This is a genomic window from Kitasatospora sp. NPDC096077 (assembly GCF_040303245.1).
Lineage (GTDB): Bacteria > Actinomycetota > Actinomycetes > Streptomycetales > Streptomycetaceae > Kitasatospora.
Genome location: NZ_JBEOSV010000049.1, coordinates 9,766 through 65,319, shown reverse-complemented (window position 1 = coordinate 65,319; position 55,554 = coordinate 9,766). Strand labels below are relative to the sequence as shown.

Genomic DNA, 55,554 nt, shown 5'->3' with positions numbered 1-55,554 from the left:
CCTACCGGTTTCGGCGGGGGTGTTGGCTCCGACGCGGATGTCGATGGCGCGGACGGTGTCTGCCCGGGCTTGCGGCCGTGGTTGGCGCCCTTCTTCCGCCGGGCCTTCTTCTTGCGTGCGCGCTTGGACATCGTGCTGTTCCTTCGGGTTGTCGGGTAGGGGACGTTCAAGCGGCCCGGCCGACCAGCTGGTCGGCGAGCTTGGCCAGACGCTTCTGCGAGCGCTCCTCCTGGGCGACCTGGGCCGTCGGAGCGGCGACGCCGCCGTCGTAGTAGGCGCCGTTGGCGACCTCGACGTCCGGCAGGCAGAGCCGGACCACGGCTGCCGCACCCTCGGAGGCCGGCGCGCCGACCCGCCCGTACAGCGGGAGCAGCGCGGTGTCGCACAGGCCCGGGTTGAGGCTGACGGCTGTGATGCCGGAGCCGGCCGGGGCCATCTCGGCGGTCGCCATGGTGAGCGCGAGCTGCGACTGGGCGTACGCGGCGACCCGGGAGTACTTCTTCACCCGGTGCGGGTCCGACCAGTTCATCGACGCGGTGCGGTGCAGCGAGGACGAGACGTTGACGATCCGGGCGTCGCCGGCCGCCGAGAGCGGGGCCCGCAGCAGCTTGGCCAGCAGGTGCGCGGCGAGGAAGTTGACCTGCAGCGAGACCTCGTTGCCGTCGTCGGTGAGGGTGCAGCGCTCGGGCGCCATCACGGCGGCGTTGTTCACCAGCAGGTCCAGCGCGGGGTAGTGCTTGACGACCGTGCCGGCCAGCACCGCGACCTCCGCCAGCTTGCCGAAGTCGGCGGCCAGCTCGACCAGTTGGTCCCGGCGGGCGCCCGCGGCGATCAGTCGGCCGACGGCGTCCTCGGCCTCGGCGGTGGTCCTGGCGTGCACCAGGACGGTGGCACCCAGACCGGAGAGCAGCCGGGCGGTCTCCCAGCCGATGCCCGAGGAGGCGCCGGTGACGAGGGCGGTACGGGCGGACAGAACTGCGTCGGACATGACCCATCCAAGGGTGTACGGCACCGGCGGGGTGCGGAGACGGGACGGCACGCGGCCGCCCGCCCCGGGGCCGCCGGTGCGAATGCGAAAAGGGTGGTGAGGTGAGGACGCTCGCCCGCCCCCGCCCTCGGAGCCGAACGGGGCGGGGGACGGGCGGCGATGACGGCACGGATCCGGTGAATCGGAGCCCGGGCCCGTGCGCGCGGCCGGTGACCAAGCGGGAAGGGGCTGGGGCCTACCGGACGGCGGTGGCGACCGCGACCGCGACGACGAACCGCGGCCGGCTATGCGGCGGGCGGTCGTGGTGGCGGTTCGAGCGGTGCATGTCTCTCATCAAAGCCTGCCCGGGGGCCCGGGGCAAGCCCGTTCACCCGCCCTGACGAACCCCTGACGCGCTGCCGACGTCCCGTTGACGCCTCGTCTTGACGCCTCGCCTTGACGCCTCGTCGACCTGCACCGTCGACCCCCGGTCGACCCACGTCAACTCGCCCCGGCCCACCGGCAGTCGCCAAGGTCGCGTCAGCAACCGGCCCGCCACTGCCAGGCTTTCGTCAACGCGCCGCCGCCCGGGCCCGCACTCTGGCGTACTGGTCGGATGTCCGTCACCACTCCGCCGCCCGTCGCCCCCCTTCCCGCCACCGTCCGGTCCGCCGCCGAGCGGCCCGGCGCCGGCCTCCTCCCCGCCCACGTCCTCCGCAGCGGCCACGGCGGCTGGTGGGCGGACGATCCCGGCGCGGTGGGTGCGCTGCTGGTGCACTGCGGGCCGGAGCGGCTGCTGCGCGGGGACCCGGCGCGGCTGGACCGGGACGTGCTGGCCCGGTACGGGCGGGGGCAGTTCCACGCCCCGGAACGCTTCCTGCCGCTGCTCGGCCGCACCTTCAGCCACGTCACCCCGTGGGTGCGGGTGCTGCACGTCCATGCGGAGCGGCCCCGGCCGGTGTCCCGGCACATCGTCGCCTGGGTCCGTCCGCTGGACGCGGGCGACGAGCCCCGGCTCGACCACTTCGCCCGGCGCAGCACCGCCGTGCCCTCCCCGGGCCCGCACTGGATCGCCGAGACCTGGGGCGGCCACCGCGCCCTCGCCACGAGCGGCTTCGCCTGGGGCGCGTTCCTCGGCCCCTACCTGGCCTCGCTGGTGTGCGGCTACCTGGTCGGCCGGGAGCACCTGGACCTCGCGGTGGCCACCGACCCGGCGTTCCGCCGCCTCGACCTCGCGCTCGCCTGCGTGCACGCCGCCACCGCCGCCGCCCGCGACCGGGGGCTCACCCCGACCTGGTCGGCGCCCCGGAGCAACGGGGCCAGCCGGGCACTGGCCGCGGCGGCGGGCTTCCGGCCGGTGCGGCAGGAGCTGGTGTACTGGGCCGGCCCGGCGCTGTAGGTCCGCTCTCCCGGATCCCGGGCCGGGTCAGGGGGCGGCCGGGCCGTCGACGGGGAGGCGGGAGACCCGGATCGTCCGGCGCGGCAGGGCGGCGGGCAGCGAGAGCAGCAGGGCGGCGGCGGTGAACAGCCCGAAGTGCTCGCCCTCGACTCCCGCCCCGGCCCAGCCGAGTTCGGCGTGGTGGTGCTCGGCGAAGGCGTTGCAGCACAGCCAGGCCGCCAGGCCGACCACCGGGGCGGCCGGCGGTCGGGAGAACGCCCCGGCGAGGGCGGCCAGGCCGAGGTAGGCGACGTACGGGAACCAGTCGGCGTGGAGTTCGCCGACCCGGTCGAGGCCGAGCGCGAGCAGCCCGCCGGACAGCAGGGCCACGGTGAAGGAGACCGGGACCGGCAGCCGGTCCAGCACCGGCCGGTAGCGTCGGCCGCCGGGCCGGGCGGAGTACATGCGCATGGTCCCGTCCCAGCCTCGCCGTACGTTCGTTCGGCGCCAGCCAACCCGACGGCCGACGCGCCGCCGTGGCGTCTTGACGCGATCCTGACGCCGACGCCCGCCGTCCCTACGCGGTCTTGACGCCCGGACTGCGGACCGGTCGGCGTCACGACGGCGGGCCCTCGGTCGGCGGCGCACGGTCAGTCCGTGGCCCGGGCCAGGCCGATCACATAGGCGGTGCCGCCGCCGGGCGCCGGCTCGACCGTCAGGTCGCCGTTCATCGCCTCCACGAAGCCGCGCAGCACGGCCGGCTCCGTGCCCTCCCGGCCGGCGGGCCGGTGGCCCTCGACGGTGACCCGGACGTCCACCCGGCCGGCCACCGCACCGGCGGCCACCGCCACCGGCCCGGCGCCCGCCGCGCCCAGGGCCAGCACGTCCGCGAACGCCCGCGTCAGCAGCCCGGGGTCGGCCAGCACCCGGGGCAGACCCGGTGCCAGGTCGATCCGGACGCCCGGCGCCCCCTCGGCGGCCGCCCGGACCGTCTCGGCGGCCGCCCGGACCGTCTCGGCCAGGTCGGTCGGCCGCAGCACCACCGGCATCGCCCCGGCCCGCAGCCGGCCCAGGTCCAGCAGGTCGGCGACCAGCCGTTCCATCCGGTCCGCCGCGGCGCCGATCCGCTGCCCGGCCGGAGCGGGCAGCCGCCCGGCCTCCCGCCGCACCGTCGCCACCGGCGCCCGCAGCTCCCGGCCGACGGCCTCCAGCAGCGCGGTGTACAGCCCGTCGGTGTGGGCGAGCGCCGCCGCGGCCGAGGCCTGGGCGGCCAGCCGCTCCCGTTCTCTGGCCAGCTTCAGCTGGGTGACGTAGGGGCCCAGCAGCCGGGTGTCCTCCTCGGTGAGCGGGGTTCCGCGCAGGACCAGCACCGCGCCCTCGCCGAGGTCGACGGAGAACGACGCCTCGTCCGGGCCCCGCGGCACCGTCGCCCCGGCCGCGGCCGCCGACTGCCACAGCGCGCCGGTCCGCACCAGCACGGCGGCGCCGTCCAGCCCGAACACCTGCCGCAGTTCGGCCACCAGGTCGGGCAGCACCCGCGGCCCGGACTCCACCGTCTCCCCCGCCAGCCGGGCCAGCACGGCCGCCTCCGCGCGCGCCCGTCCGGCCTGCTGGGAGCGCCGGGTGAGGCCGTCGATCAGATGGGCGATCACCCCGGCCACCGCGAGGAACAGCAGCAGCGCGGCGAGGTCCGCGCCGTGCTCCACCGTCAGGCTGTGCCACGGCGTGGTGAAGAACCAGTCCGCCGCCAGCGCCCCGGCCGCGGTGGCGCCGGCGGCCGGCAGCAGTCCGCCCAGCCGGGCCGTGCCGGCCACCGCCAGCAGCAGGCAGAGCAGCACGCCGGACAGGCCCAGGGAGTGCCGCAGCGGGGACAGCGCCCAGGCCAGCGCGACCGCGCCGGCCGGGCCGAGCAGCCAGGCCAGCCGGCGCCGCCGGACCGGGACCAGCGCCGGACGCCGCCGCCGGGGCCCGGCCGGTACGGTCAGCAGTCCCGGTTCGCGGGCCGGCAGGACCCGCACGTCGATCGGGCCGGCCAGCCGGATCACCCGGTTGATCACCGAACCGTGCACCAGCTCGCGCAGCCTGCTGCGGCCGGTCGGCCCGAGCAGGATCTGGGTGGCGCTCTCGGCCCGGGCGAAGTCCACCAGCGCCGGCGCCACGTCGCCGCCGCTCACCTCGACGAAGCTGCCGTGCAGTTCCTGGAGCAACGCGCGCTGCGCCGCCAGGCCCGGCGGCTCGTGCCGGGCCGTGCCGTCGTCCAGCCGGACGTGCACGCCGATCAGGTCACCGTGCACCCGGGCCGCCGTCCGGGCGCCCCGGCGGATCAGGTGCTCGCCCTGCGGGGCGCCGTTCAGGGCGACCACGATCCGCTCCTTGGTCTCCCAGGGCGCTCGGATGCCGTGCCGGGAGCGGTAGTCGGCGAGCTCCTCCTCGACCCGGTCGGCGAGCCAGAGCAGCGCCAGTTCGCGCAGGGCGCCCAGGTTGCCGGCCCGGAAGTAGTGGTCCAGCGCGACGTCGATCCGGTCCGGCGGGTAGATCTCGCCCCGGGCCAGCCGGGTGCGCAGCGCCTCCGGGCTCAGGTCGACCAGCTCGATCCGGTCGGCGGCCCGGACCACCTCGTCGGGGATGGTCTCCCGCTGGGCGACGCCGGTGATCTGCTCGACCACGTCGTTGAGGCTCTCCAGGTGCTGGATGTTGAGCGTGGTCGCCACGTCGATGCCCGCGTCCAGCAGTTCCCGGACGTCCTGCCAGCGCTTCCGGTGCCGCCCGCCGGGCACGTCGGTGTGCGCGAGCTCGTCCACCAGCACGAGTGCCGGGCGGCGCGCCAGCAGGCCGTCCAGGTCCAGCTCCGCCAGCCGGGCGCCCCGGTACGGCACCGGGCGCCGGGGCAGCACCGGCAGGTCCCCCAGCTGTTCCGCGGTGCCGGGCCGGTCGTACGTCTCCACCAGGCCGACCACCACGTCCAGCCCCTCGCCGCGCAGCCGCCGGGCCTCCCGCAGCATCGCGTACGTCTTGCCGACCCCCGGCGCCGCCCCCAGGAACACCCGCAGCTTCCCGGTCACCGTCTGCCCGTCACCTCTTCCGCCTCGCTGTCCATGGTCCGCCCGGGCCGGGGGTTCCGGCGAGGAGCCCGGGACCCGGTCGGCGGCCGGGCGAAACGCTATGCGACCGGACCCGCCGCTCCCGGCATCCGCTCGCCCGGTGTCCCTCCGTCGGTCCAGCCGGACCGCCCGGGGCCACCGCGCGCCCATGGCGACGGCCCGCCCCCGCGGGGTGCGGGGGCGGGCCGTCGGGTGGAGGTCAGCGGGGCGTCAACGGCCCTGGAGGGACTTGACGTTGTCGCCGAAGCTCCAGCCCTTGGAGCCGTCCCAGTTGAGCGACCAGGTCATCAGCCCCTTCAGGGCGCCGCCGAAGGCGCTCCAGGACTGGCCGACCGAGCCCGGGTCCATGTAGCCCCCGCCCGCTCCGGGTTGGGCCGGCAGGCCGGGGACCTGCTTGTCGTACGGGACGGTGATCGTGGTGCCCTGGACGGTCAGGCCGTTGTTCAGGCAGGTGGTCTGCACGGTGAAGCCCTGGACGGTGCCGGCCTGGTAGGAGTCACCGGAGCAGCCGTACATGCTGCCGTTGTAGTACTGCATGTTCAGCCACCAGAGCTGGCCGTTGTCGACGTACTTCTTGATGATCGGCAGGTAGGCGCCCCAGATCGAGCCGTAAGTGACGCTGCCGCCGGTGACGTACGCGGTCTCGGGGGCCATGGTCAGGCCGAAGCCGGCGGGCATCTGGGCCAGCACGCCGTCGATGATGCGCTCCAGGTTGGCCTGCGAGGCGGAGAGCGTCTTGATGTCGCCGCTCCCGGACAGGCCGGTCTCGATGTCGATGTCGATCCCGTCGAAGTTGTACTTCTTGAGGATCGGGACGACGGTCGCCACGAAGCGGTCGGCGACGGTGCTGGAGCTCAGGTCGATGCCCGCGGCGGCGCCGCCGATCGACATCAGGATGGTCGCGCCGTTCGCCTTGGCCTGGCACATCTCGGCGGGGGTGGACACCTTGACGTTGGTGTCCATGCCGTCCTGCCACTGCACGGTGCCGTCCGAGAGGATCACCGGGAAGGCGGCGTTGATGACGTTGTAGCCGTGCGCGGCGATCCGGCTGTCGGTGATCGGGACCCAGCCGAGGCCCGGGTGGACGCCGTTGGAGGCGCCGTCCCAGTTCTCCCAGTAGCCCTGGAGGACCTTGCCGGAGGGCCGGGGCTTGGTCGGGCAGGTGTCACCGCCCGGCGGGGTGGTGGGCGGCGTGGTCGGCGGAGTGGTCGGCGGAGTGGTGGGAGGTGTCGTGGGTGGGGTGGTGGGGGGCGTGGTGGGCGGGGTGGTGGTCGGCGTCGCGGTCGGCGAGGGGCTGCTGCCGCCGGGGCCGGTGAGCGACACGTCGTCCGCGTAGTAGGCGGGCTGCCCGTACCAGCCGTGCAGGTAGACGGTCACCGAGGTGGTGTTCGCCCCGGTGGTGAAGCCGACGCTGAGCTGGCCGTACGAGGGGTTGCTCGCCGTCCAGGTGGACGGGTCGCTGCCGGCGCCGGTGCCGCCGGCGCCCAGGTAGACGTAGCTGCCCTGGACGTAGGCGCTCAGCGTGTACTGGGAGTTGGGCTGCACGCTGACGGTCTGGCTGCACTGGGCGGTGTCCTGGCCGGTCGGGGTGGCCTGGAGGGCGGAGTTTCCGGAGTGGACCGGGGTGCTGACGACCGTGCCGGTGCCGCCGGAGCAGGTCCAGCCGGCGAGCCCGTTCTCGAACCCGGGGTTGGTCACCAGGTTGGTGGTCGCCGCGCCGGCGGTGACCGAGCCCACGGCGGCGATCCCGGCCCCGATGACCGCGGCCGCGCTCACCACGGCCAGCGAGCGCCGCAGCACCGTCGGGCCGGGCTGGGCGCGGTCGCTCCGGTGCACCCGGGTGGCGCGCTCCGGGGCCGTCCGGGGCGGCTCGCTCCCGGGGCGGCCGTCCGCGGGACGGCCGGGGGCCGGAGTGGGGCGGAGACCATCCGACGCACGGGGGGTGCGCGACCTCCGACGGAACATGCTGAACTCCCTTCCCGGCCGGGCGCCATGGACATGACCGACGCGTGGGGGGCGTGCCGCCCGGCTGGATGAGGTGGGGGACATGTGGGGCTGTGCCGGACCGGATCGTAGGAGGGGCGGCCGAACCGGTCAATAGGTCTGGACCATTTAGGTCTGGACCAATTCCGGGGCACGGCCCGGACCAGCGCCGTTCCGGCCTCGGCGCCCCCGTCGACGCACCACCCACGAACGACGGGTGCCCGGGACGTCGGACGGGCCGACGTCCCGGGCACCCGGGGTCAGTGATCGGTGGCCGGCGGCCAGGGGTCAGGGATCGGAGGCCCGGGGGCCGGTGGCCGGGCTCAGCCGCTGAAACCGAGCGAGCCGGGCGTCGGACCGTCGGCGGCCGCCGGCTGGGTGCCGCGCCACCAGCGCGGCGCCGCCGCCTTGGCGGCCTTGGCGCCGTTCGCCGGGGCGCCCGGCAGCTCGATGGACCTGATCAACTCCCCCGCCCGGCCGTGGATGTCGATCCGGACCGGCAGGGTGCGGCCCCGCACGCACGTCCCGCCCGGGCCGACCTCGTGCACCTGGCCCAGCGTCGCCGTCACGGCCCGGACCAGCGCCAGCGCCACGTCGTCGCCGGTCACCGGCCCGAGGTCGTCCCGGAGCCAGTGCAGGTGGAGCGTCCACTCCCCGCCCCGGGCCGCCGTACGCGGCTGGGTGGGCTCGGCGCTGAAGCCGAGCCCGGTGAGCGCCTCGATCAGCGACTCCACGTCGTCGCCGTCCAGGTGCTGGAAGTTCTCTTCGACGAGCAGCTGCGCCATGGCCGTTCCCCCGTGTGATGACCGTTCGGACGGAGGCGCGGGTGACGCCCCCGGAGGACGATCTTGACGGCCCGCGCGCCGCACCGGAATGCGCGGGCCGCCGTCTTGACGGTTTCCGTACGCGCCGACCTGATGATCAGCGCTGACGGGCAGCCGCCCCCGGGGGTGGGGCGACCGCCCGTCAGTACCCGCCGCTGGGGCGTCGGTCAGTAGAACAGGTCGGGGCTGAGCTGGTAGTCGTAGCCGCTGCCGCCGGGCCAGTAGAAGCGCACCTCGGCCTTGTAGTCGTGGCCGCCGCTCGGGTTGGTGAGGGTGTAGGAGTAGGTGTACTCACCGCTGTGACAGCCGAAGGTGGTGTCCAGCGCCCGGCCACCGGTGGTGTAGTCCCAGAGGATCACCTCCTCGTTGCAGTTGCCGTTGCCGAAGTTGCTGTACGCCTGCGCCGTCACCTGGCCGTTCCCCGCACTCACGCAGGCCCGCTCGGTGTCGGTGCCGCCGCAGCCGCCGCCGCTCGACGCCGCGGCGCTGCCGGCGCCGGCCAGGCCGAGGCCGGCGACCAGCGCCGTGCCGAGCAGGGCGACGGCCGTCTTGCGGACTCCGTTGACGAACATCCCGGTTCTCCCTCTCGATCGCGACCCGGTCCTTCGACCGGGCACACCGGAAGGTTCGGACACCGCGATGGACAAACGATGAGCATGCCCATCAGGCCAGCCCGTGCAGCGCCGACTCGACCTCCGCCGCGTGCACCGGGAGCTCCAACTGCCGGAACCGGCGCAGTGCTTCGTTCAGGAGGTCGCGGGCCCGGTCGGTGCGGCGCAGCATCGCGCAGGCCTCGCCGAGGACGCCCAGCGCGTACCCTTCGAGCGTGCCCGAGGCCTGCCGGGCCAGCGGCAGGGTCGCCTCCGCCGAGCGGACGGCGGCCCCCGCCCGCCCCGCCGCCAGGTGGACCTGGGCGACCAGCAGGCCCGCGGCGACCTGGTAGTCGGTCAGGCCGAAGCTGCCCAGCCGTCTGTGCGCATGCTCGGCCTCGGCGAGCGCCGGGGCCAGGTCGCCGCCCAGGTGCAGCACCCGGGCCAGGTAGAACCGGCTGACCGCCTCCGCGCCGCGGAACTGCCGACCGGTCAGCTCGGCTCCCCGGACGGCGGTGGCCCGGGCCCGCGCGAAGCGGCCGGTCTGCGCCTGGCAGACGGCGAGCTCGCCGAGCGTCAGGCCCTCCGCCGCCGCGTCCCCGAGTCGGTGGAAGAGCGCGGCGGCCCGGCCCAGCACGACGATCGCCTCCTCGTAGCGCCGCTCCAGCCGGGCGGTCGCCCCGAGCAGGTGCAGCACCCGCGCCCGCAGCCCGCGCAACTCCCGCCCCCGACACAGCGGCAGCGCCCGGTCCAGCTCGACGCCGGCCTGCGCGAAGCGGCCGGTGTGCCAGAGCATGCCGCCGCGCACCGAGCGGGCCAGGGCCTCGGCGGCCGGCTCGGCACGCCGGTGCGCGGCCTCGGCCAGCCGGCCCGCGAGCTCGGCCACCGAGGCCGCGTAGCCGCGGCCGAAGAACGCCCCGCCCATGGTGTCCACCAGCTCGGCGGCCTGGGTCAGCGACAGCCCGTCGTCACCGCAGGCCCGGTGGACCACCGCGTGGTGCAGGGCGCTCTGGGCCCGCATCCAGGTGTTGGCCGCCTCGATGCTGCGGAAGGCCGGGCCCGCCCCGGTGGTCACCACCGGGGCCTCGCCGCGCCGGGCCAGGTCGGTGCGGTGGGCGGCCGCCGCCGCGTTGCGGGCGCCCGCCAGGCAGTGGTCGAGCAGCCGGGCGAACGCGGCGGTGACCGCCCCGGGAGCGTCCTGTCGGTCGCTCCGCTGCCGGGCGAACACCCGGACCAGGTCGTGGCAGCCGTAGCGGTCGGCGGCCGGGGACTGCAGCAGGTTGAGGTCCACCAGGGACTCCAGCCGGGCGCGGGCCTCCTCGGGGCCCAGGTCGAGCAGCGCGGCGGCGGCCGGGAGCGCGAGTTCAGGTGTGTCCGGCAGCGCGACCAGCCGCAGGGCACAGGCCTGCGCCGCGTCCAGCCGGGCGTAGGAGAGCGCCAGGGCGGGTTCCACCGCGGTGTGGTGGTAGGTGAGTTCGGCGAGCCGGGTCGACTCGTCGGCGAGGCTCGCCGCGAGCCCGGCGAGCGGCTGCCCGGGGTCGGCGGCCAGCCGGGAACCGGCCACCCGCACCGCCAGCGGCAGCAGGCCGCAGGCCTCGGCGATCGCGGCGGCCGCCCCGGGCTCGGCCTCGACCCTGGCCCGCCCGGCCTCGGCGGCCAGCAGGTCGAGCGCCTCGGACGGCGCCAGGGCGTCGAGGTGGAGGTGCTGGGCCCCGGGCAGCCCGCTCAGCCAGCTCCGGCTGGTGACCAGCACCGCGCAGCTCCGGGTGCCGGGCAGCAACGGGAGCACCTGGGCGGCGTCGGCCGCGTTGTCCAGCAGGAGCAGCAGCCGGCGCCCGGCCACCGTGGTGCGGTAGAGCGCGGCGCGCTCGACCGGGTCGGCGGGGATCGTCCGCTCGGCCGTGCCGAGGGCGGTGAGCAGCACGGCGAGGGCCTCGGCGGGGTCGAGCGGGTCGGCCCGGGTGCCGCGCAGGTCCAGGTGGAGCCGGCCGTCGGGGTAGTGGTCGCGCAGCGCGTGGGCGACGTGCAGGGCCAGGGTGGTCTTCCCGACCCCGCCCAGACCGTTGACGGCGAGCACGACCACGGCGGCCGGGTCGGGTCGGCGGAGTTCCGCGGTCAGTCGCGCCACGGCGGCACGGCGGCCGGTGAAGTCGGCGACGGCGGCGGGCAGTCGCGTCGGATCGGGGGCCTGAACGGTGGCGGGGGCGCCGGCCGGGGTGGCGGCGGTGCGCCCGGTCCGGACCGGTGGGGTGTCCAACTCCGGCTGCCCCAGTCCCTGTTCCTCGAAGAACCGGTGGGCCTCGGCCCGCACCGCGCGGGCTTCGGCCGGCCGGCCCACGCGGTGCAGCTCCGCTGCCAGCAGGGCCCGGAAGCGCTCGTGGAACGGGTGGGCGAAGACGGCCCGGCCGAGGTCGACCAGGCAGGTCGGGCTGTCCCCCAGCTCGACGTCCAGGCCGAGCTTGGCCTCCAGGGCCGTGAGCCGGCGAAGGACCAGCCGAAGACGCAGCTCGGCGGCGTGCGGGCCCGGCAGGCCGGCCAGCGGCTCGCCCCGGTGCAGGGCCAGGGCCTGGTCCAACAGCTCGCGGGCGCGTGGGAGTTCACCGGCGGCGGCGGCCCGGTCGGCCTGCCCGACCAGGGCGTCGAAGGTGCCGACGTCCACCGCCCCGGCGGGTACGTCCAACCGGTAACCGCCGTCGACGGTCACCAGCAGGTGCTCGGCGGCGAACTTCTTGAACTCCCGGCGCAGCCGGTAGGCGTGGGTGGCCAGCACGGACCTGGGCCGGGCCGGCGGGCGGTCCTCCTCGAAGACCCCGGCCGCGAGTGCCTCGGCCGTCAGCACCCGGCCCGGCCGGGCCAACAGCATGGCGAGGAAGGCCTGTTGCTGCCGCCGCCCCAGGTCGAGCGGGCGCTCGTGGCACCATCCGGCCGGTGGGCCCAGCAGCCTGAAGCCCAGCCCGACCCCGCCGCCGTCGGGTCCGGTCCGGCTCACCGCTCCTCACCGGTCGCGCCGGTCGCACGGTTCGACCGTCGTCCTGACGGCGGGCCCGGGGCGGCAGTCCGAGGGCGCGCCCTCGGCGCGTCCGCCGGTGCGTTCCGGCGGGAGGCCCGGCGCCGCCCGCCCCGCAGGCTCCGCCGGCCCGGGCTCAGCCGCCGCACCGCTGCCGTCCCAGCACCGGGGGGACCAGGGCCGAGATCGACCAGGACGGCCGGCGCAGCAGCAGGTCGGCCGCGCGGCACAGCGGGCCCGGCAGGTAGTCGCAGGCGGCGGCCAGGGCCCGGGCGGAGTGCGGCTCCCGGGCCGCCCGGGCCGGGCCGAGGAGCCGGTAGAGCAGGAACAGCGCGTCGGCCGGGCTCAGTCGGCCCAGCCGGACGGTGTGCCCACCGTCGGGGCCCGGGCCCGGGTCACTCGACTCGGCGAGCGTGACGATGGCGGCACAGCCGGGTGCCGTCGGCAGCAGCGGGCGGACCGGTTCCACGGCGGGGGCACCGTCCAGCACGACCAGGACGCGCCGTCCGGCCAGCATTCGGTGGAACAGCGCCCGCCGGTCGGCCGGATCGGTCGGCACCGCCGACTCCTCGACGCCCAGTGCGCGGACGAAGGCGGCGAGGGTCCCGGGCACCGCCTCCGGTCCGACGCCGCGCAGGTCGGCGTACAACTGCCCGTCCGGGTAGGCGGTTTCGGCCCGGTGGGCGGCGTGCACCGCCAGGGCGCTCTTGCCGGTCCCGGCCGGGCCGGTGACACGGATCAGCGGAGCCGTCGGCCCGGGCGGCCCGGTCAGCACCTCGGCGATCTCGGCCAGCTGCGTCTGCCGTCCGGCGAACTCCGCGATGTCGGGCGGCAGTTGGAACGGCCGGCGGACGGCCCGGGCGCCCGGTGCCGGGCCGGTCGGGCCGGACAGCTCCAGGTCGAGGTCCCGGCGGTGCCGCAGCGCCTCCTCCCGCCAGCCGTCCAGCAGGTCTCGTTCGTGCGCCGCGAACGGCCCGGGGACGTCGCCCAGGGCGCGGCCGGTCCACAGTGCGAGGGCGTCGGAGAGCAGCGACCGGGCCCGCTCCGGCTGCCAGTTGCGGCGGGCGGTGGCGGCCTCGGCGATCCCGGCCAGGAAGGCCGTCCGGTCGACGGCCTCGGGGTCGACGTCCAGCCGGTACCCCTTGCCCTCGTGCCGCAGGACGCTCGCACCGGACCGTTCCGCGGCCGGACCGTCCAGCGCCTTGCGCAGCCGGTAGACATGGCCGGGCAGCGCGCCGACCCGGTCCGGTGCCTCGTCACCCTCCTCACCCCAGACCCCGTCCACGATCTCCCCCACCGGTACCGGCCGTCCGGCGGCGGCGAGGAGCACCGCGAGCACCGCGCGGTCCCGGGCCCGGTTGAACCGCAGCTCGCGGCCCTCGCGCCAGACCCGCAGCGGCCCCAGGACGGTGAAACGCAGCTCTGGCACGGCTCCTCCAGCGCACGGTGGTTGACGGTCCGTCATCCTACCGATCCGTAGCGTGAGTTGATCCGGGGCGCCGGACGCCCGCCGGTCCGGCGGTGGATCGCGGCGCCGAGGGGGCGCGCCGGCCCGACGTGCGCCGCAGGCGGAGCGGGGCCGCCTCACGCCGGTCCGCACAACGGGCGGACGGCCCGCCAGCTGGGCTGGCGGGCCGTCCGGTCATGCGGGTCTATCGAGGCAGGACCGACATCAACGCGGCTTCTTGAAACCGAACGTCGTCGCGTCCTTCTTGGTGTAGATGGTGCCGTCCGTGTCCTTGGTGAAGTCGCCGACCTTGGCGGCCGCCGGCGGGGTGTAGCGCACGGGGAGCTTCTGGCTCTTGGTCACGGTGCTCTCCAATCCATCGAGATCGAGGCCTGGCGTGGCCTCGGATTCATTGAGCCGTCAACTGCTCATGGTGTCTACACGGACGATGGAGATCAGGCCATTGCACCGCGACTTCGATATTCATACGGGTGAATCGTCAACAAATCATTGGGTGATCGAATCATTCGACGATGTGGACATGTCAGCGCCCAACTCGATCAAAATCGATCACAACAGGGTCCATCACTATCATGATCGGCATATTATCGACGCCTGATGGCGTGAATCATCCGCCGATCAAATGGCGTGATCCCCAACCGGGCCGGATTCAGCCGGTTGTGCGACCTCCACCGGTGGTGCACGGTTCTGGGGCGAAGCACCCGGGGCGCTGATTAAGCCCTGATAACCGTGATGCAACCGTGATACCTGGGGGTGAGAGAGGTGAAGTCGCCCAACGACCACCTCGTGGTCTTTCCGGATTCCCCGGGCGGCGCCCGGGCCCACCGTCAGATCGCGGACGAGGCACGGCGCGAAGCGCCGCGGCTGGTGAACCACGCCTCCGGACGCCCCTGGCTCGCGGGCTCGTGGGCGCCCGAGGAACTGGTGGTCGCCGAGGCCGGCCCGGTCCGGGTCGCCGCGTTCGGGCCCAGCCCGGTCGACCGGGCCCGGCTGGACGCGCTGGTCTCCTCCGTGCGCGAGCTCTCGGACCTGGACGCGCTGGCCCGCAGCCTGCCCGGCAACACCCATGTGGTGGCCTCCGTGCACGGGCAGGTGCGGTTCCAGGGCACCGTCACCGGAACGCGCCTCGTGTTCACCGCCCGGCTGGACGGTGTGCCGATCGCCGCCGACCGGGCCGACGTGCTGGCCGAGCTGACCGGTGCCGAACCGGACGAGGACCTGATCGCCGCCAGCGTGACGTACGGGATGCTCTTCACCCCGCTGAGCGAGCGCAGCTGGTGGCGCGGTGTGCACCAAGTGCCGTCGGACTCCTGCCTGGTGCTCCCCGGTGACGGGGCCGCCCGGTCGGTGCGCTGGTGGCAGCCGCCCGAGCCGGACCTCCCGCTGGCCCGGGGCGCCGAGGCGGTGCGCGAGCGGCTGCGCGCCGCGGTCGCCCTGCGCCGCCAGGAGGAGGGGCGGCTGTCGGCCGACCTGTCCGGCGGGATGGACTCCACCTCGCTCTGCTTCCTCGCCGCCGAGCACACCCCCGACCTGCTCACCTTCTGCTGGACCGGCGGCAGCGCGATCAACGACGACCCGCTGTACGCCGGCCAGGCCGCCCGGCTGCTGGAGCACGGTGAGCACCTGACCGTGCCGGACACCGACGCCCCGCCGGTGTTCGCCCCGCCGTACTGGACGATCGACACCGAGGCCCCGCGCGCGGCCACCCGGGGGATGAACGCGGTCCGCTACGGGATCCGGCACCTGGTCGAGCACGGCGCCACCCGGCACCTGGCCGGGCACGGGGCGGACGAACTGTTCACCGGCGGCGCGGCCTACCTGCACACCCTGCTGCGCCGCAGCCCCCTGGACGCCTGGCGGCAACTGCGTGCCCACCAGGCGCTCAACGACTGGCCGTTGCTGCCCAGCCTGACCGGACTGCTGCGCGGCGGCGACCTCGGCGGCTGGTGGCGGCAGTCCGCCGACGACCTCGGCCGCAGCGCGCCGCCGCCCCGCACCCCGTCGCTCGGCTGGGGCGAGCGCATCCCGACGACACCGTGGGCCAGCGCGGACGCGGTGCGGACCACCCAGCGGATCTTCCGCGAGGTGGCCGGCCAGGTCGCACCGCTGGCGCCCGACCGCGGCCAGCACGAGGCGCTCACCGCCCTGCGCAGCGCGGGCCCGGTGCTCCGGCTGATCGTCCGCGAGTACGCCGCCGCCGGGCTGCCGCTCGAACTGCCCTACCTGGACGACCGGGTGGTCGAGGCCGTGCTGTCGATCCGCACCCACGAGCGCTACAGCCCCTGGCAGTTCAAGCCGGTGCTGGCCACCGCGATGCAGGGCCTGGTGCCCGAGGTGATCCTCAACCGGACCACCAAGGGCGACTGCGAGGAGCCCGTCGACCGTGCCCTCCAGGAGCACGTCCCCGACCTGCTGGACCTCTTCGCGGACTCCGAACTGGGCCGCCGCGGCCTGATCGACGTACGGCGGCTGCGCACCACCCTGGTCACCCCGCCGCGCTCCGGGGACGTCTGGTCCGCCCAGTTGGAGGCGACCATCGGCGCCGAGCTGTGGCTGCGGGAGATCGCGGCCCGCCCCGCCGCCCAGCCCGCCCTGGTCGGCCCGGCCGGTGGCGCCGACCGTCCGCACCCCGGCACCGACCCCGAGGAGACGCCGTGACCAGCCCGCCCGTCGCACTCCAGTCGCGCACCCGACTGCCCCTGCACCGGCGCCTGCTCCCGCTCGCCGCCGTGGCGATCGCCCGTCCGCTGGCCAGGCTGTCGCCCCGGCACCTGAGCACCGTGCTCGGGGTGCTGAGCACCGGCGCCCGGCCGGTCACCGCCGCCCGGGCCTCCGCGGCGCGCGGCGCGGTGGTCGCGGTCAGCCTGCGCTGCGCCGTCCACAACTGCCTCCAGCGCTCGATCGCCACCGCCGTGCTGTGCCGGTTCAAGGGCACCTGGCCCACCTGGCAGGCCGGGGTGCGGACCACGCCGTTCGGCGCCCACGCCTGGGTCGAGGCCGAGGGCCGGATCATCGACGAGCCGTACCCCGACGGCTACTTCCGGCCGATGGTCACCGTCGCCCCCAAGCGGGGCACGCGCGGGTCGCACGGCCCCGAACAGCAGCCTGCGCCGACCGCCTGACCACCGGCCCCGCGCCCACCACAACCGGCCCCGCGCCACGACCACGCCCGGGAGGGCCGCATGACGCTCCGCCTGACCACCCACACGGTCTCCACCGACACCGACGACGGCGCCGTACTGCTCAGCCGGCGCACCGGGGCCTACTGGCAGCTCAACCAGACCGGCGCCTACGCCCTGCAACGCCTGCTGGACGGCCACAGCCTGGACGAGGTGGCCGCCGAGTTCGCCGCCCACTTCGGCATCGAAGCGGGCGAGGCGCAGCAGGACCTCACCGCCATGACCGACCAACTCCGGTCCTCCGGGCTGGTGGAGCCCCGCTGACCCCCGGCCGTCGCACCTCCGGGGGATCCGGGCACACGAGAGGGGAGCCGAGCACACCATGCTTCGACAGCTGTGGAACCTGACCAAGGGGCAACGACCCGCCCTGGCCGCCGCCCTGGTGCTCACCCTCACCGCAGCCGCCGTGGGCGTCGCCCAGCCCCTGGCCGCCAAGGGGGTGGTCGACGCGCTCACCGCGCACCGGCCGCTGCTGCTCCCGGTCACCGTCCTCGTCCTGCTGCTGCTGACCCAGGCGCTGATCGGCGCCGTCGCCGTGTTCCTGCTGGAACGCACCGGCGAGCGCTTCGTGCTGGGCCTGCGGACCGGGTTGATCGCGCGGCTGTTACGGGTCCGGATGGAGGCCTTCGACCGGCTTCGGGTCGGCGATCTGATGGCCCGCGCCTCGACGGACGTGGTCGTCCTGCGCGAGGCGCTGACGCACGTGTCGGTCCAGATCTCCACCAACCTGTGCGTCGCCCTGGGCAGCGTGGCGGCGATGTTCGTGCTGGACCCGGTCCTGATGCTGCTCATCCTGGGGGTGCTGCTCGGCTGCGGCCTGGTGGTGCACCGGCTGTCGGCGGAGATCGGCCGCTCCTCGACCGAGCTGCAGGGCACCGTCGGCGCGATCTCGGCCGGACTGGAACGGGCCCTGTCGGCGCTGCGCACGGTCCGGGCCAACCGGGCCGAGCAGCGCGAGATCGACCGGCTCGACGCGCTCTCCCACGGCGCCTACGACGCGGCGCTGCGCGGTGCCCGGCTGACCGCCCTGATCGCCCCCGTCGCCCAACTCGCCATCAACGCCGCCTTCGTGCTGGTCCTGCTGCTCGGCGCGGCCCGGGTCGACCGGGGTGCCCTGTCGCTCGGCGCGCTGGTGGCGATGCTGCTGTACGCCACCCAGCTGACCGGGCCGGTCACCGAGCTGATGGAGGGCATCGCCTCGGTGAACCGGGCCAAGGGCTCCATCGACCGGATCCAGGAGGTGCACGCCCTCCCGGTCGAGGACGGCGCCGCCGCCCTCGACGGCCGTGAACCGTCCGCCGCGGCACCGTCGTTGGAGATCCGCGACCTCCGGTTCGGCTACCGCCCGGACACGCCGATCCTCCGGGGGCTGTCGCTGACCGTCCCGCCGCACGGGCTGGTCGCCCTGGTCGGCCCGTCCGGGGCCGGCAAGTCGACCACCTTCGCCCTGATCAACCGCTTCTACGAGCCGTGGAGCGGCAGCATCAGCCTCGCCGGGCGGCCGGCCGAGGAGCTCAGTCTCCAGGACTGGCGCGCGCACATCGGCTGGGTCGAGCAGGACTGCCCGATCCTGCACGGCACCCTGCGGGACAACCTCTGCTACGCCGCCCCGGACGCGCCCGAGGACCGGCTGTGGGAGGTCCTCGACCTGGTCAACCTGGCAGAGAAGGTGAACGGCCTGCCGGCCGGGCTGGACACCGAGGTCGGCGACCGCGGGCTGGGCCTGTCCAGCGGCGAGCGCCAGCGGGTGGCCATCGCCCGTGCGCTGCTGGCCCGGCCCCGGCTGCTGCTGCTGGACGAACCCACCGCCCACCTCGACCCGGCCAACGAGGCCGCGCTGACGGTGAACCTCAACCGGCTCCGCAAGGAGTGCGCCCTGCTGGTCATCGCCCACCGGATGTCCACCATCGAGGCGGCGGACACCGTCGTGATGCTCTCCGACGGGACCGCCACCGCGAGCGGCCGGTACGCCGAACTCCTGGACGGGCACCCGGGCTTCCGGCACCTCGCCGGGCGCTGACGGGCGCTGACGGGCGCTGACCAGCGGGGACGGGCGGGTACGGGCGCCGACCCCGGGGCCCGCTACGCGTCCACCGGCCGGAGCACCGAGGTCACCGCCCGGACGCAGCCGAGCAGCGCGTCCGCCGAGTCCCAGCCGCCGGAGCGCCAGAGCAGCAGGTCGGTGCCGTCCACCCGCCAGCTGAACGGCTGCGGCGCGGCCGCCAGTTCGCGCACCCGCGGGGCGGACAGCACCCGCCGGGCCTGCTCCGGGTCGGCGGCGTAGCTGCGGTACCGGGCGTCGAAGTCGCTCTCCCCGCTGGTGACCCGCCCCTCGGGCACCGGCTCGGTGACCAGGACGGAGTGGAAGGGCCGTTCGTGCCGGACCTCGACCCGGTCCACCGGGGAGGGCAGCGACAGCACCGCGAGGCCGTAGACGTGGGTCTCGCCGTTGTACCGGCAGCTGTACCCGGCCACCGTGAGCGGCAGCCCGTCGAGCACGCCGCCCACCTGGTCGGTGAGCCGCTGGGCGGCGCCGTAGTGGAACGGCGGACCGGCCACCGGCAGCCGGGAGGCGGTGAACTCCGGCCTGGGCCTGAAGTCATGACGTTCCGTCAGTTCACCGCCCAGCTCGGCGGACCGGCGTCGCCCGCGGAACGCGTCGAAGCGCGGCGCGGTGAGCACCAGCGTGACGAAGGCGAGGAAGACCACGAGGGGGACGACGACGTCCATGGCGCGCTCCAGCGGTCGGAACCGTGTCCACGGCACCTCCCGACCGCGAGGAGGCGCACGCGACCTTCACGCCGACCAGGCTTCCCGGCACACCGCCATCGACTGTACGCGATCGGCCGTCCCGCGCAAGGGGCCCGGCAAGCGGTCGAACTGCCGTACGCCCTAGGGTGGTTGCCTCGACCGCTGGCCGGGCCCGGAACGCGGTTGACGGGCCGTCCGGAGCGGACGGCCCGTCGACCGGTCAGCAGCCCAGCTCGTCCGGGTGGCGCCAGCTCACCAGGCGGGCGCCGTCCGGCGGGACGGGCACCACCTCCTGGCCGAAGACCCGGTTGATCGAGCTGTTCCCGTTCAGCGTGATGTCGGCGCCGTAGACGTGCAGCGAGACCGCGCGGCCGGTGCCGCCGTTGGAGACCCGGTGGACGTCCTCGTCGGGCGGCACCAGCAGCTGGACCCGGCCGGGCGAGCAGGTGGTCCGGCCGGCCGGCACCAGGACCCGGCGCCCGGAGCGGGGCAGCCGCCAGAGCCGGAACGCCTCGTCCACCTCCACGCCCTCGACCACACCCGAGACGCACCAGGCGATGTGGTCGTGGATCGGGGTGGACTGCCCGGGCAGCCAGGTCAGCGCGACCACGGAGTACGTCCGCCCGGCGTGCAGCACCCGCTGGGAGTAGCCGTCGGTGTCGCCGGCGCACAGGTCGTCCGGGACGATCAGCCCGGCGCGCAGGTACTTGCGCAGGGTGTCCGCGGTGAGCTGGGCGGTCAGCACCTCGGCGGCGGCGTAGCGGGCGAGGTCGGAGAGGAACTCGTCGAGGTTGGATCCCGTCGTCATGGTCTACCGCCCCACGCCGGTGAGCGCGCGGACTTCGAGCTGCTCGAAGCCTCGGCCGTCCGGGTCCTCGTCGCGGCGGCGGCGACCGCCGACCAGCGAGCCGACGATCGCGGCCGCGAACCCGATCGGGATCGAGACGATGCCCGGGTTCTGCAGCGGGACGGGTGCGGTGGTGGTGCAGGAGATCAGTGCGGTGGCGTTGCCGACCTCCTTGGTGGCGGCGGGCACCCCGCAGTCCTTCGCCTGGGCGGCGGTCAGCTTCACCGCGGGCACGGTGGCGCTCGCGCCGCCCCAGCAGATCGGGGAGAGCAGCACCAGGCCGATCGCGCTGACCAGGCCGGCGTAGATGCCGCACTTGGCGCCGAAGGTGGTGAAGCGCTTCCAGAACAGGGTCAGCAGGATGGCGGGCAGGTTGGCCGAGGCGGCGATGGCGAAGGCCAGGGCGACCAGGAACGCCACGTTGAGGTCCCGGGCGAAGATCGACAGGGCGACCGCGACGGCCCCGATCACCACGGCGGCGATCTTCGCGGTGACCAGTTCCTGCCGTTCGGTGGCCCGGCCCTTGCGGATCACGTTGGCGTAGAGGTCGTGGGCGAAGGAGGACGAGGAGGTGAGGGTGAGCCCGGCGACCACCGCGAGGATGGTGGCGAAGGCGACCGCCGCGATGAAGGCGAGCATCAGGGAGCCGCCGGTGGTGCCCGCGCCGCCGCCGAGGTGCTCGGCCAGCAGGGTGGCGGCGGTGTTGCCGGACGGGTCCTTCGCCTTGATCGTCGCCGTGCCGACCAGGGCGGCCGCGCCGAAGCCGAGCACCAGGGTCATCAGGTAGAAGACCCCGATGATGCCGATCGACCAGTTGACCGACTTGCGGGCGTCCCGGCCGGTCGGGACGGTGTAGAAGCGGACCAGCACGTGCGGCAGCGCGGCGGTGCCGAGCACCAGCGCGGTGCCGAGGCTGACCAGGTCGAGCTTCGACCAGCCGTCGGTCGCCCCGTACTTCAGGCCGGGTTCGAGGAAGGCGTCGCCCTTCTTGGAGGCCGCCGCGGCGTCCCCGAGCAGGTGGCTGAGGTTGAAGCCGTACTTCGCCAGCACCCACACGGTCATGGTGGCCGCGCCGGCGATCAGCAGCACCGCCTTGACGATCTGCACCCAGGTGGTGCCCTTCATCCCGCCGACCACCACGTAGACGATCATCAGGGCGCCGACCCCGACGATGGTCCAGACCTGTGCGGCGGCGCCCTTGACGTCCAGCAGCTGCCCCACGATGGTGGCGGCGCCGACCATCTGGGCGATCAGGTAGAAGATCGAGACCACGATGGTCGACACCCCGGCGGCGGTCCGCATCGGCCCGCTGCGCAGTCGCGCGGCCAGCACGTCGGCCATGGTGAACCGGCCGGTGTTGCGCAGCAGTTCGGCGACCAGCAGCAGGGCGACCAGCCAGGCGACCAGGAAGCCGATCGAGTAGAGGAAGCCGTCGTACCCGGCGAGCGCGATGATCCCGGCGATGCCGAGGAAGGAGGCCGCGGAGAGGTAGTCGCCCGAGATGGCGATGCCGTTCTGCAGCGCGGAGAACTCGCCGCCGCCGGTGTAGAAGCCGCCGGTGCCCCGGGTGCTCCGCCGGGCCCAGAGGGTGATGACCAGGGTCACCGCCACCAGGGCGACGAAGAGGCCGATGGTCAGGCCCTTGGTGGAGTTCGACTTCGCCGCCTCGGCGGCGAGTTGCAGGTGCTGGGTCATGCCGGGATCTCCGTCGGTTCCTGGTCGCCGCCCCGGCCGGTCCGGCCCGCGGGGTCGGAATGGGCCGCGTCCGCACTGCGCAGCGCCTCGGCCAGCGGGTCCAACCGCCGGGCGGCGTACCGGCCGTAGGCCAGGGCGATGCCGAAGGTCGAGACGAACTGCAGCAGCCCGAAGACCAGGGCCACGTTGACGTGGCCGACGACCTTGGTCGCCATCAGGTCACGGGCGTAGGCCGAGCAGAGCACGTACGTCAGGAACCAGAGCAGGAACGCTGCGGTCACCGGGAACACGAACCGGCGGTACGCGGCGCGCAACTCGCCGAAGCGTGGATCGTCGCCGATCCAGGACGTGTCGCGGCGCGACGACACGACGGGGTCGATCATGAGAGTCCTTCTGAGCGGTGCGGAACTTGCCGATGGGACCGACCGTAGGAGCCGCCGGTAGACGGCTGATCAACGGCGCCGGGGAGGCCGGATCCGGGCACGGCGACGCGAACCGAACGGGCCCTGGCCGGAATGAGATGGTCCGGACCTCATGGGTGTTCCGCTTTCCCTTCCGTCACACCGGAATTCACGATTCACAGTGGCCCCAGCGGTAAATCACCCACCACCAGTCCGTTTCTTCACACCGTCACGGTCACCCGGCGAGCGTCGATTCCGCAGGTCACCGGGGATGCGGGCGCTTTCGGAACGGGCTCCGGCGATCTTCTTCCGAAGATCGTTCTTCAAATGTCGAGCACGTGTTTCACACATCCAGCTCTTTGGGCGACCCGGATGCTCTACATTGATTTTCGCCCCGCAGGGATGGGCGCAAGGCGGCATTCAAGTGATCCACCGGTCGACGCTGCGAGCGACCGGTGGCGCCCCCGGCGGCAGGCGTGGGGATCGGTCGTTCCCCGACGCCCGATGGGGGTTCTTTCGAGTAGCGCTGCAACAGGTGGATTCGCCATGCGCCGGGGGCGGGGGCCTCCCGGAGGTAGGAACAGCGCGGTACCGGGAGGCGGTGCCTCCCGAGGGGAGGAACAGTGCGGGAGGCCCCGGCCTCCCGGGGGGAGGAACCGTGTGGAGCGAACACGTCGAACCCACTGGCGACTTGGAAGGAGCGGTTGAGCACGGGGAGGGGGAGTTAGTCGGCCGGTCCCCGTCCCGGTCCCAGTCCCCGTCGACGCGGGGGCGTTCGGCGGACCGACGACTGCGCCGGTCCACGATCGACTGGGAACAGCAGTACCGCCGGGCCGTGATGATCAGCGACACCGCGGCCACCGCCCTGGTGGTGGCGGCGATCGGCGGCTTCTTCGGCGTACGGGACGCCGCCAACTGGCACGAGAAGTGGGGCATCCTCGCCTTCGGCACCGAACTGCTGGTGCTGGGGGCGCTGGCGATGACCCGCTCCTGGGCCGCGCCGGTGCTCGGCCAGGGCGCCGAGGAGTTCCGCCGGCTCGGCCGGGCGCTGTTCACGGCGGCCGTCGTGCTGGCGCTCGGCGGCATCGCCCTGGGCTCGCACAACATCAGGCTCTGGATCTTCGTCGCGATCCCGGCGATCACGGCCGTCACCATGACCGAGCGGTACCTGCTGCGCCTGTGGCTGCACAAGCAGCGCAACGCGGGGCGCTGCCTGCGCCCGGTGCTCGCCGCCGGGAGCCCGGCCACGGTGCGCGACCTGATCACCCGGACCCGCAAGTTCCCGCACCTGGGCTGGCGGGTGGACGCGGTGTGCACGCCGTACACCCTCGGCCGGGGCGCCGACCGGCTGGACGGCGTACCGGTGGTCGGCCGGCTGACGGACGTGGCCAACCACGTGCACCGGGACGGCTACCGGGTCGTCGCGGTCACCCCGGACCCGCACTGGACTCCGGACCGGCTGCAACGGCTGGCCTGGAACCTGGAGGGCGGCGACGCCGAGATGGTGGTCGCCCCGGTGCTGATGGAGGTGGCCGGCCCGCGGCTGCACGTCGACGCGGTGCTCGGCATCCCGATGCTGCGGGTCAGCATGCCGACCTTCACCGGCGGCCCCCGGGCCGTCAAGGAGGTCGTCGACCGGCTGGGCGCCGCCGTGCTGCTGGTGCTGTTCTCGCCGCTGATGCTGGCCGTCGGACTGCTCGTGCTGGCGGACAGCCGGGGCGGGGCGTTCTACCGGCAGCACCGGATCGGCAAGGACGGCCGCGCGTTCACCCTGGTCAAGTTCCGCACCATGGTGGTCGGGGCCGACCGGGCCAAGGCCGGGCTCGCCGAGCGCAACGAGGGCGCCGGCCTGCTGTTCAAGCTCCGCCGGGACCCCCGGGTGACCCGGGTCGGCGGGGTGCTGCGCCGGTACTCGCTGGACGAGCTCCCGCAGCTGCTCAACGTCCTCACCGGCTCGATGTCGCTGGTCGGCCCGCGGCCGCCGCTGCCGGAGGAGTCCGCGGCGTACGGCCCGGACATCCGGCGCCGACTGCTGGTCAAACCCGGGCTCACCGGCCTGTGGCAGATCAGCGGACGCAGCGACCTGCCGTGGGAGGAGGCGGTCCGACTGGACCTGCGGTACGTGGAGGACTGGTCGCTGGCCCTGGACGCGGTGATCCTCTGGAAGACGCTGCGCGCGGTGCTCCAGGGGCAGGGGGCCTACTGATGGGTGGGGTGCGCCGTCCGATCGGCGCGCGGATGGCCGGCCGGAACGGCCTGGCCGAGGGGAGGAACGGGTCATGCGGGTCAGCGTCTTAGGGCTCGGCTACGTGGGCTGCGTGTCGGCCGCGTGCCTGGCGAGCCTGGGGCACGAGGTCATCGGGGTGGACGTCAACCAGGTGAAGGTCGACCTGGTCAACGACGGCAAGGCCCCGGTGGTCGAGGAGCGGATCGGCGAGCTGATCGCCGAGATGGTGGCGAGCGGGGCGCTGCGCGCCACCACCGACGTCCGGGAGGCGATCCTGGGCAGCGAGGTGTCGCTGGTCTGCGTGGGCACGCCCTCGGAGCCCAACGGCAGCCTGTGCACCACCTATCTGGAGCGGGTCACCGAGCAGATCGGTGCCGCGGTGGCCGAGCGGGGCGGGCGGCAGACCGTGGTGTTCCGCAGCACCATGCTCCCGGGCACCTGCCTGGACCTGCTGGTGCCGATCCTGGAGAAGCACGCCGGCGGCACCGCCGGGGTGGACTTCGGGGTCGCGGTCAACCCGGAGTTCCTGCGCGAGGGCACCAGCGTGCGGGACTTCTTCGACCCGCCCAAGACCGTCATCGGCCAACTCGACGCGGCCAGCGGTGACGTGGTGGCGGCGCTGTACGGGGGACTGCCCGGCGAGGTGTTCCGGGTGCCCGTCCCGGTGGCCGAGGCGATCAAGTACGCGGACAACGCCTTCCACGGCCTCAAGATCGGCTTCGCCAACGAGCTGGGCGCGGTCTGCCAGGCGCTCGGGGTGGACTCGCACCAGGTGATCGACGTCTTCCTGGCCGACCGCAAGCTCAACATCAGCCCCGCCTACCTGCGGCCCGGCTTCGCCTTCGGCGGCTCCTGCCTGCCCAAGGACCTGCGCAGCCTGGTGCACGCGGCGAAGCGGGCCGACGTCTCGGTGCCGATCCTCTCGCACGTGCTGCCGTCCAACGCCGACCACCTGGCGCGCGCGGTGGAACTGGTCGAGCGCACCGGCAAGCGCCGGGTCGGCCTGTTCGGGCTGTCCTTCAAGCCCGGCACCGACGACCTGCGGGAGAGCCCGCTGGTCGAGCTCGCCGAGCGGCTCTTCGGCAAGGGCTACGACCTGCGGATCCACGACCCCAACGTGCACCTCTCCCGGCTGCTCGGGGCCAACCGCGAGTACATCGAGACCCGGCTGCCGCACCTCGCCCAGCTGCTCACCGACTCGGTCACCGAGGTGCTCGACCACGCCGAGGTGTGCGTGGTCGGGACCAAGGACCCGGCCGTGCTGGCGGCTCTGCCGCACGGCGAGGGCCCGGCGATCGTCGATCTCGTCCGCCTTCCCGACGCCGAGCTGCGTCGGACCGAACCGGGGTACTCGGGCCTTGCCTGGTGACGCGTCGTCCAAGCACAGGAGCGGCGGCGGGCGCACCCGCCGCGCGCTGATCCTGGTGGAGAACCTCTCGGTGCCCTTCGACCGGCGGGTGTGGCAGGAGTGCACCACGCTGCGCGACGCGGGCTGGACGGTGGACGTCATCTGCCCGCAGGGCACCAAGCGGGACACCGAGCCGGAGGCGGTGATCGACGGGGTGCGGATCCACCGCTACCCCCTGCGCGCCGCCACCGGCGGGCCGGCCGGCTACCTCCAGGAGTACGGCTCGGCGCTGTGGCACACCGTCCGGCTGGCCCGGAAGGTCGGCCCGGTCGACGTGGTGCACGCCTGCAACCCGCCCGACCTGCTGTTCCTGCCCGCCCTGTGGCTGAAGCGGCGCGGCGCGCGGTTCGTCTTCGACCAGCACGACCTGGTGCCCGAGCTGTACCTGTCCCGGTTCGACCGCGGCGAGGACCTGCTCTACCGGGCCGTGTGCGCCCTGGAGCGGCGGACCTACCGGGCCGCCGACGTGGTGCTCGCCACCAACGAGAGCTACCGGGACGTCGCGCTGCGCCGCGGCGGCAAGCGGCCCGAGGACGTCTTCGTGGTGCGCAGCGCGCCCGACACCGAACGCTTCAAACCGGTGCCGGCGGAGCCGGAGTTGAAGCGCGGCAAGCCCCATCTGCTGTGCTACCTCGGCGTGATGGGCCCGCAGGACGGCGTCGACTACGCCCTGCGGGCGCTGGCGAAGCTGCGCGACGAGGTCGGCCGGACCGACTGGCACGCGGTGTTCGTCGGCGGCGGCGACACCTTCGACGCGATGGTGGAGCTGTCCCGGACGCTCGGCCTCGCCGAGCAGGTGGAGTTCACCGGGCGGGTGCCGGACGCCGACCTGGTGCGCTACCTGTCCAGCGCGGACGTCTGCCTCTCCCCCGACCCGCGCAACCCGCTCAACGACGTGTCGACCATGAACAAGGTCCTGGAGTACATGGTCATGGGCCGCCCGATCGTCTCCTTCGACCTGAGGGAGGCCCGGGTCTCCGCCGGGGACGCCGCCGTGTACGCGCCCGCGAACGACGAGTCCGCGTTCGCGCGGCTCGTCGCGGAGCTGCTGGACGATCCGGAGAAGCGGGCCCTGATGGGCAAGGTCGGCCAGGAGCGGATCAACGGGCCGCTCGCCTGGCGGAACTCCCAGCGGTCGCTGCTCGCCGCCTACGCCGCCGCCTGCCGGGAGGGCGGCGCGGCGCCGGACGGCGACCCGGACCGGGCCGGGAGTAGGCCGCACCCTTGAGCGACGACACGATACGCCTGGTCACGATCGGCCGGATCCTGCGCCGGCGGTGGCGGCTGCTCGCCGTCCTCGCCGCGCTGGGTGCGCTGGTCGGCTTCGGCGCCTCGCTGCTGTTCCCGCCGAGCTACACCACCTCGACGTCGGTGCTGCTGCCCGGGGTGTGGCAGGACCGCGAGTTGCTGACCCAGGCGGAGATCGCGACCAGTTCGGTGGTGGTCGACCGGGCCGCCGCCGCGCTCAACTGGTCCGGCGTCGACGGCACGAAGCTGCAGAGCCGGGTGAGCGCCTCGGCCGCGGACGGCAACATCATCAAGATCTCGGGCACCGCGGAGACCCCGGAGCGCGCCCAGCAGCTCTCCGACCAGGTGGCCCACCAGTTCGTCTCCTTCGCCGCCCGGATCGCGGGCGACAGCACCGCTCCGGAGGCGGCGCAGCCCGAGGCGCTGCGGCAGCTGGTGGTGCAGGCCAGCCGGCGGATCACCGACCTGGCCGCGGCCGCCGACCCGGGGAAGTCCGTGGAGAGCGTGCAGACCCGCACCGAACTGGAGAAGCTGCGCACCACGCTGCAGGACGCCGTCAAGAAGCTGGACCAGGTCGATCCGGCGGCCAACAAGGCCAACATGGTGGTGATGGGGTCGGCGGCCCGGCCGACCGGCGAGGCGCCGCCGACCCGGACCCAACTCATCGCCGCCGGGGCGCTGTTGTCCCTGGTGCTGGCGATCGTCGGCCATCTCACCGCGGCCCGGGTGAGCCGCCGGCCGCGCACCGGGCCGGAGATCGCCTCGGCGCTGGGCGCGGAGCTGCTCGGCACCGTCGACGTCCCCGGCGTGCGGGCCGCCCGGCGGCCGACCGGCCGGGGCCCGCGGGCGCTGGCCTCCCGGCTGCTGGGCACCGACGTCCGCTGGGACGTCCCGCCGCCGCGGGCCTCCGGCGACGAGGCCGGCCGGCAGCTGCGCTACCGGCGGGTGTGCGCCCGGATCCAGGAGCAACTACCGTCCTTCCGGCCGCTGTTGGTGGTCGTCCCGGACGGCGACGAACCGGCCCGCCGGGCCGCCGGACTGCTCGCCGCCGAGGCGGTGGACGGTCCGGAGCCGCGGGTGGTCGAGGTCTCGGCGCAGCGGCCGCTGCTGCCGGACCGTACGGACGAGTCCGGCGCCCTGGTCGTGCTCAGCCCCGGCGGCTGGACCGCCGCGGAGCTGGCCGGGCTCGCCGAGGCCTGTGCGGACGGCGGGCACGAACTGGTCGGCGTCCTGGTGGCCGGCCCGGTCCGGGACCGTCCGGGACGCTCCGCCGGCACCGCCCCGGACGCCCCCGTCCCCGCGCTCGCAGGCGGCGAGGTGCCCGCACTCGCGGGCGGCGAGGACCCCGGGCGAGGTGCGGGGTGACGACGCGTACGGCCTCGGATCCGGCCCCCGCCCCGCTGCTGGACCTCCAGGCGCTGGTGGTCGCGGTGCGTCGGCGCCGCCGGCTGTGGTGCGCCACGGCGCTGCTCGGGCTGCTGCTCGGCGCGGCGCTGGCCGTCCTGAAGCCGCCGCCGCCGACCGCGGTGGCCAAGGTGCTGGTCGCGCACCAGGCGGACCAGCCCAACGACCCCGGCACGCTGATCCGCACCGACGTCGCCCTGCTGCAGACCACCGGGATCGCCGACCAGGCCCTGAAGACCCTCAACTCCCCCCAGAAACCGGAGGACTTCATGAAGGAGTACTCCGGCGCCGGGCTGACCAACAACCTGCTGCAGATCACCGCAACCGGCCGTACCGACACCGAGGCGCAGTCCCGGGCCAAGGCGCTGGCCGACGCCTTCGTCGCGGACCACGTCCGGCGGATCAAGGAGGCCGCGGACGCCCAGGCCAAGGCCCTGACCGACGAGCGGGACCGGATGCGCGAGGAGCTCGCCCAGGTCAACCAGTCGATCGGTTCCGGGGCGCAGCAGACCGGGCCGAACGCCTCGGCGAACCTGGAGTCGCTCTACGCCAGCCGGGCCGAACTCACCTCCCGGATCACCGACTTCGGCCAGCGCGCGGCCGAGGCGCAGGTCGGCACGCCCGCGCTGGTGGCCGGCACCCAGATCGTGGACGCCCCGCGCGCGGTGCGCCAGTCGCTGCCCACCACGGCCGCCACCGACGGCGGGCTCGGACTGGTGCTCGGGCTGGTGCTCGGCCTCGCGGTGGCCGCGATCGGCGCGGTGGTGGCGGACCGCCCGGTGCTGCGCCGGGAGATCGCCGCCGACCTCGGGGCCTCGGTCCTCGCGGAGCTGCGCCGGGTGCCCCGCCGTCCGCCCGGGCGGTGGCGGGGGCGGCGGAGCAGGGCGGCCCGGGCCAGGCTCGCCACGACCCTGGCCCGTACCGTGCGCGGTTCGACGGAGGCGGTGTCGGTGCTGGAGCTGGGCTGTGCGCACAGCGCGGTCGAGATCGCGCTGGACCTCGCCCGGGAACTGGCGGACGGGGCATCGGCGGCCGGCCGGCCGACGGACCTGGAGTCGCCGGGCCGGGAGCTGCCGGGCCGGGAGCCGGTGGCCGGGGAGCCTTCGGCCGGCGGCCCGGTGGTGCTGGTGGACGGCCTGCCCGGCCCGCAGCTCGCCAAGCGCCGCGCCCGGCCGGGCGACCCGACCGTGATCGGCGGCGAACCCGCCGCGGCCGTACCCGGGCACCAACGCCGGATCGGCGTCGGCTCGGTCTCCCCCGGCACGGCCTGGACCGACCTCCAGCACCTCGGCACCCGCACGGTGCTGGTGGTCCGGGCCGGGCACGGCAGTGCCGCCTGGCTGCACACCGTGGCCCGGCAGCTCGCCGAGCAGCGCATCCCGGTGCTCGGCGTGGTGCTGATCGACCCCGATCCGCGCGACCGGACCGACGGCACCCTGTGGGACGGCCCGCGCCCCGCGCCGCGCGGCCGGGGCGAACGGCCGGCCCGGCTCCTCGGCCCGGCCAGGCGGCGGACGGAACGACTACCGATGTGGACCGCACGGGTCCCGGACAGCGATCAGGAGGCGAGGTAGCCCATGTGCGGCATCGCAGGCACGTACCGATGGCCGGACGGGAAGGCCGTCACCGACCTGCTCACCGAGACCCTCGCCCACCGCGGCCCGGACGGGTCGGGCCGGTACAGCCACCCCGTCGGCGACGGCGAGGTGCAGCTGGGGCACCGTCGGCTGGCCATCATCGACCTGTCCGAGACCGGCGCCCAGCCGATGGTCTCCGACGGCCTGGTGCTGACCTACAACGGCGAGCTGTACAACGCGCCCGAGCTGCGGGCCGAACTGGCGGCCGCCGGGGTGCGCTTCCGCGGCACCTCGGACACCGAGGTGCTGCTGGAGGCCTGGCGGCGCTGGGGCACCGACTGCCTGCCCCGGCTGCGCGGGATGTTCGCGTTCGGGATCTTCGACGAGCGCACCGGTGAACTGGTGCTGGCCCGCGACCAGCTCGGCATCAAGCCGCTCTTCCTGGTCCGGCGCGGCGGGGGCCTGGTGTTCGCCTCCGAGCTCAAGGCACTGGCCGCCGCCACCGGCGGGTCGCTGGAGGTGGACCACGGGGCGATGGTGGCCTCGCTGCTGTACTACTGGGTGCCGGACTCCCGGTGCGCGCTGCGCGGGGCGGAGAAGCTGCCGCCGGGCAGCTGGCTGCGCTGCCGGCCGGACGGCCGGGTGGAGCGCGGCCGGTACTGGCACCTGCGGGAGGTTGCCGCGGAGGGCCGGGAGCGGGCCCGGGCCGGTGAACTGCCCGACCTCGCCGCGATCGTCGAGGAGTCGACCCGGCGTCACCTGCTCTCCGACGTCCCGGTCGCGACCTTCCTCTCCGGCGGGCTGGACTCCAGCTACCTGACCGCGCTGGCGGCCCGCGACCGCCCCGGGATCTCCGCCTACACGATCGGCTTCCGGGCCGAGGACGCCAGGTTCGAGGCGATGCCGGACGACCTGCGCTACGCCCGGCAGGTGGCCGGGCAGTTCGGCGTCGACCTGCACGAGATCGAGATCGCCCCGGACGTGCTGGACCTGCTGCCGCGGATGACGTACCACCTGGACGAGCCGATCGGCGACCCGGCCGCGATCAACACCTTCCTGATCTGCACGGCCGCCCGGGAGGCCGGGGTCAAGGTGCTGCTGTCCGGGATGGGCGCCGACGAGCTGTTCGCCGGCTACCGCAAGCACCTCGCCAACCGGCTGGCGCTGCGCTACCAGCGCGTCCCGCGGCCGCTGCGCCGCGGCCTGTCCGCGGCGGTGGACCGGCTGCCGGTGGCCACCTCCCGCCGGGGGTTGCGGTCGGTGCGCTTCGCCAAGCGCTTCCTGTCCTTCGCCGACCTGCCGGAGGAGACCGCGTTCCGGCGCAGCTACACCATGTACGACCGGGAGGAACTGCTCGGCCTGGTCGATCCGGACCTGGCCGGGACGGTCCAGGACGTGCTGACCGAGCACGCGGACGTCTACCAGGACAACGACCTGGACGACTTCGTCAACCGGATGTGCCTGGGCGACGCCCGGATGTTCCTGCCGGGCCTCAACCTCGCCTACACCGACCGCTCCAGCATGGCCGCGTCCACCGAGGTGCGGGTGCCGTACGTGGACGTCGAGGTGGTCCGGGCGGCCTTCACCGTGCCCGGCGACCGCAAGATCGTCGGCCGCCAGGGCAAGGCCGTCCTCAAGGAGGCGGCCACCTCGGTGCTGCCCCGGGAGATCGTCTACCGGCCCAAGGGCCTGTTCAGCGCGCCGCTGCGGGCCTGGATGAGCCGGGACCTGGCGCCGCTGGTGCGCGAGGTGATCAACGACGGCGAGCTGGTGCGCTCCGGGTTCCTGCGCCGCGAGGCGCTGGCCCGGCTGGTCGCCGAGGACGCGGCCGGGCAGCAGGACTACTCCAAGCACCTCTGGCACGTGCTCACCCTGGAGTACTGGTACCGCGGCGTGACCTCCGGCTCCGGCCGGCCCACCTGACGGCTCGAACTGACGGCTCGACACGACGGCTCGACACGACGGCTCGATCCAACCGCTCGACATGACGGCTCAGCAGCAAGGGGACTTCGGTGAAACAGGTTGTGCAGAACTACAAGAGCGGCGAGCTGTCGGTGCTGGACGTGCCGGTGCCCGGGTGCAAGCCCGGCGGGGTGCTGGTGCGCACCGCCTTCTCGCTGATCTCCACCGGGACCGAGCTGATGAAGGTCTCCGAGGCCGGGATGTCCATGCTGGGCAAGGCCCGCTCCCGACCGGACCAGGTGGCCAAGGTGATGCAGAGCGTGGCCGTCAACGGGCTGCCCGCCACCTACCGCAAGGTGATGGGCAAGCTGGACTCGTACACCCCGCTGGGCTACTCGCTGTGCGGGGTGGTCGAGCAGGTCGGCGCCGGGATCGACGACGTGAAGGTCGGCGACCTGGTGGCCTGCGCGGGCAACGAGCACGCGCTGCACGCCGAGCTGAACTGGGTGCCGCGGAACCTCTACACCCCGGTGCCGGACGGCCTCGCGCCGCGGCACGCGGCCTTCGGCACCGTCGGGTCGATCGCCCTCCAGGGCGTCCGCCAGGGCGAACCGCAGCTCGGCGAGGTGGCGTTGGTGATCGGTCTCGGGCTGATCGGGCAGCTGGTGGTGCAGCTGCTGACGGCGGCGGGGGTGCGGGTGGTCGGCGCCGACCCCGACCCGGCGCGCTGCGAACTGGCCGAGCGGCTGGGCGCGGTGGCCTGCGGCGACCCCGGCTCCGCGGCCGTGGAGACGGCCGTCGCCGAGCTCACCGACGGCCACGGCGTGGACCAGGTGTACCTGGCCGCCGGCGGCGCGAGCAACCAGCCGGTGGAGCTGGCCGCCCACCTGGCCCGGGACCGCGGCCGGGTGGTCGACATCGGCAAGTGCCGCCTCGACCTGCCGTGGAACGCCTACTACGAGAAGGAGTTGGACGTCCGGTTCTCCCGCTCCTACGGCCCCGGGCGCTACGACCCCTCGTACGAACTGGAGGGCCGGGACTACCCGATCGGCTACGTGCGCTGGACCGAGCGCCGCAACCTGGCCTGCTTCCTCGACGTGATGGCCCGCGGCCGGGTCGACGTGGAGCCGCTGGTCTCCCACGTCGCCGAGTTCGAGGACGCCGTCGAGACCTACCGGCGGCTGAAGGAGGGCGAGTTGAAGGCCGTCGCGGTGCTGTTCCGGTACCCGGAGCCGGAGGGCGCGGGGACGACGGAGGCCCCGAAGGTGGCGGTGCCCGCCGTGCTCCGCGGCGAGCGGACCGTCCCGGTCCGGCCGGGCCGGACCCCGGTGCGGCTGGCGTTCGTCGGCGCCGGGAACTACGCCAGCTCGATGCTGCTGCCGCACCTGGCCCAGCGCGAGGGCGTCACGCTCTCCACCGTCGTCACCACCACCGCGCTGTCCGCCGCCAACGCCCAGCGCAAGTTCGGCTTCGCCCAGGCCACCACCGACCTGGACGCCGTGCTCGGCGACGACTCCGTCGACGCGGTGTTCGTGGTCACCCGGCACAGCTCGCACGCCGAACTGACCAAGCGCGCCCTGCTGGCCGGCAAGGCGGTGTTTGTGGAGAAGCCGCTGGCCCTCACCGAGGAGGAGCTCGCCGGGGTGCTCGCGGTGGTGGAGGAGTCCGGCAACGACCGCCTCCAGGTCGGCTTCAACCGCCGCTTCGCCCCGCTGCTGCGCGAGGCCCGGGCCCGCTTCGGCGCCCGCACCGGCCCGGCCAGCCTGCGCTACCTGGTCAACGCCGGCCGGCTGCAGCACGGCAGCTGGTACCTCCAGCAGGGCACCGAGGGCTCCCGCTTCGCCGGCGAGGGCGGGCACTTCATCGACACCGCGAGCTGGCTGCTGGGCGCCGACCCGGTCTCGGTGTACGCGGTCGCGCCGTCCGGCAACGAGGACCTCCAGATCGTGCTGCGCTACCCCGACGGCTCCACCGCCACCCTCAGCTACGTCACCACCGGCGCGCCCGGCTTCCCCAAGGAGACCCTGGACCTGGTCGCCGACGGCAAGGTGCTCAAGCTGGACGACTTCGTCCGCGCCTCGGTGTACGGGAACAAGCGCTGGGTCAGCTCGCGGCTGCCCAAGGCCCGGGACAAGGGCCAGTCCGCCCAACTGGCCGCGTTCGTCAAGGCGGTGCGCACCGGCGGGCCGATGCCGGTACCGCTGGAGTCGCTGGCGGCCACCACGGCGGCCACCCTCGCGGTGCGGGCCGGCCTGGCCGCCGGCGCGCCGGTGACGCTGGCGGGGCCGCGATGACCATGAGTGCGGGCTGGTACCTGCGACGGCTGTCCCGGATGGGGCCGGGCGAGGTCGGCGGCCGGGCCGGCGACGCGCTGCGCCGGCGGCGCTGGCGCTCGGCGCAGCCGCACGGCCCGGCGGTGTCCGGCGCCCAATTCACCGCCGTGCTGCCCGCCGGGGCGCTCGCCGCGGTCCCGGCCGACGCCGCCGAGCGCCTGGTCGCCGCCGCGGACCGGCTGATGGCCGGGCACGCCGAGTACTTCGGGGTGCCCCGCACGGACCTGGCCGACCCGGACTGGTCGCTCGACCCGAAGACCGGCCGCCGGGCCCCCGACGGCTACGCCTTCGATCTGCCGTACCGGGACGAGGACGCGGTCGGCGACATCAAGCAGATCTGGGAGCCGTCCCGGCACCAGCACCTGACCGTCCTCGCCGCCGCCTACGCGCTCACCGGCGACGAGCGCTACGCCGAGCGGGTCGCCGGGCAGCTGCGGTCCTGGTGGGAGGCCAACCCGCCGCTGCGCGGGGTGCACTGGATCAGCGGCATCGAGCTGGGCATCCGGCTGCTGTCCTGGGTGTGGGTGCGCCGGCTGCTGGACGGCTGGCCGGGCGCGGCCGCCCTGTTCGAGGCCAACCCGGTGGCGGTGCGGCAGGTCTGGCACCACCAGCGCTGGCTGGCGGCCTTCCCCAGCCGGGGCTCCTCGGCGAACAACCACGTGATCGCCGAGGCGGCCGGGCAGTTCGCCGCGGCCTGCGCCTTCGACTGGTTCCCCGCCTCGGCGCGCTGGCGCTCCGGCGCGCTGCGCTCGCTGGAGCGGCACCTGCGCGGCAACACCTTCCCCTCCGGCCTCAACCGCGAACTGGCCACCGAGTACCACGGGCTGGTCCTGGAACTCGGCCTGGCCGCGGTGGCCGAGGCGGACGCCGCCGCCGTGCCCGTCCCCCGGACCGTCCGGCTGGTGCTGCTGCGGATGAGCGACGCGCTCGCGGCCGTGGTGGACGACCGGCTGCGGCCGCCGCGCCAGGGCGACGCCGACGACGGCCACGGACTGGTCCTGGACGGCGCGGGCACCGACCGCTGGGCCTCGCTGCTGGCCACCGGCGCGGCCGTGTTCGGCCGGCTCCCCTGGTGGCCGGAGGTCACCGGCACCGATGTGCGCACCCCGCTGCTGGCCGCGCTGCTGCGCCCGTACGGCCGGGGGGTGAGCCGCCCGAAGGAGCGCCCGGTGCACTTCCCCGACGCGGGGATGACCGTCCTGCGCGGCCCGGCCGGGATCTGGGCCCGCTGCGACGGCGGCCCGCACGGCTTCCTGTCCATCGCCGCGCACGGCCACGCCGACGCGCTCTCCCTGGAGGTCCGGCAGGACGGCGTCGACCTGCTCGCCGACCCGGGCACGTACTGCTACCACGGCCAGCCCGAGTGGCGGCGGTACTTCCGCTCCACCCTGGGCCACAACACCCTGGAGCTGGACGGCGCGGACCAGTCCGTCTCCGGCGGCCCGTTCCTGTGGACCAGGCACGCCCGCAGCCGGGTCCTGGTCGCCGACACCTCCGACCCCAAGGTGTCCCGCTGGTGCGCCGAGCACGACGGCTACCGGCCCGCGGTGCACCGCCGCCGGGTCGAACTGCACGTCGCCGAACGGGAGTTGCGCGTGCTCGACGAGGTGCGCGGCCCGCGCCGGGCGGCCGCCCGACTGGCCTTCCACCTCGGCCCGACGGTCACCGCCGAGCTGACCGGCAACCGGGCCGAGCTGAGCTGGACCAGGGACGGCGAGCTGTGCTCCGCGGTGCTGGAGCTGCCCGGACAGCTGACCTGGCGGGCGCACCGCGGCGAGGACGAGCCCCCGCTCGGCTGGTACTCGGAGGGCTTCGGCCGCCGGGAGCCCGCCACCACGCTGGTCGGCACCGGCTTCGCCGACGGCGCACAGGGGCTCACCACCGTGCTCAGGTTCCGGGGCTAGGGGGCGGAGGTGCGGATCAGAAGGCGGCTCCCGGCGACGGCGGCGGCGGTGCTGGCGCTGGCGCTGCTGGCGACCGGCTGCTCCGGCGGCTCGGACGGCGCACGCCCGGCGCCGACCACCCCGCCGCCCGCGCCGGTGGCCGTGGCCCGGGTCTGCGACCGGCCCGCGGCCGGGCCGTCGGCCGCCCCGGCGGGCGCGGTCACGGTCGACCCGGCCGTGGTCGGCGACCTCACCGTCAAGACCAGGAACAGCCCGCCGAACACCGTGTTCTGGCTCGCCCCGGGCACCCACCGGCTCGAAGCGGACCAGTACGCCCAGGTCGCCCCCAAGGAGGGCGACAGCTACCTCGGCGCGCCCGGCGCGGTGCTCGACGGCGGGAAGACCAACCAGTACGCCTTCACCGGCTCCGCCACCGGCGTCACCATCCGCTACCTGACCGTGCAGGGCTTCGTCGCCCCGCAGAACGAGGGCGTGGTCAACCACGACTCGGCCGACGGGTGGGTGATCGAGCACAGCACGATCCAGCGCAACTCCGGCGCCGGGCTGATGGCCGGCGCCCACCAGCAGGTCCGCGCGAACTGCCTGCGGGACAACGGGCAGTACGGAATGAACGCCTACAAGACCGGGGCCCCGGTCACCGACCTGGTGGTCGAGGGCAACGAGATCACCGGCAACGACACCGACGGCTGGGAGCAGCGCCAGCCGGGCTGCGGCTGCACCGGCGGGGTCAAGTTCTGGGCCGTCAACACCGCCGACGTGCGCGGCAACTGGGTGCACGACAACCGCGGCCCCGGACTGTGGGCGGACACCAACGACAACGACTTCCGCATCGAGGACAACCTGCTGGAGGCCAACGACGGTGCCGCGCTGATCTACGAGACCAGCTACAACGCCGTCATCCGCGGCAACACCATCCGGCACAACGACTGGGTCGAGGGCCGCCGCTCCGCCGACCGCGGCGACACCTTCCCGTACGCGACCGTCTACATCTCCGAGTCCGGCGGCGAGCCGAGGGTCCCGGCCCGCACCGACATGCTGGAGATCGACCACAACCAGCTGGAGGACAACTGGTCCGGGATCACCCTGTGGGAGAACGCCGACCGGTTCTGCAACAGCCCGGCCAACACCTCCTCCGGCGACTGCACCCTGCTGGTGAAGGACACCTCCCGCTGCGCCCAGCCGACGATCGCCAGCGCACCGCTGTACGCCGACTGCCGCTGGAAGACCCAGCGGGTGGACATCCACGACAACCGCTTCGGCTTCGACCCGTCGGTGGTCGGCTGCACGGTGGACTGCGGACGGATGGCGGTGCTGTCCAACTACGGCAGCTACCCGGACTGGTCGCCGTACAAGGGCGAACCGGTGGCCGACGCGATCACCGGCAAGCAGCAGAACCGCTGGCACGACAACACGTACACCGGACCGTGGAGCTTCGTCGCCCACGACCCCAGTCGCACCCTCGACTTCGGCCAGTGGCAGGGCGCGCCCTACCAGCAGGACGCGGGCAGCACCCTGCGGCCCGGGGCCGGTGGTTGAGATGGGCGGAGCACCGACGCCGGACCGGCCGGCCGCCACCCCGAAGGTCGTCGGGCTGATCTGGGGGCTGCTGATCCTCAACACCCTGGGCTCCGCCGGGGCGGTGACCGTCGTGCCGCTGCCGCGCTCGCTCATCCAGATGGCCACCATGGGCGCGCTGGTCTCCGCCTTCGTGCTGGCGCTGCTGGTCAACCTGCGGCTGCACCTGCGGCCCAGCTCCTACCTGTTCCTGCTCACCCTGCTGCTGGTGTTCAGCGTGATCTCCAGCGCCAACCTGGAGTCCGGGTTCGGCGCGCTGTTCCGCTGCTTCCGGCTGGCCCTGTTCGTCGGCACGCTGTGGCTGCTCAGCCGCTGGTGGGACGGCGGGGAGGAGTTCGTCCGGCACCACATCCGGGCGTACTTCCTGGTGCTCGTCACGGTGGCGGCCGGCCTGGTCGCCTCCCCCGGCCTGGCCTTCCCGGACGTGTACGGCGGACGGCTGGTCGGCGCGCTGTGGCCGCTCACCCCGCCGCAGATCGGCCAGTACGCCGCGGTGATCATCGGGCTGACCGCGCTGCTCCTGTTGGGCCGCCGGACCACCGGGCGGGACGCGGCGCTGGTCATCGCGCCCTCGCTCCTCCTGCTCGCGCTGACCCACACCCGGACGGCCACCCTCGGCCTGCTCATCGGGCTGGTGCTGGCGGTCGGCTCGCTGCTGCTGACCAGCGCCGCCGCCCGCCGGTTCTTCACCTGGTCGGTGGTGTGCGCCACGGTGGCCGCGGTGGGCCTCAGTTCACTGCTCCAGGCCTGGTTCCTGCGCGGCCAGAGCCAGGAGAACTTCTCCAACCTCACCGGCCGGGCCAAGGTCTGGGACGCCCTGCTGGCCGCCCCCCGGACGACCATCGAGCAGCTCTTCGGCGTGGGCCTGGGCGACAAGTCCTTCGGCGGGCTGCCGATCGACAACAGCTGGCTGGCCGTCTACAACGAACAGGGCCTGGCCGGGGTCGCCGTCGTCGCGGTGGTCTTCCTGGTGCTCGGCGGCGTCGCCCTGCTCCGGCCGCCGTCGCTGGCCCGGGCCTGCGCGATCTTCCTGATCAGCTACTGCGCGATCGCCTCGTACACCGAGGCCGGGCTGGGCGACGCCTCGCCGTACCTGCTGCACCTGACCGTGGCCGCCTCGCTCCTGGTGGTGCCCGCCCCGGCGGCTCCCCTCCCGGCGCCCGACGTCCCCCGGCCGCGCACCGCGCACCGGGCCCGCACACCGGAGGGAACCTGACCATGCACGTCCTCGTGGTGCACAACCGCTACGCCTCGGCGCAGCCCAGCGGGGAGAACAAGGTGGTCGACCAGGAGGTCGCGCTGCTGCGCGGGGCCGGCCACCGGGTCGACCTGTTCGAGCGGCGCAGCGACTCCATCGCCGCCAAGTCCCTGCCCGCCAAGGCCGCGGTGCCGCTGCTGGTGCCGTGGAACCCCGCGGTGCGCGCGGAGCTCGCCGCCCGACTGCGGCGCGAGCGGCCGGACGTGGTGCACGTCCACAACGTGTTCCCGCTGCTGTCGCCCGCGGTACTGGCCGGCTGCGCCGACGCCAAGGTGCCGGTGGTCGCCACGCTGCACAACTACACCCAGATCTGCCCGCCGGGCACCCTGCAGCGGGACGGCCGGCCGTGCACCGAGTGCGTCGGGGGCTCACCGCTGCCCGCCGTGCGGCACGGCTGCTACCGGAACTCCCGGCTGGCGACGGTGCCGCTGGCGGTCAGCCTGGCGGTCAACCGGCGGCGCTGGTGGTCCGGCGTGGAGCGGTTCTTCTGCATCTCCGCGGCGCAGCGCGACGTGCTGGCGCGGGCCGGGCTGCCGGCCGACCGGCTGGCGGTGAAGCACAACTTCGTGCCCGAGCCGGACGTGCGGCGGACCGGCGCCGGGGAGCACGTGCTCTACCTCGGCCGGCTCGCGGAGGCCAAGGGCGTACGGCTGCTGATGACCGCCTGGGACGCGCTCGCCGCCCGGGGCGGGGTGGGCGTACCGCTGGTGGTGGCCGGCACCGGGCCGCTGGAGCGGGAGGTCGCGGACTGGGCGGCGGGGCGCGCGGACGTGCGCTACGTCGGCCTGTACGACCCGGCGCAGTGCCGGGAGGCCGTCGCCCGGTCGGTGGCCGTGCTGGCGCCGTCGACCTGGCTGGAGGCCTTCGGCCTGGTGGTGGTGGAGGCGATGGCGGCCGGCGTGCCGGTCGTCGCCGCCGGTCACGGCGCCTTCGTCGAACTGGTCGAGGACGGGGTGACCGGGCTGCTGCACCGGCCGGGCGACGCGGCCTCGCTGGCCGCGGGCGTCCGGCGGCTCACCGCCGAACCGGAGTTCAACCGGGAGCTGGGCCGGGCGGCCCGGCTCCGCTACGAGCAGGGCTTCAGCCCGGACGTCGGACTGGAGCGTCTGGTGGAGGGGTACCGCGGCGCGATCGCGCGGCGGGCCGGCGGCGCGAACGGTGCGCCGCCGGTAGGGAACGGACACGCTGGCCCGCGGCGGGACACCCGCGCGGGCGGGAATCGGGAGCAGTAGATGACACGATGCCGGCTGTGCGGCTCGACGGCGATGGGGAGCGTCGTCGACCTGGGGGCGACCCCGCCGTGCGAGAGCTTCCTCGCCGCCGACCAACTGGACCGGCCGGAACCGGCGTACCCGCTGCACCTGCGGGTCTGCACGGACTGCTGGCTGGCGCAGATCCCCCCGCTGATCACGCCGGAGGAGACCTTCTCCGAGTACGCCTACTTCTCCTCCTACTCGACCTCCTGGGTGGAGCACGCCCGCGACTTCGTCGAGGGCGCCGCACGGCGGCTGGAGCTCGGCCCGGACTCCTTCGTGGTCGAGGTGGCGAGCAACGACGGCTACCTGCTGCGGCACGTGGTGGACCGGGGGATCCGCTGCCTGGGCATCGAACCGTCGGTGAACGTCGGCGCCGCCGCCCGGGAGGCCGGGGTGCCCACCCTCACCGAATTCCTCGACCCGGCCACCGGCGAGGCCGTCCGGACCGAACACGGCCCGGCGGACCTGGTGGTGGCCAACAACGTGTACGCCCACATCCCCGACGTGGTCGGCTTCACCCGGGGCCTGCGCGCCCTGGTCGCCGACGACGGCTGGGTCTCGATCGAGGTGCAGCACCTGCTCACCCTGATCGAGGAGAACCAGTACGACACCATCTACCACGAGCACTTCCAGTACTACACGGTCGCCTCCGCCGCCCGGGCGCTGGCCAGCGGCGGCCTCACCCTGGTCGACGTCGAGCTGCTGCCCACCCACGGCGGCTCGATCCGGCTCTGGGCCCGCCCGGACGCGGTGGCCGGCGAGCCGACCCGGCGGGTGGCCGAGGTGCTGGACCGGGAGAAGGCCGCCGGGCTCCAGGAGACCTCCGGGTACACCGAGTTCTCCGCCCGGGTCGCCAAGGTCCGCCGGGACCTGCTGCGCTTCCTGATCGAGGCGGCCGAGCGCGGCGAGACGGTCGTCGGCTACGGCGCCCCCGGCAAGGGCAACACCCTGCTCAACCACTGCGGCATCCGGCCCGACCTGCTCCCCTACACGGTCGACCGCAACCCCTACAAGCACGGCCGGTTCACCCCGGGCACCCGCATCCCGATCCTGCCGCCCGAGCAGATCAGGACCGACCGGCCGGACTACGTCCTGGTCCTCCCCTGGAACCTGCGGGCCGAACTGACCGAGCAGTTGTCCTTCGTGCACGAGTGGGGCGGCCGCCTGGTCTTCCCCATCCCGGAACTCAGCATTGTCGAGGTGCAGCGGTGAAGGTCGTCCTGTTCTGCGGCGGTTACGGGCTGCGGATGCGCAGCGGGGCCTCCGACGACGTGCCCAAGCCGATGGCGATGGTCGGGCCGCGGCCGCTGATCTGGCACGTGATGCGCTATTACGCCTACTACGGGCACACCGAGTTCATCCTGTGCCTGGGCTACGGGGCCCGGCACATCAAGGACTTCTTCCTCAACTACGAGGAGACGGCGTCCAACGACTTCGTGCTGCGCGGCGGGCGGACCGAACTGCTCTCCACCGACATCTCCTCCTGGACGATCACCTTCGCCCAGACCGGCATCGAGTCGCCGATCGGCGAGCGGCTGCGCCGGGTGCGCCACCACCTGGACGGCGACGAGATGTTCCTCGCCAACTACGCCGACGTGCTGACCGACGCCCCGCTGCCGGAGATGATCGAGAAGTTCTCCCGGCGCGACGCGGGCGCCTCGATGATGGTGGTGCCGCCGCAGTCCTCGTTCCACTGCGTGGAGTTGGGCGAGGACAACCTGGTGGGCGGGATCACCGCGGTGAGCGACATGCCGCTGTGGGAGAACGGCGGCTACTTCGTGCTCCGCCAGGAGGTCTTCGACCACATCCCGGAGAACGGGGACCTGGTCGCCGACGGCTGCGCCGGACTGGCCAAGCAGGGCCGGCTGGTGGCCCACCAGCACCGCGGCTTCTGGAAGCCGACCGACACCGTGAAGGAGCGGGCCGCGCTGGACGCCGCCTACGCCCGGGGCGACCGGCCGTGGGCCGTGTGGGAGAAGGACGGCTCCGGCGTGAGGACCGCGTGATCCGCCTCGGAGCCGCAGGCCTGAGCGGGGTCGTCGCCGTCGGCGCGCACTGCGACGACCTCGCCATCGGCGCCGGCGGCACCCTGCTGACGATGTGCCTGGCGCGTCCCGGGCTGCGGGTGGACGCGCTGGTGCTCTCCGGCGGCGGCGGTGAGCGCGAGCAGGAGGAGCAGGCCGCGCTGGCCGCCTTCTGCCCGGGCGCCGACCTGCGGCTGACCGTCCTCAAGCTGCCGGACGGCCGGCTGCCCGCGCACTGGGACGAGGCCAAGGCCGCGGTCGAGGAGCTGCGCGCCCGGACCGAACCGGACCTGGTGCTCGCCCCGCGCACCGAGGACGCCCACCAGGACCACCGCGGCCTGGCGACGCTGATGACCACCGCCTTCCGCGACCACCTGGTGCTCGGCTACGAGATCGTCAAGTGGGACGGCGACCTCGGCCGCCCGACCGCCTACCAGCCGCTCGACCCCGAGGTCGCCGAGGAGAAGGTCCGGCTGCTGCTGGAGCACTACCCCTCCCAGCGGCACCGGCCCTGGTACGACCGGGAGGCCTTCCTCGGACTGGCGCGGATCCGCGGCATCGAGTGCCACACCCGCTACGCCGAGGCGTTCGCCGTCACCAAACTGACTCTTGATCTGGAGGGCTGACCCATGCGCGTACTGCTGACCGGACACCAGGGCTACCTGGGCACCGTGATGGCCCCGGTCCTCGCCGCCGCCGGGCACGAACTCGTCGGCCTGGACGCCGGCCTGTTCGCCGACTGCCTGCTCGGCCCGGCGCCCGCCGACCCGCCCGGCCACCGGGTGGACCTGCGCGACGTGACGGCCGAGCACGTGGCCGGGGTGGACGCCGTGATCCACCTGGCCGCGCTCTCCAACGACCCGCTGGGCTCGCTGGCACCGGACCTCACCTACGACATCAACCACCACGCCTCGGTGCGACTGGCCCGGCTGGCCCGCGAGGCCGGGGTGCGGCGCTTCCTGTACGCCTCCACCTGCTCCGTCTACGGCGCCGCCGGCGGCGACGACCTGGTCACCGAGGACGCGCCGCTGCGCCCGGTGACGCCGTACGCGGAGTCCAAGGTGCGGGTGGAGGACGACCTACACGAGCTGGCCGACGGCGACTTCAGCCCGGTGTACATGCGCAACGCCACCGCCTTCGGCTACTCGCCCCGGCTGCGCGCCGACATCGTGCTGAACAACCTGGTCGGCCACGCGCTGCTGTCCGGCGAGGTCCTGGTGCTCTCCGACGGCACCCCGTGGCGCCCGCTGGTGCACGCCGCCGACATCGCCCGGGCCTTCACGGCCGCGCTGACCGCGCCGCGCGAGGCGGTGCACGACCGGGCCTTCAACATCGGCAGCGAGGCCAACAACGTCACGGTCGCCGAGATCGCCGAGCAGGTCGCCGAGGCGGTGGACGGCGCGAAGGTGCGGATCACCGGGGAGAACGGCGCCGACCCGCGCTCGTACCGGGTGGACTTCGCCCGCTTCCGGGCCGCGCTGCCGGGCTTCGACTGCGAGTGGACGGTGAAGCGGGGTGCACTCGAACTCGCCGAGGCCTACCGGAACTTCGGGCTGACCCGGGAGGACTTCGAGCGGCGCTTCACCCGGCTGGCGGTGCTCCGCGCGGCGTCCGAGGCCGGCACCGTCGACGACACCCTGCGGTGGCGCCGATGACCACGGCCGAGGTCGGGGAGGACGTGGTCGGGGACGACGTGGTCGGGGACGACGTGGTCGGGGACGACGTGGTCGGGGACGGGTTCGGGGAGGAGACGGCCGCGGCTGCGGTCGGCGCGCAGATGCACGCCCTGGTGGAGCGGCTCTACCCGATCTGCCGCAGCATCACCGGCGACGGCGTGCGCGCGACCCTCGACATCGTCGGCGAGCACCTCCCGCTCCAGGTCCACGAGGTGCCCACCGGCACCGAGGTGCTGGACTGGACGGTGCCGCAGGAGTGGAACATCCGCGACGCGTACGTGGCGGACGCCTCCGGGCGGCGGGTCGTGGACTTCGCCGCCTCCAGCCTGCACGTGCTGGGCTACAGCGTGCCGGTGGCGGCGACCATGCCGCTGAGCGAGCTGCGGCCGCACCTGCACACCCTGCCCGACCAGCCCTCGCTGGTGCCGTACCGCACCAGCTACTACCAGCCCCAGTGGGGCTTCTGCCTGGCGCAGGAGACCCTGGACGCCCTGCCCGAGGGCGACTACGAGGTGCGGATCGACTCCACCCTCGCCGACGGCCACCTCACCTACGCCGAGCACGTGGTGCCCGGCCGGGTCGCCGACGAGGTCATCGTCTCCACCCACGTCTGCCACCCCGCACTCGCCAACGACAACATGGCGGGCGTGGCGGTGGCGGTCTTCCTGGCCAAGGAGCTGGCGAAGCGCGACAACTGGTACACCTACCGGTTCGTCTTCGCCCCCGGCACCATCGGGGCGATCACCTGGCTGGCCCGCAACGCGGAGCGGATCGAACAGGTCAAGCACGGCCTGGTGCTGGCCTGCGCCGGCGACCGGGGCCGGCTCACGTACAAGCAGAGCCGGCGCGGCGACGCGGAGATCGACCGGGTGCTCCGGCACGTCCTCGCCGTCTCCGAACGGCCGCACGAGATCCGCGAGTTCACCCCGTACGGCTACGACGAGCGGCAGTACTGCTCGCCCGGCTTCGACCTCGGCGTCGGCTCGCTCAGCCGCACCCCGTACGCCGGGTACCCCGAGTACCACACCTCGGGGGACGACCCGGACTTCGTCACCCCGGAGGCGATGGCGGACACCCTGGCGGTCTGCCGCGAGGCCTTCGCCGTGCTCGACCGCAACCGCCGCTACCGCAACCTCAGCCCGTACGGCGAACCGCAGTTGGGCCGGCGCGGGCTGTACGACTCGCTCGGCGGCCGCAGCGACGCCAAGCAGGCGCAGCTGGCGATGCTCTGGGTGCTCAGCCTGTCCGACGGGGAGCACAGCCTGCTGGACGTCGCCGAGCGCGCCGCACTGCCCTTCGACACCGTCGCCGTCGCGGCCGACGCCCTCCGGGGCGCCGGACTGATCAAGGAGTGACGCCGATGGCCACCGAGGGGGTGCGGACGGCGGCCCCGCCCGCGCAGGCCGGGCGGAGTGCCAAGCGGGGTGTGCTCGGGCGGCTGTCCTGGGGGCTGGCCGACCAGGCGGTCAACAGCATGATCAACTTCGTGGTGGGCGCCTACGTCGCCCGGGAACTGGGGGTGCACGCCTTCGGCGTGTTCAGCCTGGCCTGGCTCACCTACGGCGTGGTGCTCAACGTCTCCCGCGGAGTGGCCACCGACCCGCTGATGGTGCGGTTCAGCGGAGTGCCGGAGGCCGTCTGGCGGGCCGCCGCGGGCCGGGCCTCGGGGGCCGCGCTCGCCGTCGGCGGCACCCTCGGGACGGCCTGCCTGCTGGTCGGGCTCGGCATCGGCGGCGAGGTCGGGCCCGCCTTCGCCTCGCTCGGCCTCGCCCTGCCGTTCCTGCTGCTGCAGGACTCCCGGCGGTTCGCCTTCTTCGCCGCCGGCACCGGACAGAAGGCCTTCGCCAACGACCTGGTGCAGGGCGTCGCGCTGATCCCGGCCATGGTGGTGGCGGCCCGGGTCGGCACCGTGGCCGCCTTCGTCCTGGCCTGGGGCGCGGCGGCCGCGGCCGCCGCCGGGTACGGCTTCCTCCAGTCCGGCATCCGGCCCCGGGTCACCCAGGCCCGCGGCTGGCTGCGCGAGCAGCGCGACCTCGGCTCCCGCTACCTGGTCGAGAACGTCAGCCTGAGCGGCGCCGGCCAGCTGCGGGCGTACGGGCTCGGCGCCATCGTCGGGGTCGCCGCGGTGGGCGCGGTCCGCGGCGCCGAACTGCTACAGGGGCCGTTCCTGGCCCTGCTGATGGGACTGTCCCTGGTCACCGTCGCGGAGGCGGCCCGGGTGCTGCGGCAGGAACCGCGGCGGCTCGGCCGGTTCTGCCTCCTGCTGGGCGGCGGCCAGGCCGGCGCCGCCCTGCTGTGGGGCGCGACCCTGCTGCTGCTGCCGGACCGGGCCGGCGAGCTGGTGCTCGGCGACGTCTGGCACTCCGCCGCCCCGCTCATCGTGCCCGCCACCCTCGGCGTCGCCGGCGCCGGCCTCGGCAGCGGCGCGGCCGCCGGGCTGCGCGCGCTCGCCGCCGCCCGGCGCAGCCTGCGCTGCCAACTGTTCGCCTCCGCCTGCTACCTGGCCGGCGGGCTCGGCGGGGCGGCCGCGGCCGGCACCGTCGGCTCGGCCTGGGGCGTCGCCACCGCGACCGCCTGCGGCTCGGCCGTGTGGTGGCTGCAACTGCGGGCCGCCCTGCGCGAGCACCACCGCGGCACCCCTTCCGAAGCAAATGAAGGCAACTCCCATGTGAGGACGCAATGACCGCCGTTCCCCGGTTGAGCATCGGGCTGCCCGTCTACAACGGCGAGGAGTACCTCGCCGAGTCCCTCGACGCCCTGCTCGGCCAGACCTACGCGGACTTCGAGCTGGTCATCTCCGACAACGCCTCGACCGACACCACCGAGGAGATCTGCCGCGACTACGCCGCGAAGGACTCCCGGATCCGCTACCTCCGGCTGCCCGTGAACGTCGGCGCGGCGCCCAACCACAACTACGTGTTCACCCAGTGCCGCGGCGAACTGTTCAAGTGGGCCTCCCACGACGACCTGTACGCCCGGGACCTGCTGCTGCGCTGCGTGGAGGCCCTGGACGAACGGCCCGACGTCATCCTCGCCCACTCCGACCAGGCCGTCATCGACGAGACCGGCAAGGTCAAGGTGCCGTACGAGTACGGGCTGGCCACCGACTCGCCGTCCGCCCCCGTCCGCTTCCGCAGCCTGCTGTTCGAACCCGGCGGGGACGACTTCTACGGGGTGATGCGGGCCGACGTGCTGCGCCGCGTCAAGCCGCACGACAGCTACCACCACGCCGACCGCACCTTCGTCGCCGAGATCACCCTGCACGGGCCGTTCCACCAGGTGCCCGAGCTGCTCTACTTCCGCCGCGACCACCCCACCCGCGCCGAGCGGGCCAACCCCTCCAAGCGCTCGCGCTGCGTCAACCTGGACCCGCGCCGGGCCGGGCTGCTGCACCCGACGCCGCGGCTGCTCGTCGAGTACGTCTGGGGCTTCGTCGAGGCGATCCAGCGGGCGCCGCTGTCCCCGCAGGACCGCCGCGAGTGCTACCGCGCCCTGCGCTCCTGGCTGACCAGCCGCCGCCGCTCCGGCGCCGGCGAGCGGGTCGAGGACCGCGCACCGGTCGTGCCGCCCGAGCTCGCCGTCTCCGTGGACGACCTGGTGGCCGGGCGCGAGGGGAGGCGGTCGTGACCGCCCGACGCCCGGTGCGCGTCGGGGTGTTCGGCCTGCTCGGCTCCGGCAACCTCGGCAACGACGGGTCGCTGGAGGCCGTGCTCGGCTACCTCCGGACCGAGCACCCGGCGGCGGTCGTGGACGCGCTGTGCGGCGGGCCCGAGGCGGTGCGGGCCCGGTACCGGATCCCGGCGACCCGGCTGCACTGGTACCGCGGCGAGTACCGCACCGCCTCCCGGGCGGGCTCGATCGCGGGCAAGGCGGTGGGCAAACTCGTCGACGTCGTGCGCACCGCCGCCTGGGTGCGCCGGCACGACGTGGTGATCGTGCCCGGCATGGGCGTCCTGGAGGCCACCCTGCCGCTGCGGCCGTGGGGCTTCCCGTACGCGCTGTTCCTGCTCTGCGCCTCCGGGCGGCTGTTCGGCACCAGGGTGGCGCTGGCCGGCGTCGGCGCCGCCCCGATCGCCGACCGGGCGGTCCGGGCCCTGGTACGCCGGTCGGCCCGGCTGGCCGCGTACCGCTCGTACCGGGACGAGCTGTCCCGCACGGCGATGCGGGAGATGGGCGTGGACACCACGCGGGACGAGGTCTACCCGGACCTCGCCTTCTCGCTGCCGACACCGGTCGTCGAGGAGCCCGCGCCCGGGCGGGTCTGCGTGGGCGTCATGGACTTCCACGGCGGCAACGACGACCGGGACCGGGCCGAGGAGATCCACCGGCGCTACGTCGACGGCACCACCCGGTTCGTCCGCGCGCTGGTCGAGGACGGCCGGCAGGTGCGGCTGCTCACCGGCGACGGCGCCGACTTCGCCGTGGTCGGGGCGATCATCGAGGCCGTCGGCTCCCCGCTGGTCACCGCCTCCGACGCGTCCTCGCTGGCCGAGCTGACGGCGGAGACCGCCGCCGCCGACGCAGTGGTGGCGACCAGGTACCACAACCTGGTCTGCGCGCTGAAGTCCGGCACCCCGACCCTCGCCCTCAGCTACGCGGCCAAGAGCGACGCGCTGATGGAGCTGATGGGGCTGGGCGAGTTCCGCCACCCGGCCCGCGAGGTCGACGCCGACCGACTGATCGAGCAGTTCCGGGAGTTGGAGAAGCGGGCGGCGGAGCTGCGGCAGACCCTGACCGAACGGAACCTGGCCGCCCGCCGACGCCTTGAGCACCAGTTCACCGCCCTGACCACGGCCCTCTTCCCGAAGGAATCCCCTTGAAGGTGACCGAAGTGCCGGCGATCGCCGGCGCGTTCCGCTTCGACCCGACGCCGTACGCCGACGAACGCGGCTTCTTCTGCCGCACCTTCGACGCCGAGGTGCTCCGGTCCGTGGGCATCGACCCGGACGCCTTCGTCCAGCACAGCGTCTCCCGCTCGCTGCGGGGCGTGCTGCGCGGGATGCACCTGCGCTCCGGGGCCGGGGAGGCCAAGATCGTGCGCTGCTCGCACGGCGAGGTCTTCGACGTCGTCGTCGACCTGCGCCCCGACTCGCCGACCTACCGCAACGTGGCCACCTTCCGACTCTCCGGCGAGACCCAGGCCAGCGTCTACATCCCGGCGGGCTGCGCCCACGGCTTCCAGGCGCTCACCGACGCCGACGTCTCGTACCGGATCGACCGCCCGCACGACCCGGCCGAGGACGTGACGATCGCCCACGACGACCCCGAACTCGCCATCCCCTGGCCGCTGCCGGCCGTGTCGATGTCCAAGCGGGACCGGGAGGCGCCGAGCCTCGCCGAGGCCCTGCGCTCCGAGGAGAACTGATCCCCATGGCCGTTGACGACTTCCGGCTCCCCAAGTCCCGGGCAGCCAACGAGCGGCTGCACGCCCTGATCCCCGGCGGCGCCCACACCTACGCCAAGGGCGACGACCAGTACCCCGAGGGCCTCGCCCCGGTCATCAGCCACGGCCGCGGCGCCCATGTGTGGGACGTCGACGGCAACCGCTACGTCGAGTACGGCTCCGGGCTGCGCTCGGTCAGCCTCGGCCACGCCCACCCGCGCGTGGTCGAGGCGGTGCGCCACGAACTCGACCGGGGCAGCAACTTCGTCCGGCCGTCCGTCCTCGAACTGGAGGCCGCCGAACGCTTCCTGGCCACCGTGCCCACCGCCGAGATGGTGAAGTTCGCCAAGAACGGCTCCGACGTCACCACCGCCGCCGTCCGCCTCGCCCGCGCCGCCACCGGGCGCACCCTGGTGGCGGTCTGCGCGGACCACCCGTTCTTCTCCGTCGACGACTGGTTCATCGGCACCACGCCGATGGACGCGGGCATCCCGGCGGCAATCACCGACCTCACCGTGGCGTTCCCGTACGGGGACCTCTCCGCGACCGAGGAACTGCTCACCCGGCACCGGGACGAGATCGCCTGCCTGATCCTCGAACCCGCCGGGCACACCGAGCCGCCGCCCGGCTACCTGGCCGGGCTGCGCGAACTGGCCGACCGGCACGGCTGCCTGCTGGTCTTCGACGAGATGATCACCGGCCTGCGCTGGTCCGAGGCCGGCGCCCAGGGCCTGTACGGCGTCGTCCCCGACCTCTCCACCTTCGGCAAGGCGCTGGGCAACGGCTTCGCCGTCTCCGCGCTGGCCGGACGCCGCGACCTGATGGAGCTCGGCGGGCTGCGCGGGGACGGCGACCGGGTCTTCCTGCTCTCCACCACCCACGGCGCGGAGACCCACGCGCTGGCCGCCGCCATGGCCGTGCAGACCACCTACGTCGAGGAGGGCATCACCGCCCGCCTGCACGCCCTCGGGGAGCAGCTGGCCGCCGGGGTCCGGGAGGCCTCCGCCGGGATGGGCACCGACAAGCACGTGGTGGTCCGGGGCCGGGCCAGCAACCTGGTCTTCGCCACCCTCGACGCCACCGGACAACCCTCCCAGGAGTACCGCACCCTGTTCCTCCGCCAGCTGCTGGCGGGCGGCGTGCTGGCCCCGTCCTTCGTGGTCAGCAGCGCGCTGACGGAGGCCGACATCGCCCACACCGTCGACGCGGTGGCCGCCGCCTGCGCCGTCTACCGCAAGGCCCTCGACGCCGGCGACCCCACCCCATGGCTGGGCGGCCGCCCGGTGAAACCGGTCTTCCGCCGCCGCGCCTGAACCATCTGTTCCCCACTACCCGATCGACCGCCAACACGGCACGCCAGCCGCCCAGCGCGTCGATCGGGTAGTGCGCGTCCAGCATCGCCGGACCTGACTGAACCTCGGTGCAACCGGCCACGAGTGGCCGTACGCCGTGCGGATGGAGCAAGCTTCAGTGACTTCGTTTCGTGCGGTGGTCTTCGACTTCTTCGGCGTCCTGACGTCGAACATGGTCGAGGTCATCACGTGGTTCGAGAACCGGGAGCGGATCGCCCCGGGGACGTTCCTGCGTGCCTGGTCCGACCCCCGGGGACAGGACCTGTTCAGGAGTCTCGAACTCGGTCGGATCAGCCAGGAGGACTGGAACACCGGGTTCGCGGCTCTGATGGGCGTGAAGCCCGACAACCTGCTGGCCAGGTACCTTCACGATGCGTTCCCGGCGTACCAGGTTCTCCAGGTCGCGCGGCAGATCCGTGCAGCGGGCGTGCGGACGGCGGTGCTGTCCAACAGCCTCGGGCGGCAGCCCTACGACCCGTACGCAGGCTTCGACCTGCACCACACCTTCGATGCGGTGGTGCTGTCGACGGAACTCGGTGTCCGCAAACCCGAACCCGAGGCATTCAGGGTCGTGCTGGAGCGCCTGGGCGTCACTGCCGAGGAGAGCCTGTTCGTGGACGACAGCGAGGAGAACCTCGCCGCCGCCCACCGGCTCGGCTTCGCCCCTGTGCCGGGGCTTGACGAGGACGTGGTCGTCCGGCGGCTACGCGAACTTCTGAGGCTTCCCGGCCTCTAGGAAGTCGCTGACTGGTGATCAGGACCGGGCAAGTGTCGGCTGAGCAGACACTTTGGTCTGCTCAGCCGACATTTCAGGACGAAGTGTCGCTCTTGAAGGGACACCATCGTCGGCTCAGGCCGCGACGCCGAGCTCGCTGCGGGTCCGATGCAGAAGCTCTCGGACGGCGGTCTCCCGACGCCAGGGGGTGAGGGCTGCGTTGAACTCGCGGACGTAGTCCAGGGCCCGGGAGGACTGGACGCGGGCGAGGATGTCGACGGCCTGATTGCCGAGCGCGAGGCCCTGGTCGAGGTCCTTCGCCTGGAGGTGGGCGGTCCCGACGATCGCCAGGCGCATGCCGACGGAGCGGGTGAACACCCCGGTCGGCATGGCGGCGGCCTGCGCGTTCCAGGCCAGGGCGGCCTTGGGGTTCTTCAGGTCGCGGAAGACCTCGGCGGCGTCCGCAGAGAGCCGGGCGTGGTGATAGAAGTCGATCCACGCCGGTTCGTCGGCGTCGTCGCGGGCCTGGCCGAGCAGGGTCTCGGAAGCGGCCAGCGCGGCCGATGCGGCCCTCGCGTTGTTGTCGCGGGCGTGGGCCCGGGCCTCGATGAGCTTGGTGAAAGCCAGGACCCTGGGGGCGGCATGGCCCTTGGCCCGCTCGAAGGCACCCTGGGTCATATCGATGGCCTCGCTGGCGAAGCCGCGCAGCAGCGTCTGCATCGCCATGGTGGTGAGCACATAGCAGCCGAGCTGAACATCGCTGCCGGCCCGCGCGAGGCGGAGCGCTTGGATGAAGTGCCGTTGGGCTGCTTCGTGCTGGCCGACATCGAAAGCGGTCCAGCCGGCCAGGCGGGACAGCTGGGCGGTCACCGAGAACAGCTCGCGGCCCACCTCGTCGCTGAACGAGCCGTTCAGCAGCGGGACCGCGCGTTCCTGGAGACAGGCGGTGACGGAGTTGGCCTTCCAGTTCCCGCCGCCGTACTTCGAATCCCACCTGCGGGCATCGTCGGCGGCGTCCCGCAGTTCGGCGAGGTCGGCGGCGCCGACGTGTCCACTGCCGCGGTGGGTCGAGGTGTCGTCGGCGGGGGTGACGAGCCAGCGGGTGACCGGGGTGGTGAAGGCGGAGACGGCGAAGCCCGTTCCAGTGAGGAAGTCGCGGCGGTTCACACTGCTCCAGAACGAAGTGGCGACGCGCACGGCGTCTGTGGGGTCTCGCGGGAAATCCAACCCCACTGCGGTGTCCGGTGTCTCGGCATCCGCCATGCCGATCTCTGCCAACTGCACCGGCCGGCCGAGCCGTTCGCCGATCGCCTGGGCCAGCAGCCTGGGCACCGGCCAGTCCGGGACCATGCCCCGGCGGCACCAGTTCGCGACCGAGGTGTGCGTGTATGTGGTGGTCAGCCCTGCCTCAAGGGCGAGCTGGTTCACGCGGTGGGCCAGCGATTTGTGGCTGGCGCCCTGGCGCTTGTCGATCGTCCGGGTCAGAGCCTCGTTCGGCGGTTTGGCACGGCGGGTGGTCGACGCCACAGCGTCCCCTTCAATCGTTCCGCGGCTCCGCGCGGAATTCGTACGCGACTGGGCACGAGAAGTCGTACGCCCCGGCACCTGATGCCGGATCACCGAGGGTATTGCCTCCACCGCAAGCAGTGAACCGCTTTCGCGAGTTGTGAGCCCCCCTGCGAGCCCTGCCCGCACCGGCCGCCGGACGGTTGCCTGGTGTTCCGGGCCTCCGCCGGGACCTGGGAATGACCTCCCGGTGGGGGCCGCCACCGATTCACGCTCGGGGGTGACTACCAGATGTGCGGAATCGCAGGACTGGCCGGCGCCGACGCCGTCCGCCACCAGACCACCGTCGCCGCAATGGGGCTCGCTCAGCACCACCGCGGACCGGACGGCACCCGGCACTTGATCTCGGCCGACGGCCGGGCGGTGCTGTCCATGAACACCCTGCTGATCGTCGACACCGCCGCCCACCCCGGTCCCTACCTGGACCCGGCCAGCGGCATCGTCCTCACCTTCAACGGCGAGATCTACGACTACCGGCAGGCCGCCGCGGCCTGGGGCATCCCGCTGGAGCCCGGCGAGACCGACGCCCACCTGGTCCTGCGGGCCTGGGCCAAGCTCGGCCCCGGCTGCCTCGCCGGCCTGGACGGCATGTTCGCCCTCGCCATCTATGACCCGCGCGAGGGCCGGCTGTTCCTCGCCCGGGACCGGCTCGGGGAGAAGCCGCTCTACTGGCGTCTGGACGGCGGCCGCCTCGCGTTCGCCTCCGAGGTCACCACCCTGACCGGCTACGGCACCGCCCCGCTGGTCGTCCGCCCCGAGATGCTCAGCATCGAGACGCCGACCGGCACCGACACTCCGTTCCAGGGCATCCAGCTGCTGGCCCCCGCGGGGCTGCTGGCCTTCGACGTCGCCACCGGATCGCTGGCCCAGCGAACCTGGTGGCAGTTGGAGGGCCTGGAGCCCTGGCAGGGCGACTACAAGACCGCGCTCGGCCGGTTCTCGACGCTGCTGGCCGATCGGATCCCACTGCGGGTGCCCGGCTCGGACTTCGCGCTGCTGCTGTCGGGCGGGCTGGACTCCTCGGTGCTGGCCTACCTGATGCGGCCGCAGGTCTGCGTCACGGTCCGCTACCCGGGCCAGGACCGGCTGGACGAGTCCGCGACCGCGACCGTCGTCGCCCGGGACGTCGGTGCCGAGTTGGTCGTCATCGAGCCGACCGCCGCCGACTTCGCCCGCACGCTGCCGGAGATCATGCACGCGCTGGACTACCCGATGGGCAACGCGTCCACCTTCTCCGAGCACATGGCCTACCGGGCCGTCGCCGAGCGCGGCATCCGCGTCGTCGCCGGCGGGCTGGGGCCGGACGAGTTCCTGATGGGCTACGTCCGGCACGCGCTCGTCCTGTTCGGGCCGGAGGCGGTGTTGGGCGCCGGGCTGGAGGCCTACCGGCCGCTGGCCTCCAAACTGTCGGACGGGCCACTGGACCCGGCCGAGGCGATCGTGAGGCTGATCCTTCGCGGGCAGGACCCGGACGGACAGCTGCGGGAGGTGGTCGCCGACGCCCTGGCCCGGGCCAACGGTGACCTGGCCCGGGGGCTGACCCTGGCGGACCTGGCCACGGCCTGGCGTCCGCTGGTGATGACCAGCGACAAGTTGGCCTCAGCCTTCGCGCTGGAACGGCGCTCGCCGTTCCTGGCCCGGGACCTGGTCGAGTTCTGCTACCGACTGCCGGTCGAGCACAAGATCACCGGCCCGGTCGCGGGCAAGCGGATCCTGCGGGACGCCGCGAAGGCCCTCGGCCTGCCCCCGGAGGTCTGGGGCAGCCGGGACAAACTCGGTTTCGCCTCCCCGGTCCCGAGCTGGCTGTCCGGCCCGCTGGAGGCTTGGGCGACCGCCCGGATCAGCTCGGCACTCGACCAGGCCCCCGTCTCACTGCGGCCGCTGCTGGCCGGCGGGCTGAAGCCGGGCGGCCGGTTCCACCGCACCCGGATGCAGGCACTGATGGCCGCAACCTGGTTCTCCGACCACGCCCTGGCGATCGCGGCATGACGGACCGTCCGCTCACTACGGTGAGCGCATGGACTCCCAGACTCTCCCCACCGAGCCGTCCGCCGCCAAGGCGCGCGGAGCGGTCGCGATCATCACCAACCACCGCGGCGAACTCCTCCTGCACCTGCGCGACGACCTCGACGGCATTGCCTGGCCCGGGCACTGGAGCCTGCTGGGAGGCGGCTGCGACCCCGGCGAGAGCCCGGCCGAGGCGATCGTCCGCGAGCTCGACGAGGAAGCCGGCCTCGCCGTCGACGGCGGCCTGACGGAGCTCTTCGAGACTCCCGACACCCACGGCTCGGGGCAGCTCATCACCTTCTTCGCCGCCGTCTGGGACGGCGACGAGGCCGCGCTGCCGCTGGCCGAGGGCGTCAAGCTCCAGTTCTTCGCCCCCGAGCACCTGCCCGTCCTGACCATCCCGCCGTTCATCCGCGACGGCGTCCACCGCTTCCTCGCCGCCCACCCGGGCACCTGACGCTCCCGTCCTTCCGAAGGGGGGTGGGGGGGGGGGGGCGGGGGCCCCCCCCCCCCCCCCGGGGGGGGGGGGGGTGAAGTAAACCGAGAGG

Annotated in this window: 43 protein-coding genes and 1 pseudogene; 29 read left to right on the top strand and 15 right to left on the bottom strand. The window is 74.0% G+C overall.

Annotated features, from left to right (window positions below; translation table 11 throughout):
- Nucleotides 1–65 precede the first annotated feature (65 nt).
- A pseudogene (locus ABTZ03_RS44310) lies at nucleotides 66–131 on the bottom strand (50S ribosomal protein bL37); the annotation flags it as partial.
- 35 nt (nucleotides 132–166) lie between these two features.
- On the bottom strand, nucleotides 167–988 hold the full coding sequence (locus tag ABTZ03_RS31370; protein ID WP_350516506.1) for an SDR family NAD(P)-dependent oxidoreductase: 822 nt from the start codon (nucleotides 986–988) through the stop codon (nucleotides 167–169).
- 595 nt (nucleotides 989–1,583) lie between these two features.
- Between ABTZ03_RS31370 and ABTZ03_RS31365 the strand changes: the two genes are divergently transcribed.
- A complete protein-coding gene (locus ABTZ03_RS31365) occupies nucleotides 1,584–2,366 on the top strand; it encodes a GNAT family N-acetyltransferase (RefSeq protein ID WP_350516505.1) in 783 nt (260 codons plus the stop codon).
- 27 nt (nucleotides 2,367–2,393) lie between these two features.
- Here the strand turns inward: ABTZ03_RS31365 and ABTZ03_RS31360 are convergent, their stop codons facing one another.
- The 8 genes from ABTZ03_RS31360 to ABTZ03_RS31320 all read right to left on the bottom strand — a co-directional run bounded on the left by ABTZ03_RS31360 (nucleotide 2,394) and on the right by ABTZ03_RS31320 (nucleotide 13,660).
- Nucleotides 2,394–2,816: a hypothetical protein gene (locus tag ABTZ03_RS31360; protein ID WP_350516504.1), complete on the bottom strand. Its 423-nt coding sequence runs from the start codon at nucleotides 2,814–2,816 to the stop codon at nucleotides 2,394–2,396.
- Between the two features lie 179 nt (nucleotides 2,817–2,995).
- Nucleotides 2,996–5,407 carry a sensor histidine kinase gene (locus ABTZ03_RS31355; protein ID WP_350516503.1) on the bottom strand — a complete coding sequence of 804 codons (2,412 nt, stop codon included), beginning with the start codon at nucleotides 5,405–5,407 and terminating at the stop codon, nucleotides 2,996–2,998.
- Nucleotides 5,408–5,656: 249 nt separating this feature from the next.
- Nucleotides 5,657–7,282 carry a carbohydrate binding domain-containing protein gene (locus ABTZ03_RS44305; RefSeq protein ID WP_502894644.1) on the bottom strand — a complete coding sequence of 542 codons (1,626 nt, stop codon included), beginning with the start codon at nucleotides 7,280–7,282 and terminating at the stop codon, nucleotides 5,657–5,659.
- Between the two features lie 470 nt (nucleotides 7,283–7,752).
- Entirely contained in the window at nucleotides 7,753–8,214 is a 462-nt protein-coding gene (locus ABTZ03_RS31340; protein ID WP_350516502.1) for a hypothetical protein, read from the bottom strand.
- Between the two features lie 206 nt (nucleotides 8,215–8,420).
- Nucleotides 8,421–8,825 carry a hypothetical protein gene (locus ABTZ03_RS31335; protein ID WP_350516501.1) on the bottom strand — a complete coding sequence of 135 codons (405 nt, stop codon included), beginning with the start codon at nucleotides 8,823–8,825 and terminating at the stop codon, nucleotides 8,421–8,423.
- A 91-nt stretch (nucleotides 8,826–8,916) separates the two neighbouring features.
- Complete coding sequence (locus ABTZ03_RS31330) at nucleotides 8,917–11,832, bottom strand: AfsR/SARP family transcriptional regulator (protein ID WP_350516500.1); 2,916 nt, start codon at nucleotides 11,830–11,832, stop codon at nucleotides 8,917–8,919.
- A gap of 154 nt (nucleotides 11,833–11,986) precedes the next feature.
- The gene (locus ABTZ03_RS31325; RefSeq protein WP_350516499.1) at nucleotides 11,987–13,279 is read right to left on the bottom strand and encodes an AfsR/SARP family transcriptional regulator; all 1,293 of its coding nucleotides are present in this window, start codon (nucleotides 13,277–13,279) and stop codon (nucleotides 11,987–11,989) included.
- Between the two features lie 243 nt (nucleotides 13,280–13,522).
- On the bottom strand, nucleotides 13,523–13,660 hold the full coding sequence (locus tag ABTZ03_RS31320; protein ID WP_350516498.1) for a hypothetical protein: 138 nt from the start codon (nucleotides 13,658–13,660) through the stop codon (nucleotides 13,523–13,525).
- 420 nt (nucleotides 13,661–14,080) lie between these two features.
- Here ABTZ03_RS31320 and ABTZ03_RS31315 point away from each other — a divergent pair, with 420 nt between their 5' ends.
- From ABTZ03_RS31315 to ABTZ03_RS31300, 4 genes are read left to right on the top strand one after another with little or no spacing between them, the layout of a single operon-like run.
- Complete coding sequence (locus tag ABTZ03_RS31315; RefSeq protein WP_350516497.1) at nucleotides 14,081–15,976, top strand: asparagine synthase-related protein; 1,896 nt, start codon at nucleotides 14,081–14,083, stop codon at nucleotides 15,974–15,976.
- Nucleotides 15,973–16,440: a lasso peptide biosynthesis B2 protein gene (locus ABTZ03_RS31310; protein ID WP_350516496.1), complete on the top strand. Its 468-nt coding sequence runs from the start codon at nucleotides 15,973–15,975 to the stop codon at nucleotides 16,438–16,440. Before ABTZ03_RS31315 ends, ABTZ03_RS31310 begins: the two co-directional genes overlap by 4 nt.
- Nucleotides 16,441–16,500: 60 nt before the next feature.
- Complete coding sequence (locus ABTZ03_RS31305; RefSeq protein WP_350516495.1) at nucleotides 16,501–16,761, top strand: lasso peptide biosynthesis PqqD family chaperone; 261 nt, start codon at nucleotides 16,501–16,503, stop codon at nucleotides 16,759–16,761.
- 58 nt (nucleotides 16,762–16,819) lie between these two features.
- A complete protein-coding gene (locus ABTZ03_RS31300) occupies nucleotides 16,820–18,517 on the top strand; it encodes an ABC transporter ATP-binding protein (RefSeq protein ID WP_350516494.1) in 1,698 nt (565 codons plus the stop codon).
- 62 nt (nucleotides 18,518–18,579) lie between these two features.
- Here the strand turns inward: ABTZ03_RS31300 and ABTZ03_RS31295 are convergent, their stop codons facing one another.
- The 4 genes from ABTZ03_RS31295 to ABTZ03_RS31280 form a co-directional block, all read right to left on the bottom strand.
- Nucleotides 18,580–19,227, bottom strand: coding sequence for a hypothetical protein (locus ABTZ03_RS31295; protein ID WP_350516493.1), 648 nt, complete (start codon nucleotides 19,225–19,227; stop codon nucleotides 18,580–18,582).
- A 241-nt stretch (nucleotides 19,228–19,468) separates the two neighbouring features.
- Nucleotides 19,469–20,056, bottom strand: coding sequence for a cysteine dioxygenase family protein (locus ABTZ03_RS31290; RefSeq protein WP_350516492.1), 588 nt, complete (start codon nucleotides 20,054–20,056; stop codon nucleotides 19,469–19,471).
- A 3-nt stretch (nucleotides 20,057–20,059) separates the two neighbouring features.
- A complete protein-coding gene (locus tag ABTZ03_RS31285) occupies nucleotides 20,060–21,790 on the bottom strand; it encodes a monocarboxylic acid transporter (RefSeq protein ID WP_350516491.1) in 1,731 nt (576 codons plus the stop codon).
- Nucleotides 21,787–22,173 carry a DUF485 domain-containing protein gene (locus ABTZ03_RS31280; protein WP_350516490.1) on the bottom strand — a complete coding sequence of 129 codons (387 nt, stop codon included), beginning with the start codon at nucleotides 22,171–22,173 and terminating at the stop codon, nucleotides 21,787–21,789. Before ABTZ03_RS31280 ends, ABTZ03_RS31285 begins: the two co-directional genes overlap by 4 nt.
- A gap of 856 nt (nucleotides 22,174–23,029) precedes the next feature.
- Between ABTZ03_RS31280 and ABTZ03_RS31275 the strand changes: the two genes are divergently transcribed.
- The 22 genes from ABTZ03_RS31275 (at nucleotide 23,030) to ABTZ03_RS31170 (ending at nucleotide 51,454) form a co-directional block, all read left to right on the top strand.
- Nucleotides 23,030–24,397: a sugar transferase gene (locus ABTZ03_RS31275; RefSeq protein ID WP_350516489.1), complete on the top strand. Its 1,368-nt coding sequence runs from the start codon at nucleotides 23,030–23,032 to the stop codon at nucleotides 24,395–24,397.
- Nucleotides 24,398–24,470: 73 nt separating this feature from the next.
- Entirely contained in the window at nucleotides 24,471–25,787 is a 1,317-nt protein-coding gene (locus tag ABTZ03_RS31270; protein WP_350516488.1) for a nucleotide sugar dehydrogenase, read from the top strand.
- Nucleotides 25,777–27,054 (top strand): glycosyltransferase family 4 protein, encoded by a 1,278-nt coding sequence (locus tag ABTZ03_RS31265; RefSeq protein WP_350516487.1) that lies wholly within the window; start codon nucleotides 25,777–25,779, stop codon nucleotides 27,052–27,054. Before ABTZ03_RS31270 ends, ABTZ03_RS31265 begins: the two co-directional genes overlap by 11 nt.
- The gene (locus ABTZ03_RS31260) at nucleotides 27,051–28,439 is read left to right on the top strand and encodes a Wzz/FepE/Etk N-terminal domain-containing protein (protein ID WP_350516486.1); all 1,389 of its coding nucleotides are present in this window, start codon (nucleotides 27,051–27,053) and stop codon (nucleotides 28,437–28,439) included. The genes ABTZ03_RS31265 and ABTZ03_RS31260 overlap by 4 nt, the downstream gene beginning before the upstream one ends.
- A complete protein-coding gene (locus ABTZ03_RS31255) occupies nucleotides 28,436–30,052 on the top strand; it encodes a Wzz/FepE/Etk N-terminal domain-containing protein (RefSeq protein ID WP_350516485.1) in 1,617 nt (538 codons plus the stop codon). Before ABTZ03_RS31260 ends, ABTZ03_RS31255 begins: the two co-directional genes overlap by 4 nt.
- Before the next feature lie 3 nt (nucleotides 30,053–30,055).
- Nucleotides 30,056–31,978, top strand: coding sequence for an asparagine synthase (glutamine-hydrolyzing) (gene asnB / locus ABTZ03_RS31250; protein WP_350516484.1), 1,923 nt, complete (start codon nucleotides 30,056–30,058; stop codon nucleotides 31,976–31,978).
- Between the two features lie 89 nt (nucleotides 31,979–32,067).
- The gene (locus ABTZ03_RS31245; RefSeq protein WP_350516483.1) at nucleotides 32,068–34,251 is read left to right on the top strand and encodes a bi-domain-containing oxidoreductase; all 2,184 of its coding nucleotides are present in this window, start codon (nucleotides 32,068–32,070) and stop codon (nucleotides 34,249–34,251) included.
- Entirely contained in the window at nucleotides 34,248–36,194 is a 1,947-nt protein-coding gene (locus ABTZ03_RS31240; protein ID WP_350516482.1) for an alginate lyase family protein, read from the top strand. The genes ABTZ03_RS31245 and ABTZ03_RS31240 overlap by 4 nt, the downstream gene beginning before the upstream one ends.
- Before the next feature lie 9 nt (nucleotides 36,195–36,203).
- Entirely contained in the window at nucleotides 36,204–37,730 is a 1,527-nt protein-coding gene (locus ABTZ03_RS31235) for a right-handed parallel beta-helix repeat-containing protein (protein WP_350516481.1), read from the top strand.
- 1 nt (nucleotide 37,731) lies between these two features.
- Nucleotides 37,732–38,985, top strand: coding sequence for an O-antigen ligase domain-containing protein (locus tag ABTZ03_RS31230; RefSeq protein WP_350516480.1), 1,254 nt, complete (start codon nucleotides 37,732–37,734; stop codon nucleotides 38,983–38,985).
- 2 nt (nucleotides 38,986–38,987) lie between these two features.
- Nucleotides 38,988–40,259 (top strand): glycosyltransferase, encoded by a 1,272-nt coding sequence (locus tag ABTZ03_RS31225; RefSeq protein WP_350516479.1) that lies wholly within the window; start codon nucleotides 38,988–38,990, stop codon nucleotides 40,257–40,259.
- On the top strand, nucleotides 40,260–41,495 hold the full coding sequence (locus ABTZ03_RS31220) for a methyltransferase domain-containing protein (protein WP_350516478.1): 1,236 nt from the start codon (nucleotides 40,260–40,262) through the stop codon (nucleotides 41,493–41,495).
- Nucleotides 41,492–42,289: a glycosyltransferase family protein gene (locus ABTZ03_RS31215; protein WP_350516477.1), complete on the top strand. Its 798-nt coding sequence runs from the start codon at nucleotides 41,492–41,494 to the stop codon at nucleotides 42,287–42,289. Before ABTZ03_RS31220 ends, ABTZ03_RS31215 begins: the two co-directional genes overlap by 4 nt.
- Nucleotides 42,286–42,933, top strand: coding sequence for a PIG-L deacetylase family protein (locus ABTZ03_RS31210; RefSeq protein WP_350516476.1), 648 nt, complete (start codon nucleotides 42,286–42,288; stop codon nucleotides 42,931–42,933). Before ABTZ03_RS31215 ends, ABTZ03_RS31210 begins: the two co-directional genes overlap by 4 nt.
- A 3-nt stretch (nucleotides 42,934–42,936) precedes the next feature.
- Nucleotides 42,937–43,962 carry an NAD-dependent epimerase/dehydratase family protein gene (locus tag ABTZ03_RS31205; protein WP_350516475.1) on the top strand — a complete coding sequence of 342 codons (1,026 nt, stop codon included), beginning with the start codon at nucleotides 42,937–42,939 and terminating at the stop codon, nucleotides 43,960–43,962.
- Between the two features lie 122 nt (nucleotides 43,963–44,084).
- A complete protein-coding gene (locus tag ABTZ03_RS31200) occupies nucleotides 44,085–45,338 on the top strand; it encodes a DUF4910 domain-containing protein (RefSeq protein WP_350516509.1) in 1,254 nt (417 codons plus the stop codon).
- A gap of 5 nt (nucleotides 45,339–45,343) precedes the next feature.
- Entirely contained in the window at nucleotides 45,344–46,666 is a 1,323-nt protein-coding gene (locus ABTZ03_RS31195; protein WP_350516474.1) for an MATE family efflux transporter, read from the top strand.
- On the top strand, nucleotides 46,663–47,610 hold the full coding sequence (locus ABTZ03_RS31190) for a glycosyltransferase family 2 protein (protein WP_350516473.1): 948 nt from the start codon (nucleotides 46,663–46,665) through the stop codon (nucleotides 47,608–47,610). Before ABTZ03_RS31195 ends, ABTZ03_RS31190 begins: the two co-directional genes overlap by 4 nt.
- A complete protein-coding gene (locus ABTZ03_RS31185) occupies nucleotides 47,607–48,803 on the top strand; it encodes a polysaccharide pyruvyl transferase family protein (RefSeq protein ID WP_350516472.1) in 1,197 nt (398 codons plus the stop codon). The genes ABTZ03_RS31190 and ABTZ03_RS31185 overlap by 4 nt, the downstream gene beginning before the upstream one ends.
- Nucleotides 48,800–49,348, top strand: coding sequence for a dTDP-4-dehydrorhamnose 3,5-epimerase family protein (locus ABTZ03_RS31180; RefSeq protein ID WP_350516471.1), 549 nt, complete (start codon nucleotides 48,800–48,802; stop codon nucleotides 49,346–49,348). Before ABTZ03_RS31185 ends, ABTZ03_RS31180 begins: the two co-directional genes overlap by 4 nt.
- A gap of 5 nt (nucleotides 49,349–49,353) precedes the next feature.
- Nucleotides 49,354–50,679, top strand: a complete 1,326-nt coding sequence (locus ABTZ03_RS31175) for a glutamate-1-semialdehyde 2,1-aminomutase (protein WP_350516470.1) — start codon at nucleotides 49,354–49,356, stop codon at nucleotides 50,677–50,679.
- Between the two features lie 175 nt (nucleotides 50,680–50,854).
- Nucleotides 50,855–51,454: an HAD-IA family hydrolase gene (locus tag ABTZ03_RS31170; RefSeq protein WP_350516469.1), complete on the top strand. Its 600-nt coding sequence runs from the start codon at nucleotides 50,855–50,857 to the stop codon at nucleotides 51,452–51,454.
- A 114-nt stretch (nucleotides 51,455–51,568) separates the two neighbouring features.
- Here ABTZ03_RS31170 and ABTZ03_RS31165 read toward each other — a convergent pair whose 3' ends face one another.
- Nucleotides 51,569–52,960, bottom strand: a complete 1,392-nt coding sequence (locus ABTZ03_RS31165) for an NsdA family TPR-like regulatory protein (protein WP_350516508.1) — start codon at nucleotides 52,958–52,960, stop codon at nucleotides 51,569–51,571.
- Nucleotides 52,961–53,230: 270 nt separating this feature from the next.
- Here ABTZ03_RS31165 and ABTZ03_RS31160 point away from each other — a divergent pair, with 270 nt between their 5' ends.
- Together ABTZ03_RS31160 and ABTZ03_RS31155 are read left to right on the top strand one after the other, a co-directional pair.
- Nucleotides 53,231–54,988, top strand: a complete 1,758-nt coding sequence (locus ABTZ03_RS31160) for an asparagine synthetase B family protein (RefSeq protein WP_350516468.1) — start codon at nucleotides 53,231–53,233, stop codon at nucleotides 54,986–54,988.
- Between the two features lie 28 nt (nucleotides 54,989–55,016).
- Complete coding sequence (locus ABTZ03_RS31155) at nucleotides 55,017–55,463, top strand: NUDIX domain-containing protein (RefSeq protein WP_350516467.1); 447 nt, start codon at nucleotides 55,017–55,019, stop codon at nucleotides 55,461–55,463.
- Nucleotides 55,464–55,554: the final 91 nt, after the last annotated feature.

What these genes read in the sequence shown, in the direction of transcription:
- ABTZ03_RS31305 (WP_350516495.1), top strand. Translation starts at nt 16,501, where the DNA reads ATGACGCTCCGCCTGACCACCCACACGGTCTCCACCGACACCGACGAC.
- ABTZ03_RS31230 (WP_350516480.1), top strand. Translation starts at nt 37,732, where the DNA reads ATGGGCGGAGCACCGACGCCGGACCGGCCGGCCGCCACCCCGAAGGTC.
- ABTZ03_RS31175 (WP_350516470.1), top strand. Translation starts at nt 49,354, where the DNA reads ATGGCCGTTGACGACTTCCGGCTCCCCAAGTCCCGGGCAGCCAACGAG.
- ABTZ03_RS31195 (WP_350516474.1), top strand. Translation starts at nt 45,344, where the DNA reads ATGGCCACCGAGGGGGTGCGGACGGCGGCCCCGCCCGCGCAGGCCGGG.
- ABTZ03_RS31300 (WP_350516494.1), top strand. Translation starts at nt 16,820, where the DNA reads ATGCTTCGACAGCTGTGGAACCTGACCAAGGGGCAACGACCCGCCCTG.
- ABTZ03_RS31200 (WP_350516509.1), top strand. Translation starts at nt 44,085, where the DNA reads ATGCACGCCCTGGTGGAGCGGCTCTACCCGATCTGCCGCAGCATCACC.
- ABTZ03_RS31205 (WP_350516475.1), top strand. Translation starts at nt 42,937, where the DNA reads ATGCGCGTACTGCTGACCGGACACCAGGGCTACCTGGGCACCGTGATG.
- ABTZ03_RS31220 (WP_350516478.1), top strand. Translation starts at nt 40,260, where the DNA reads ATGACACGATGCCGGCTGTGCGGCTCGACGGCGATGGGGAGCGTCGTC.
- ABTZ03_RS31285 (WP_350516491.1), bottom strand. Translation starts at nt 21,790, where the DNA reads ATGACCCAGCACCTGCAACTCGCCGCCGAGGCGGCGAAGTCGAACTCC.
- ABTZ03_RS31340 (WP_350516502.1), bottom strand. Translation starts at nt 8,214, where the DNA reads ATGGCGCAGCTGCTCGTCGAAGAGAACTTCCAGCACCTGGACGGCGAC.
- ABTZ03_RS31270 (WP_350516488.1), top strand. Translation starts at nt 24,471, where the DNA reads ATGCGGGTCAGCGTCTTAGGGCTCGGCTACGTGGGCTGCGTGTCGGCC.
- ABTZ03_RS31225 (WP_350516479.1), top strand. Translation starts at nt 38,988, where the DNA reads ATGCACGTCCTCGTGGTGCACAACCGCTACGCCTCGGCGCAGCCCAGC.
- ABTZ03_RS31280 (WP_350516490.1), bottom strand. Translation starts at nt 22,173, where the DNA reads ATGATCGACCCCGTCGTGTCGTCGCGCCGCGACACGTCCTGGATCGGC.
- ABTZ03_RS31155 (WP_350516467.1), top strand. Translation starts at nt 55,017, where the DNA reads ATGGACTCCCAGACTCTCCCCACCGAGCCGTCCGCCGCCAAGGCGCGC.
- ABTZ03_RS31275 (WP_350516489.1), top strand. Translation starts at nt 23,030, where the DNA reads ATGATCAGCGACACCGCGGCCACCGCCCTGGTGGTGGCGGCGATCGGC.
- ABTZ03_RS31370 (WP_350516506.1), bottom strand. Translation starts at nt 988, where the DNA reads ATGTCCGACGCAGTTCTGTCCGCCCGTACCGCCCTCGTCACCGGCGCC.
- ABTZ03_RS31290 (WP_350516492.1), bottom strand. Translation starts at nt 20,056, where the DNA reads ATGACGACGGGATCCAACCTCGACGAGTTCCTCTCCGACCTCGCCCGC.
- ABTZ03_RS31160 (WP_350516468.1), top strand. Translation starts at nt 53,231, where the DNA reads ATGTGCGGAATCGCAGGACTGGCCGGCGCCGACGCCGTCCGCCACCAG.
- ABTZ03_RS31190 (WP_350516473.1), top strand. Translation starts at nt 46,663, where the DNA reads ATGACCGCCGTTCCCCGGTTGAGCATCGGGCTGCCCGTCTACAACGGC.
- ABTZ03_RS31335 (WP_350516501.1), bottom strand. Translation starts at nt 8,825, where the DNA reads ATGTTCGTCAACGGAGTCCGCAAGACGGCCGTCGCCCTGCTCGGCACG.
- ABTZ03_RS31295 (WP_350516493.1), bottom strand. Translation starts at nt 19,227, where the DNA reads ATGGACGTCGTCGTCCCCCTCGTGGTCTTCCTCGCCTTCGTCACGCTG.
- ABTZ03_RS31365 (WP_350516505.1), top strand. Translation starts at nt 1,584, where the DNA reads ATGTCCGTCACCACTCCGCCGCCCGTCGCCCCCCTTCCCGCCACCGTC.
- ABTZ03_RS31240 (WP_350516482.1), top strand. Translation starts at nt 34,248, where the DNA reads ATGACCATGAGTGCGGGCTGGTACCTGCGACGGCTGTCCCGGATGGGG.
- ABTZ03_RS31360 (WP_350516504.1), bottom strand. Translation starts at nt 2,816, where the DNA reads ATGCGCATGTACTCCGCCCGGCCCGGCGGCCGACGCTACCGGCCGGTG.
- asnB (WP_350516484.1), top strand. Translation starts at nt 30,056, where the DNA reads ATGTGCGGCATCGCAGGCACGTACCGATGGCCGGACGGGAAGGCCGTC.